This is a genomic window from Leucobacter triazinivorans (assembly GCF_004208635.1).
GTDB classification, from domain to species: Bacteria; Actinomycetota; Actinomycetes; order Actinomycetales; family Microbacteriaceae; genus Leucobacter; species Leucobacter triazinivorans.
On sequence record NZ_CP035806.1, the window covers coordinates 57672 to 114225 of the forward strand.

Sequence of the window (56554 nt, forward strand, 5' to 3'; positions counted from 1 at the left end):
CAGCGCGGCCCGGCGCACGGGCTGGCTGCTGGCACTCGTCGCGATCGTGCTGCTGCTCTGCGTCGCCTCCGTGGTGATCGGCGCGCGCACCGTCGGTCTCGGCGAGATCGTCGGCGCGCTGCAGGGCTCGTCCGAGACCGTCGGCGAGGGCGCGGTGCTCAAGCGCCTGCCGCGCACCGTGCTCGCGGTGCTCGTGGGCGCCGCGCTCGCGGTGGCGGGCACCGCCATGCAGGCGGTCACCCGCAACCCGCTGGCCGAGCCGGGCATCATGGGCGTGTCGAGCGGCGCCGCGCTCGCAGTGGTCGCGAGCATCAGCTTCCTCGGCGCGCACCGGCCCTTCGCGCTGATGGGCATCGCGATCGCCGGTGCGGCGTTCGCGGCCGTCTTCGTCTACACGGTCGGCTCGCTCGGCAGCGGCGGGCCGACCCCGTACAAGCTCGCGCTCGCGGGCGCGGCGAGCGCCGCGGCGTTCATCTCGCTCACCAACGCGATCATGCTGCCCCGCGTCGACCTGCTGCGCACGTTCCAATTCTGGCGCGTCGGCAGCGTGGGCGGGGCCACCTGGGAGAGCATCGCCGTCGCGCTGCCGTTCCTCGCGGTCGGTGCGCTGATCTGCGTGTGGACCGCCCGGGGCATGAACTCGCTCGCGCTGGGCGACTCCCTGGCCGCCGGGCTCGGCGAGCACGTGATGCGCACCCGCGCACTCGCGGCCTGCGGAGCGGTCATCCTCTGCGGGGCGGCCACCGCGGTCGCCGGCCCCATCGGCTTCGTCGGGCTGCTCGTGCCGCACCTCTGCCGCACGCTCATCGGGCCCGACCACCGCTGGCTGATCCCGTGCTCGGCGCTCGCGGGCGCGGTGCTGCTGCTCGGCGCCGACGTGCTCGGCCGGGTGATCGCGCGTCCCGAGGAGGTCGAGGTGGGTGTGGTCACCGCCTTCCTCGGCGCGCCGTTCCTCATCTGGATCGTGCGCCGACAGAGGGTGCGCGAGCTGTGAGCGCGACGCTGATCGCGACGGGGAGGCGGCAGCGGTCGCGCCGCCGTGCGCTCGCGCTCTCCGGTCTCGCGGTCGCCGTGCTGGTCGCCTTCGTCGCCACGCTCATGGTCGGCCGCACCGTCTACGGTCTCGACGAGGTGATCCCGGTGCTGCTCGGCGAGCCGGTGCCCGGAGCGGCCTTCACCGTGGGGGAGCTCCGGTTGCCGCGCGCGACGCTCGCCGTGCTCGCGGGCTTCGCCTTCGGGATCGCGGGCGCCACCTTCCAGACGATGCTCGGAAACCCGCTCGCGTCGCCCGACATCCTCGGCGTGAGCTCCGGGGCCGGGGCCGCCGCGGTGTTCGGCATCATCGTGCTCGGCGTGAACGACTCGGCCACCTCCGTCTTCGCGCTCGCGGGGGCGCTCGCCACGGCCGGGGCGATCTTCCTGCTGTCGAACCGGGGAGGATTCGCGGGCACGCGCTTCATCCTCATCGGCATCGGCCTCGCGTCGATGCTGCAGAGCATCACCTCCTACATGCTCGCCCGCGCGGCGGAGTGGGACATCCAGCGGGCGATGCAGTGGCTCACCGGCAGCCTCAGCGGCGCCAGCTGGGAGCAGCTCGCGCCGCTCGCGCTCGCGACGGCCGCCCTGCTGCCCGTGCTGCTGCTCGGCGCCCGCTCGCTCGAACTGCTGCGATTCGGCTCGGACGCAGCGACCGCGCTCGGGGTGTCCGTGGGGCGCGCGCGCCTCGTGCTGATCATCGCCGCAGTCGCGCTGCTCGCCTTCGCGACCGCCGGGAGCGGGCCCATCATGTTCGTGGCGTTCATGGCCGGCCCGATCGCCGCCCGTCTCGCAGGGCCGGGCTCGTCGATCCTCCTCCCCGCGGGGCTCACGGGCGCGCTGCTCGTGCTGCTCGCCGATCTCGTCGGGCAGAACCTGCTCGGCGAGCGCTACCCCGTCGGCGTCGTCACGGGGGTGCTGGGAGCGCCCTACCTGATCCTCCTCCTCATCCGCATGAACCGCACAGGACAGACCTCATGACCGCTTCCCCGCACCAGCTCACGGCCGAGGGGCTCAGTATCGCCTACGGCGACCGTCGCATCCTCGACGGTCTCGACCTGGCCTTCGAACCCGGACGGATCACGGCGATCGTCGGACCCAACGGCTGCGGCAAGTCGACGCTGCTGCGCGGCTGCGCGCGACTGCTCAAGCCGCAGGCGGGCGCGGTGACGCTCGACGGTCGGGCCATCCACACACGGTCGACGAAGGAGCTCGCGCGTGTGCTCGGCCTGCTGCCGCAGAATCCCATCGCCCCCGAGGGCATCACGGTGGCTGACCTCGTGGGGCGCGGCAGGCACCCGCATCAGCGGGCGATGGGCCGCTGGAACGCCCGCGACTCCGAGGCGGTCGCCGCCTCGCTCGACGCCACAGGAACCGGAGCACTCGCCGATCGCGCCGTCGACGAGCTCTCGGGCGGGCAGCGCCAGCGCGTGTGGATCGCCATGGCGCTCGCGCAGGAGACCGAGGTGCTGCTGCTCGACGAGCCGACCACCTACCTCGACGTCACGCATCAGCTCGAGGTGCTCGACCTGCTCCGGGAGCTCAATCGGCAGCGCGGCACCACGATCGTGATGGTGCTGCACGACCTCAACCTCGCCGCGCGCTACGCCGACGTGCTCGTCGCGGTGCGCGAGGGGAGCATCTACGCGGCGGGAGCCCCGACGGCGGTGCTCGATCCGTCGCTCGTGCGCGAGGTGTTCGCGCTCGACTGCCGGGTGATCCCGGATCCCGTCGCAGGCACCCCACTCGTCATCCCGATCGGAAGGCATCATGTCAGCAACCCAGCAGAAGCGACCGGCGAACCCGGAGCACGTGGCGCAGAGCCCCTTCGCGGTGGCGCGGGCCAAGGTGGTGGGGGTGGAGCGGATCTCCCCGACGTTCGTGCGGGCGACCTTCGGCGGTGAGCCGCTGCGCGGGATCGGCAACCCGGGGCGCACGCTCGACCAGCGCATCAAGCTGATCTTCCCGCCCGAATCCGGGGCGCTCCCGCAGCTCGCCGACGCCCCCGACTGGTACGCGGCCTGGCTCGCGATCCCGGAGGAGGCGAGGGGATCGATGCGCACCTACTCGATTCGCGAGCTGCAGGTCGAGCAGAGCGGGGAGACCCGCCTCGTCGTCGACTTCGTGCTGCACCTCGAGCCCGGGGCCACCGGGCCCGCGTCGCTCTGGGCGAGCCGCGCGGCGGTCGGCGACGAGCTGCTGCTCATCGCCCCTCGCCGCGGGCGTCTCGACGGCGGCGGGATCGAGTTCGAGCCGGGCGCCGCGGCGAGCGTGCTGCTCGCCGGCGACGAGACCGCTGCCCCCGCGATCGCCCGGATCCTCGAGGAGCTGCCCGCGGAGGCGCGCGGGATCGCATTCATCGAGGTGCCGTTGGCGGCGGACCGCCTGCCGGTCGACGCGCCTGCGGGGGTGGAGGTGCGCTGGCTGCCGCGCGGCGCAGCGCTGCACGGGGCGGAGCTCATCCCGGCAGTCCTGGAGCACCTGGGGGATCCTCCGCGAGCCGGTGGGCCTGGGGCAACGGACGCCGAGAACGGTGCCGCCTCCGGCGGACAGGGCGCCGAGCAGCTGCTCTGGGAGACCCCGCAGTACTCGGGCCTGGGGGAGGAGATCGGGCAGGATCCCGGCCGTCACGAGCGCTACTTCTGGATCGCCGGCGAGAGCGGCGTGGTGACGAGCGTGCGACGCCACCTCGTACGCGAGCTCGGCATCGCCCGCTCGCAGGTCGCCTTCATGGGCTACTGGCGTCGCGGCGTCGCGATGAAGGGCTGAGCCGCGATGCAGGGTGGCGCTCCGCGATGAAGGGCTGCGCACCGCGTCCCGGGCGGAACGCGGAGACCGTGGGGTCGCCCGCGATCCAGAACCGCCACGGAAACGCGGGGCCGCCCGCCTCACCGGCCACCCCCACGCGAGGCCCGTTCATGACGTCGCCGCGCGGGCGACGCTCCGTCTCGTCGGGCAGCCGCAGCGCGAAGGGCGGCGCGAAGAGGTCGCGCCCGTCGTGGGTATCGCGGCGCACCCCGAGAGCCGCGGCCAGATTGCCCGGGCCCCGCGCCAGCATGCGTGCGTCGATCGGCGCGCCGCGTTTCGCCGAGCGCCGCTCGTGCGCCAGCCCGGCGCCGGAGACCACCTCGCCCGCCCGGATCAGGACTCCGGAAGCGGCTCCTTCGGGTGAGCAGACCATGTTGAGCGCGAAGTGCATGCCGTAGCTGAAGTAGACGTAGGCGTGGCCGGGCGGTCCGAACATCGAGGCGTTGCGCTCGGTGCGGCGGTCCTTCGCGTGGGAACCGGCATCGTACGGGCCGTCGGTGCCCACCCCGTGATAGGCCTCGACCTCGGTGATGCGGATCGTGACGTCCCCCTCCGGCGCCGCGACGGTGAGCAGCGCCTCGAGCAGCCGCGGGGCCACCTCCAGCGCGGGGGAGAGGAAGAGCTCGCGCGTCATGATCCCATTCTCCCAGGCACCGCTCCCGTCGGGAGGCGGAGGGCTACGCCGTCGGCGATCACGGGGCGCGGGCACGGCGGGGTGCCGTACCCTGAAGACGAGGCCCTGACCGGCCGGAGGAGGTCTCCCGTGAGCCAGCAGCCCGTTCCCTACCGCGTCACGACGACGCGCCGATTCCCCTGGTGGACCCTGCTCATCACGGGGGTGCTCATCGCGCTCGTCGGTGTCGGCTTCCTGGTCTGGCCGTTCTTCGCGGGAAGCTGGGCGCTGGCGATCCTCTTCGGCGCTGCACTCGCCGCGAACGGACTGGCGCTGCTGACTCGCGGCTCGGCGCCGGCCGTGCTCGGCGGACTGCTCCTGCTCGTCGCGGGCGTGCTCGCCATCGTGTTCTCGGAGGTCACGGTGGCCGCGCTCGTCAGCTTCGTCGGTGCGGGACTCATCGTGCTCGGCGCGATCTGGATCGCGGTCGCCGCCCGACTTCCCGGACGCCGCGCGCTCGCGATCCTGCCGGGCGCCCTCATGCTGGTCGGGGGCGTCACCGCCCTCGTGCTACCCGCGCTGGCGCTCTCGATCGTCGCCGTGGTCGGCGGGCTCTGCCTGATCCTCATCGGCGCGCTCATCGTCTCGGCGGCCACGCGGTTGCGCCGCGTGAACGCGAGCACCACCACGATCGTGATGTAGGAGCGCAGCACGGATGCGGCAGGGCTACCCGATCCGGTGCTCGTGCACCGAACTGCTCAGCGCGGTTCCGTTGAGCACCAGGTAGAGCTCTCCCTCCGTCACCGACACGGTCAGCGCGCTGCGCCGCCCGAGGGCCGCGACCGCGGCGTCGACGAACCCCGAGTCGAAGCTGCGCAGCACGAGCTGCTCGGCACGATGGATGGTCTTCCCCGTCCAGAGGGCGAGCACCTTCTCGGGGTCTCGATGCGTGTAGACGGCGGCCCGGTGCGCGAGCTTGCTGCCGGCGTGCACCCGCGCGGCGTCCGGTGCACCGACCTCGATCCACGCCGTCATCGCACCCGTGAGGTCGCGCACGAGCACCGCGGGTTCATCGGCGGTGGAGACACCGCCGCCGAACAGGATCCCCGCCTCGTACTCCAAGCAGTAGGCGAGGATGCGCGTCATCATGAACGCGTCCGTCTCGGACGGATGGCGCGCCACGCGCATCGTGAAGCTCTCGTAGACGCCGCGGTCCACATCGGACAGCTCGACCTCGAGGACGTGCATCGTCGAGCCGATCGCCATGGTGTTCAACCCTCCGGGGTGCGGGTGCGGGTGCGGGTGCAGACGTACTGCGTGGTGGGGATGTGTCAGGAGGCGCCGTGCGGCGCACCCTCGTACCCCGCGATGTACTCGGGGATCGAACTCGCGGTCATGGCGGCGTCACCTCCTCGGTGTGGTCGTCTGCGCTCCGGCGGTCGCGCTCTCTGCGTGGCGACGCGGCCGACGGGCGGTCGCTCGCGTGTCCAGCGTAGCGCCTCGTGCACGTCGCGGCGCCCCGGGTGGGACGGGACGGCGTCCAGCGGCGATGGCTCAGCCGGGCGTCGCGACTTCGGTGTTCCCGCTTCACCTCAAATGGGTGAGCGGCGCGGCGCAGTGGGTCCAGCGCAAGGAGACTGTCGATACATATCGAGGAGGTTGCCGTGAGTAGCGCTAGTGATGAGTTCCCGGTTCATGTCGATCGAAATCATCTTCCGGAGCCTGAATGGGCGTATCCGTCGGCCCGGATCCGCACCTACGCGGTCGATTCCGAGCCGGACTTCCCGCCGGTGAAGGAGGCGGCGGCCGGGTCGCCCAACATTCTCCTCGTACTGCTGGACGACGTGGGATTCGGCTGGCCGAGCGTGAACGGAGGGCTGGTGCGGATGCCCACGGCAGAGCGTCTCGCCGGACGAGGCCTGTTCTACAACCAGTTCCACACGACGGCCCTGTGCTCGCCGACACGTGCGGCCCTGCTCACCGGGCGCAATCACCACACCGTGTCGACGGGCGTGATCCAGGAGATGGCGACCGGGTACCCCGGCTACAGCGGGATCATCCCGAAGGGCACGGCGACATTCGCCGAGCTGCTGAAGCACGCGGGGTACACCTCGGCCTGGTTCGGAAAGAACCACAACGTGCCGGACAACCAGACCAGCCCCGCCGGCCCGTTCGAGAACTGGCCGACGAACCAGGGATTCGACTACTTCTACGGATTCATCTCCGGTGAGACGGATCAGTTCTCCCCCTCGCTGTACGAGGGCACCCAGGCCGTCGAGCCCCCTGCCCGGCCCGAGGATGGATATCAGCTCACCCGCGACCTCGCCGACAAGGCGATCTCGTGGATCGGCACGCAGAAGGCGATCGCGCCCGACCGCCCGTTCTTGGCGTACTTCTCCGCCGGCGCGGCACACGCGCCTCACCAACCGCCGCTGGACTGGCGCGGACGCAACGTCGGGCGCTTCGACATGGGTTGGGACGAGTACCGCCGCGTCGTGCACCAGAACCAGCTGGACGCGGGCATCATCCCTCCGGGGACGAAACTGACCGAGCGCCCCGACCAGATCCCGTCCTGGGACAGCCAGCCGGCCGCGCACCGGGAGCTGTTCGCGCGTCAGGCAGAGAACTTCGCCGACTTCCTCGAGCACGCAGACCACGAGGTCGGGCGCGTGGTGGATGCGATCGATGAGCTGGGGGAACTCGAGAACACCATCGTGATCTACATCATCGGTGACAACGGCTCGAGCGGCGAGGGGTCGCTGGTCGGAACGCCGAACGAACTGATGAGTCTCAACGGACGCCAGCCGTCGATCGATGAAGCGATCGATTTCACAGAGAGGTGGGGCCTGCCCGGAACGTCGCCGCACTACGCGGTCGGTTGGGCGCATGCGGGGGACACGCCGTTCCAGTGGACGAAGCAGGTCGCCTCGCACTTCGGCGGCACCCGCAACAGCATGATCGTCTCCTGGCCGGAACGCATCACCGACACCGGCAGCATCCGGTCGCAGTTCCACCACGTGATCGACGTGATGCCGACGCTGCTCGACATCGTCGGCGTCGCCCATCCGACCGAGGTCAACGGGTACATCCAGAAGCCGATCGAGGGGACCAGTTTCGGGTACACGTTCGCGTCGGATGCGGCGGATGCGCCGAGTCGGCATACCCGGCAGTACTTCGAGATGATGGGTAATCGTGCAATGTACGCGGACGGCTGGATCGCATCCTGCCGCCACGGGCGACTCCCCTGGGAGACCGCCGGGTCGTACAGCTGGGACGACGATGTCTGGGAGCTGTACGACATCACGAACGATTTCAGCCAGGCCGACGACGTCGCCGAGCAGCACCCTGCTCGCCTGCGCGAGCTCCAGGACATGTTCATGGCGGAGGCGGCTCGCTACAACGTCCTCCCGCTCGACGATCGGTTCGCGGAGCGGCTCGACGTCACGCTGCGACCGAGCTTCTTCGCCGGGCGCGGCACCGTCACCTTCCGGGAGGGCATGACACGCCTCCCAGAGGGCAGCGGCCCCAAGATGGTCAGTGTGCCCCTCACGCTCACGGCCGAGATCGATGTCCCGGACGCCGGTGCCGAGGGCGTGGTCTTCGCCGTCGGCGGGGACGCGGCGGGGTGGTCGCTGTTCGGCTGGGAAGGGCACGCACGGTTCCACTACAACTTCTTCGGCATCCGCCGCTACGACCTGACGTCGGCGGAGCGACTCACGCCCGGCCGACACACGATCACCGTCGCGATCACGCCTCGCGAGCCCCGTCCCGGCGCGCCGGCCGACGTCACGATGTCGATCGACGGCGCTGCCGCAGGCGAGCTGCATCTGCCCGAGCAGATCCCGATGCGCTGCGGAACCGAGACGATGGATGTCGGCATGGACTGCGTCTCGCCGGTCTGCAATGACTACGCCGATCGCGGGCTCTTCCCCTTCAGTGGGAAGATCCACGGCGTGACCTTCGACTTCCCGGACGTCACTCCGGTCACGGGCCACGAACGGCTGAAGCTCGCAACGCAGCTCGACTGAACGAGCCCCGGCACGCACCGCCGCGTATCTTCTCCGGCCGAGTACCGCGCGATCCCTGCGAGAACTGGTAGGGCGTGCGGGACTTGAACCCGCGACCGATGGATTATGAGTCCAGTGCTCTAACCGACTGAGCTAACGCCCCCTGGCAACCGTTCCATCCTATCTCTGAGTTCGGCGTCATGAGTTGCGCCGCTCCTTACGATCGCGGGGCGCCCGGTGGATGTGCGAAAGCGCACCTTGCGCGCCCGCAAACGACGGATCCACCTCGGGCGGTCGACCCTACGGCGGGAATACGCACCCCGGGATCTCGCGTTGCAGGAGAGTGACGGTTCGACGACACGACGGAGGGCGAGGGCGCACTCATGGAACTCGGCAGCATACCTCTCACGACGCTCAGCGGCGAGACGACCACCTTCGGGGCGCTCGCCGGCGGCAAAGTGGCGCTGGTGGTGAATGTCGCGTCCCGCTGCGGTCTGGCACCGCAGTACGAGCAGCTCGAGCAGCTCCAGAAGATCTACGGGGAGCGCGGCTTCACCGTCATCGGCGTGCCGAGCAACCAGTTCCTGCAGGAGCTGTCCTCCTCCGAGAAGATCTCGGAGTACTGCTCGACGACGTGGGGCGTCACGTTCCCCATGCTCGAGAGGACTCGGGTGAACGGCAAGCGCGCCCATCCGCTCTACCAGGCCCTCACCACGATTCCCGATGCCGAGGGCACCGCCGGCCGCGTCACCTGGAACTTCGAGAAGTTCCTGATCTCGCCCGAGGGGGATGTCGCGCGGTTCCGCCCGCGCACGGTGCCGGACGCGCCCGAGGTGATCGAACAGCTGGAGTCGTGGCTGCCGGCCGCGGCGTAGCCGGGTCGGTGCGGGGGATCAGGCCGATGCGGCGTCGGGGTCGTACCCGGCATCGATGAGCGACGTCGCCCGTTCGGTGCGCGGATTGAACTCGAGCATGTCGGTGCGCAGTCCGAGATCGCGGTCGACGTGCAGGGCCATCGAGTGCGCCGCACTGCGCACGTCGCGCGCCTCGATCGCCTCGAGCACCGCGCCGTGATCGCGGCGCATCGTCTCGAGCGTCGTGCCGAGGATCACACGGCCCTCGGTGCTCGCGCGCTGCAGCACGGACAGCACGCCCACGTAGAGATCCAGCAGCAGCTTGCTGCCGCTCGCCTCGACGACGAGCAGGTGGAACGAGCCGGGCACGGTGCTCTGGTCGCAGGTGTCGACGGGCTCGTGCGGCGCCTCCTGCGCCCGACGGTGCGCCGCGCGGAGACGCTCGAGATGCTCCTCGGTGCGATTGATCGCGGCGTGCTGGGCGGCCTCGATCTCGAGGGAGCGCCGATAGACGAGCACCTCCTCCAGATCGTGGTCGGCGAGGAACTCGGTGAGGATCGTGCTCACCGGAGTGCGGGAGCGCACAAAGGTGCCGACGCCGGGAACCGTCTCGAGCATGCCGAAGGCGGCCAGCGACCGCACCGCCTCGCGCACCGTCGACTTGCCCACGCCGATGAGCTCCATCAGCTCCGGCTCCTTCGGGATGAGGTCGCCGACGCCCCACTCGCTGCTGGCGATCTTGCCGCGCAGGAAGTCGAGGGTGTCGCGAGCCTTCTGGGAGCCGCGCGTCGGGGTTGTCATAAGAGACCTCTGAGGATGTGGGTGAAACCTGCATCAACTATAGCCAGCCTGAGCGGCACGGCGCCGATCCCGTGCCGCCGCATCGCGCACATCCGGAACCGCGCACCCTGCCGGACAAGCCGGACCGGCAGATCAGATGTTATACATCAGATCTACAGGCGCGGAAATGATACGGTGCACGTCATGACCGAAAACGCGCCAGCGAGCGATCCCGCACCGTACGACGCCCTCCTGCTCTGCTCATTCGGCGGGCCGAACGGCACCGATGACATCGTCCCCTTCCTGCGCAACGTGACGCGCGGCAAGGGCATCCCCGAGGAGCGCCTCGCCGAGGTCGGCGAGCACTACCACCACTTCGGCGGTCGCAGCCCGATCAACGAGCAGAACCTTGCTCTGGTCGAGGCGCTGCGCAGCGAGCTCGGCGCCCGCGGGATCGATCTGCCCGTGATCTGGGGCAACCGCAACTGGCATCCCTACACGGTCGACACGCTGCGCGATGCCGGCGCGTTCGGCGCGCACCGCATCCTCGCCCTGGTGACGAGCGCGTATGCCTCCTACTCCGGCAGTCGCCAGTATCGCGAGCACCTCGCGGCCGCGATCGACGAGCTCGGCGAATCGGCTCCGAGCATCGACATCCTCCGCCCCTTCTTCAACGACCCCGGCTTCGTGACGGCGAACATCGAGGCCATCGAGGAGGCGGCCGCCGGGCTCGACGGCGGCCTCGCGGGGGCGCACGTCGTCTACGTCACGCACTCGATACCCGACACCATGCAGCAGGCTTCCGCCGTGACCGGCCCGGGGTACCGCGAGCAGCACGAGGACGTGCGCGCCACGATCGACACGGCGCTCGAGGAGCGGCTCGGCGTGCGGCCCGAATCGTCGCTGGCGTACTGCTCGCGCTCCGGGGATCCGCGGATTCCCTGGCTCGAGCCCGACGTCAACGACCACATCGAGGCGCTCGCCACCCGGGGGGTGCGCAAGATCGTCATCGCCCCGATCGGCTTCATCTCGGATCACATGGAGGTGGCCTTCGATCTGGATGTCGAGGCGCTCGAGACGGCCGCCGAGCACGGCGTGCAGGCGGTGCGCGCGGGCACCGTCGGAGTGCGCTCGTCGTTCGTGGGCGGCCTCGTCGACATGATCGTCGAACGCTCGCGGAGGGAGCGCGGCGAGTCGGCCCAGGCCCGGGTGACCGGCTCGCTGGGCGCGTTCCCCGATGAGGCTCCAGCCGGGAGCTGCCGCATGCGCCACGGCGAGGTGACCGGGTTCCCGGTCATCGCCGGGAGCGACGACTGATGCGGCCGGCGGGGGAGCGCGAGATCGGCGCCGCTGCAGCGGCTCGGGTGGATCATCGAGACGTCGCTGCGGCGATCAATGCCGGGGTCAACTACACGATGTACGCCGTCTACCGGGTGGAGCGCGGATCGGCCGGAGTCGGGATCTCGCCGGCCTGGCCGGGGATCGTCCGCGGTCTGCTCGGCGAGCTCGAAGCCATCGACGGCCTCGTAACCCGCGGCTGGTACGACGTGTCCGGCTATCGGGCCGACGCCGATGTGCTGGTCTGGTGGCACGCGCCGAATCCGGAGGCCCTGCAGTGCGCCTACCGCGCTGTGCTCGACTGGGGGAGCGGACGCTTGGCGCCGGTATGGTCGAGCATCGGCGTGCACCGTGCCGCGGAGTTCAACCGGGGCCACGTGCCGGCGTTCCTCGCGGGCGACGAGCCGCGGGGGTACGTCTGCGTGTACCCCTTCGTGCGCGGGCGCGAGTGGTATCTGCTGCCCGACGCGGAGCGGCGCGAGCTGCTCCGCGAGCACGGCGCGGCGGCCAAGGACTACGGCGACGTGCTCGCCAACACGGTGGCGGCGTTCGCCCTGGGCGACTACGAGTGGCTGCTGGCGTTCGAAGCGGATGATCTGCTGCGCATCGTCGATCTGATGCGCGAGCTGCGCGCGACGGGCGCGCGGCGCCACGTGATCGAGGAGACGCCGTTCTTCACCGGCCCGCGCCGCGACCCGCAGCAGCTGCTCGCGCGCGCCGCAGGCTGAGCGCTGTTGCGCCGGACTCACAGCCCGATCACATGCCGCCAGGGGGATTTATGGCCCCTGACCAGGGAAAACGATCGCGATAAGCGCAGGCTAGCCTTGCTTGCGGTTCGTGAGAATCGGCGTACGGTTGAAGATATCAGTTCACGTACACGAAAGGGGTTCCACTCGATGGCTACCAAGCAGATTACCGTTCCCGCGGCCCAGGGCGACCTGCATCGCCCCACGGGTGTGGCGCAGTACCTGAGCCCGGTCGTGCACGACCTCGTCGCGCTGGCCGTCAACGGCAAGCAGGCCCACTGGCACGTGCGCGGAGAGAACTTCATGGGTGTGCACGAGTTCCTCGACGAGGTCGTCACGCACGCCCAGGACGGGGCCGACGAGGTCGCCGAGCGGATCGTGGCTCTCGGGCTGCCGGTCGACGCACGCATCGGGACCGTTGCGGCGCGCACCACGACACCCGAGCTCAGCGACGGCTTCCAGCAGTCCGACGTGACCGTCCGCGAGATCGTCGCGCAGCTCGACGCCACGCTCGAGACCGTCTACGCGGCGGTGAAGGGGCTCGACGACGTCGACCTCGTCAGCCAGGACATCGTGATCGCGCTCGCGCAGCAGCTGGATAAGGACCGCTGGTTCCTCTTCTCCCACTACGCGGAGTAGTCTTCGGTCTGCTCCTGCGCGGCCTGCCACCAGTGCGAAGTCGCGATCGGCGCGGGCGCGAGTCACCCGGAGTACGGGGGACCACGCCCGCGCCGATCTGTTTCAGGCGGCGGAGAGCGCGTCGTCGAAGGGTGCCGGTGCGAGTGGCGCCGGGGACCGAGAATCGACATACTCCTCGATGAAGCGGCCGAGCACCATATGCGAGGCGCGCACGTCGGCGCGCTCGACGCGAGCGATGATCGCGTCGACCTCGGCGGGATCGAAGTACCCGTGATCCGCGTACGCGCGCACGCGGGAGCTGAACGACGCGGTGTCGAGCTCGGGGTGGAACTGCGTGGCGTAGACGTTGCGCCCCACGCGGAACGCCTGGACCGGACAGCTGGGTGAGCTCGCGAGCACGATGATGCTCGACGGCACCTCGGCGATCGCCTCCTTGTGACCGACGAAGGCGTCGAACTCGGCCGGCAGCTGGGCGAACAGCGGATCCTCGATCCCGGCCGGCGTGAGCCGAATGCGGACCGCCTGCGAGGTCTCGCCGTAGGTGCGATCCACCCGAGCACCCTGGTGCGCGCCGATCGTGCCGATGCCGTAGCACACGCCCAGGAACGGGAAGTCGTGCCGCACCACCTCGTCGAGCAGCCGAGCGAGCTCGCTCTCGACGCGCAGTTCGGTGGCGGACTTGCGCTCGGCCGGCTCGCTCACCGTGAAGGGGCTGCCGGCGAGGATGATCCCCGAGTAGCGTGCGAAGTCGATCGCTCCGAGCGGCCCGCGATCGATGCGGCGCCACTCGAGCTCCTCGGGGAGGAGACCCGTGAGTCGGCAGTACGCGGCGTGCTCATCGGCAGCCTCGACGTCCTCTCCGCGGGTCGTGATGAGCAGGAACGGCTTCATGGGATCTACCGTACCTCCGTGCAGCCGTTCCCGTGCCCGGGTATCGAAGTATGACGCCGATCGCGCCGGAGCACGACGGGCGCCTAGACCGAGCGAATCGCGACGACGGCGTTATGGCCCCCGAAGCCGAAGGAGTTGGAGATGGCCAGCTGCGGGCCATCGCCGAGGGGCTGCGCCTCGGTCGAGACGGCGAGCGGGATCTCGGGATCCTGCTCGGCGAGATTGATCGTGGGCGGCGCGAGCCGATGCTGCACGGCCAGCACCGCGAACACGGCCTCCAACGCGCCGGTTCCGCCGAGCAGGTGCCCCGTGGACGCCTTGGTGGCCGAGACCGGGATCTCGCGCACCCGGTCGCCGAAGACGCGGTGCAGCGCCGTGTACTCGGCGATGTCGCCGACAGGCGTCGAGGTGGCGTGCGCGTTGATGTGGGTGACCTCGTCCGGCGTGGCGCCGGCGGCCTCGAGCGCGAGCCGCACGGCGCGGCTCGCGCCCTTGCCCTCCGGCTCGGGCGCCGTGATGTGGTAGGAGTCAGCAGTGACGCCGCCGCCCGCGATCTCGGCGTAGATCTTCGCGCCGCGCGCGAGCGCGTGCTCCTCCGTCTCGAGCACGAGCGCCGCGGCGCCCTCGCCCATGACGAAGCCGTCTCGCGCCGTATCGTAGGGCCGCGAGGCGTTGGCCGGGTCGTCGTTGCGCTTCGAGAGCGCCTGCATCGACGAGAAGGCGGCGAGCGTGATGGGGTGGATGGTCGATTCCGAACCGCCGGCCACGACGACATCGGCGAGACCCGCCTGGAGATGCTCGTAGGCGTTGACGAGCGACTCGGTGCTCGACGCGCAGGCCGAGGCTACCGTGCGCGCGTATGCGCGCGCCTCGAAGTGCATGGACACCGCTGCGGCGGGCGCGTTCGGCATGAGCATGGGAACCGTGAGCGGCATGACGCGCCTCGGCCCCTTCTCGCGCAGCGTGTCCCACGCGTCGAGCAGCGACCAGAGGCCACCGATGCCCGTGGCCCAGTCGACCCCGAGACGCTCCGAGTCGACGTCGGGGCTGCCCGCGTCGGCGAACGCCTCCTGGGCCGCGATGAGGGCGAACTGGCTCGACGGGTCGAGCCGCTTGGCGACCGGACGTTCCAGCACCTCGGACGGGCGCACCTTCGCCTCGGCGGCGAAGCGCACCGGAAGGTCGTACTGCTCGACCCACTCGTAGTCGAGGGCCCGGGCTCCGGACTCGCCCCGCAGGAGGGCGTCCCAGCTCTCGGGGGCGGTGCCGCCGATTGGAGAGGACGCGCCGATACCGGTGACGACAATCTTCTTGGTCATGTGTGCTGGCTCCGCGTGATCGTGTGGAACGGGGGCGTTCCGGAGGCGCTCGACGCGCCGGGAAGTCTGAGGTGTGTGCGGCTGGGAGGCGGGAGCGTGTCCCGCCTCCCGATCGCAATGCCTAGGCCTGTGCCTTGACGATGAAGTCGACGGCGTCGCCGACGGTCTTGAGGTTCTTGACCTCTTCGTCCGGGATCTTGACGTCGAACTTCTCCTCGGCGTTGACGACGATGGTCATCATCGAGATCGAGTCGATGTCGAGATCATCGGTGAACGACTTGTCGAGGGCGACGACGTCGGCAGCGATCCCGGTCTCATCGTTGATGAGCTCCGCCAGACCGGCGAGGACTTCTTCGTTGCTGAATGCCATAGTGTGTTTTCTCCTTGATATGGGGTGTGGTCTAGAAGTTTACGTGCGGGATCGGCCGGGCCGCGTCCGACGCGCGAGCGCGCGGCTCAGGGGATCTCGACGACCTGGGCGCCGTACACGAGGCCCGCGCCGAATCCGATGGTGAGTGCGAGGCCGCCGGAGAGGTCGGGGTGCTCGGCGCGCAGCGCGTGCATGGCGAGCGGCACGGACGCCGCCGAGGTGTTCCCCTGCATCTCGATGTCCCGTGCGACGACGACGCTCTCCGGCAGCTTGAGCTGCTTCGCGAACTCGTCGACGATGCGCATGTTGGCCTGGTGGGGGATGAACGCGGCCAGATCGCCGGGTGCGATGCCGGAGAGCTCGAGGGTGCGACGCGCGACCTTCGCCATCTCCCAGACCGCCCAGCGGAACACCGTCTGTCCGTCCTGCCGCAGGGTGGGCCAGGGGACCTCGCCGGGGTTGTTGCGGTACTCCTCGAACGTGGAGGTCATGCGGATCGCATCCCACTTCTCGCCGTCGGATCCCCACACCGTCGGCCCGATCCCGGGGTGGTCGCTCGCCCCCACGATCACGGCGCCGGCCCCGTCCCCGAGCAGGAAGGAGATGCTGCGATCCGTCGGATCGACGATGTCCGAGAGCTTCTCCGCTCCGATGACCAGCACGTTCGTGCAGGTGCCTGCGCGCACGAGCGCGTCGGCCTGCGCGACGCCGTAGACGTATCCGGCGCACGCCGCGGAGATGTCGAAGGCGGCCGCCGGGGTGAGCCCGAGACGGTGAGCCGCGAGGGAGGCCATCGAGGGCGTCAGCGCGACGTTCGAGATGGTCGAGATGATGATCCCGTCGATGTCGCCGCGGTCGAGTCCGGACTCGGCGATCGCCTCCTCGCCGGCGGCGACTGCGAGGTCGACGGCCCCGACGGCGGCGCTCGCACGGCGGCGCTGCACGATGCCGGTGCGCTGACGGATCCACTCGTCGGAGGAGTCGATCGGGCCCACCAGATCGTCATTGGGCACGTCGAGGTCGCCGCGAGCGGCTCCGAGGGAGAGGATCCGCGTGTGCGCGGGACCCGTCGGCTGCACGAGTGATGCCATGGGCAGGAGTCCTTTCGTGAGACAGGGGTGCCGGTCTAGGCGGCTTCGGCGACGAGCGCGACCGCCGCGTCGAGGTCTGCGGGGGAGGTGATGGCGACGCTCGGCACGCCCTTGAGCGCGCGCTTCGCGATGCCGGTGAGTGCACCACCCGGCGCGAGTTCGACGAGTCCGGTGATCCCGGCCTCCTGGAAGCTCTCCATGCACGCGTCCCACCGCACCGGGTTCGCGACCTGCGACACGAGCAGCTCGACGAAGCGAGCGCCGTCGGTGACTCGCGACCCGTCGGCGTTGGTCCAGAGGGGGTGCTTCGGATCGGCGGGTGTCACGCCCTCCGCGGCCTCGCGCAGGGCGGAGATCGCGCCCGCCATGTACTCGGTGTGGAACGCGCCCGCGACCTGCAGCCGGATCACGCGAGCGCCTCGCGGAGCGTCCTCGGCCAGCGCGGCCAGCGCCTCCACCGAGCCCGCGGCGACGATCTGACCGCCGCCGTTGCGGTTCGCGGGGGTGAGCCCGTGGGCGGCGATCCTGTCGAGCACGTCGGCCTCGACGCCGCCCACCACGGCGGCCATGCCGGTGTCGGCCTCTGCCGCGGCGCGGGCCATGGCCCGCCCGCGCACGCCCACCAGTCGCAGCGCGTCGCTCTCGGAGAGGATGCCGACGGCCGCCGCGGCAGCGAACTCGCCGACGGAGTGGCCGGCGACACCGGCGTCCCCGAGTGCCGTGCGCGCGGAGAGCTCGCGCCACGCCAACAGGCTGGCTGCGACGATGAGGGGCTGAGCGACGGCCGTGTCACGGATGGTATCGGCGTCGCTCTCGGTGCCGTGCTGCACCAGGTCCACGCCGGCCCGCTCCGAGGCCTCGCCGAGGAAGTCCCGAGCGCCGGGGAGCTCGAGCCACTCGTTCAGGAATCCGGGGGTCTGTGAGCCCTGTCCAGGGCATGCGATGACAATCACGTGTTCAAGTTTCTCAGATCGGGGCGCGGGGTCCTGCATATTCTCCATCATGTTCTCCGGAAAATGTTGTCAGAATCCGCAGCGCATGTCGGTGGGATTCCCGTCGCCGGGCGGTGGGATCAGCGCTGCTTGCCGCGTCTGCCCTGGTGCTGAGCGATCGATCCTGCGATGAGTGCGGACTGCAGGATCAGCGCCTCTCGTGCTCCCGTCGCGTTCCAGCCGATCACCTCGGACACCTTCTTCAGCCGGTAGCGCACCGTATTGGGATGCACGAACAGCTCGCGCGCGGTCGCCTCGAGCGATCGCCCGTTGTCCAGGTAGCACCAGAGGGTCTCGAGCAGCTCGCCGGAGTGCGCGGCGAGCGGTTCGTAGATCTGCTCGATGAGCGTGCGCCGAGCGAGGCCGTCGCCGGCGAGCGCGCGCTCCGGCAGCAGATCGTCGGCGAGCACGGGACGCGGCGCGTGACGCCAGGAACGCGCAACCGCAACGCCCGCGAGCGCCGCACGGGCGCTGCGCGAGGCGTCGACGAGGTTCTCCACGGCGGGACCGAGGACGAGCGGCCCGTCGGAGAATCCGTCTGCCAGCCGCTGCGCGATCTCCAGGAAGCCGAGCGGCTCGCTCGCGAGGGTCGGCTCCTTGGGCTGCGCCTCGACTCGGCCGAGCACGAGCACCAGTCGGGTGCCCTGCAGGCCGATGAGCACGTCGGCGCCCGCGTGCCTCGCGGTGCGGCGCAACTGGTCCACATCCACCGAGCGCTCGGCGGTGCCGACGAGCACCGCGGCCTCGCCCTCGCCGTGCCACCCGAGGGCCGCGATGCGACTGGGCAGCTCGTCATCGCTCTCGCCGGTGAGGATCGAGTCGACCACGAGCGCCTCGAGGCGGGCGTCCCAGAGCCCGCGAGCCTCCGCCGCGCGAGCGTACACGTCCGCTGCGGCGAATGCCACGTCGCGCGAGTAGTGCAGCACGGCCTCGCGCAGCGCCTCGCTGCGCGGGGTGACGCGTTCCTCGACCACGGAGACCACTACGCGGATCAGCTGCAGGGTCTCCTGCAGACTGATCGAGCGCAGCAGCTCGCGCGGCGCGGCGCTGAAGACGTCCGAGGCGATCCAGGGCGTGGAAGACGGATCCTCGTACCACTGGATGAACGATGCGATACCCGTCTGCGCGACGAGCCCGACGGCGGAGCGTCGGCTCGGCGGCATGTTGCCGTACCACGGCAGCGTGTCGTCGAGCCGCGTGATGATGCGGGTGGAGAGCTCGCCCGTGATGGTCTTCAACCAGGCGAGCTCCTGCTCTTTCGTGCGATCCATGACTATCGGTCCGCCGACGCCTCCGCCCCCGCCATCAGGACTCCCCGCCCGCGCCGCCGGTCGTCCCGGCGCTCACGTCGTCGAGCCGGTACTGCTCGGCCGCCCGCAGCGGCACCTCGGGGTCGATGCGGCCCTGGGCCGCGAGGCGCTGCAGCACCTTCACCACGACGGACTCGCGATCGATGCCGAAGTAGCGGCGTGCGGCGGCACGCGTGTCGGAGAAGCCGAAGCCGTCGGCCCCGAGCACCGAGTAGTCGCCGGGCACGTACGCCCGGATCTGCTCGGGCACCATCGTCGCCCAATCGCTCACCGCGACGAAGGGGCCTTCGGTGCCCTGCAGCTTCTCCGTGAGGTAGGGCACCCGGGGCGCCTCCTGCGCGTGGCGGAAGTTGTGCTGATCGGCAGCGACGCCGTCGCGCTGCAGCTCGTTCCAGCTCGTCACGCTCCACACGTCGGCGGCGACGTCCCAGTCGCGCGCCAGCAGCTCCTGCGCCTCGATGGCCCAGGGCACCGCGACGCCGGAGGCCAGGATCTGGGCGCGGTGCGTGCCCGCGCCGGCCTCGCTCACGCGGTGGATGCCGCGCACGATGCCTTCGACGTCGGTGCCCTCCGGCTCCGCGGGGTGCACGATCGGCTCGTTGTACACGGTGAGGTAGTACATGACGTTGGGATCCGGGTGCTCGCCGCCGTACATTCGCTCGATGCCGGCGCGCACGATGTGGCCGATCTCGTAGCCGTATGCGGGATCGTAGGAGATCACGGCCGGGTTGGTGGAGGCGAGCGCGAGCGAGTGGCCGTCGGCGTGCTGCAGGCCCTCGCCGGTGAGCGTGGTGCGCCCCGCGGTGGCGCCGATGATGAAGCCGCGAGCCATCTGGTCGCCCGCCGCCCAGAAGGCGTCGCCCGTGCGCTGGAACCCGAACATCGAGTAGAAGATGTAGATCGGGATCATCGGCTCGCCCTGCGTGGAGTACGAGGTGCCGACCGCGGTGAACGCGGCGGCCGCGCCGGCCTCGTTGATGCCGACGTGGAGCAGCACGCCCTGCGCGCTCTCCTTGTAGGCGAGCAGCAGCTCCCGATCCACGGAGACGTAGTTCTGACCGTGCGGGTTGTAGATCTTCGACGTGGGGAAGTACGAGTCCATGCCGAAGGTGCGCGCCTCGTCGGGGATGATCGGCACGAAGCGCGATCCGAAGCCCTTGTCGCGCATCAGGTCCTTCAGCATGCGCACGAACACCATGGTGGTCGCGGCCTCCTGCGTCCCGCTGCCCTTCGCCGCGATCGCGTAGCTCTTGGGCTCCGGCAGGGTGATCGCCGTGTGCGTGGAGCGCCGCTCGGGCAGGTACCCGCCGAGCGCGCGGCGGCGCTCGTGCATGTACTGGATGGTCGGATCGTTCTCGCCCGGGTGGTAGTAGGGAGGGCGGTAGGGGTCGGCCTCGAGCTGCGCGTCCGACACGGGGATGTGCATCGTGTCGCGGAAGAGCTTGAGATCCTCGAGGGTCATCTTCTTCATCTGGTGGGTCGCGTTGCGGCCCTCGAAGTGCGGGCCGAGTCCGTAGCCCTTCACCGTCTTCGCCAGGATCACCGTCGGGCGGCCCTTGTGGGCGAGCGCCGCGGCGTACGCCGCGTACACCTTGCGATAGTCGTGCCCGCCGCGTCGCAGCTGCCAGATCTGATCGTCCGTGTATCCCTCGACCAGCCGGAGCGCGCGCTCATCCTTGCCGAAGAAGTGGTTGCGGATATAGGCGCCGTTCTCGGCCTTGTACGTCTGGTAGTCGCCGTCGGGCGTCGTGTTCATCACATTGAGCAGCGCCCCGTCGGTGTCGCGTTCGAGCAGGTCGTCCCACTCCCGGCCCCAGATCACCTTGATGACATTCCAGCCCGCGCCCCGGAAGAAGCTCTCGAGCTCCTGAATGATCTTGCCGTTGCCGCGCACGGGCCCGTCGAGACGCTGCAGGTTGCAGTTGATCACGAAGGTGAGGTTGTCCAGGCCCTCGTTCGCTGCGACCTGGAGCTGCCCGCGGCTCTCGACCTCATCCATCTCGCCGTCGCCGAGGAACGCCCAGACGTGCTGATCCGAGGCGTCGGCGATCCCGCGGTTGGTGAGGTACTTGTTGAACTGGGCCTGATAGATGGCGTTGATGGGGCCGATCCCCATGGAGACCGTCGGGAACTGCCAGAAGTCGGGCAGCAGGCGGGGGTGGGGGTAGCTGGGCAGACCGTTCGGGGCGTGCGACTTCTCCTGGCGGAAGCCGTCGAGCTGATTCTCGGTGAGCCGGCCCTCGAGGAAGGCGCGGGCGTAGACGCCGGGGGAGGCGTGCCCCTGCACGAAGATCTGGTCGCCGCCGCTCGGGTGGTCCTGGCCGCGGAAGAAGTGGTTGAACCCGACCTCGTACAGCGAGGCGGCCGAACCGTAGGTCGAGATGTGCCCGCCCACGCCGATGCCGGGTCGTTGCGCGCGGTGCACGGTCATGGCCGCGTTCCAGCGGATCCACGAGCGGTACTGGCGCTCGGTGTCGTGGTCGCCGGGAAAGTCGGGTTCGTCGCTCGAGGCGATCGTGTTCACGTAGTCGGTCGTGGGCACCTGCGGCACGTTCAAGTGGAGCTGACGCGAGCGGTCGAGCAGGCTCGTCATGATCTCGCGGCCGCGGCCCGCTCCCCGCTCCTCGACCACGGCGTCCAGGGATTCGCGCCACTCCGAGGTCTCCTGCGGATCCATGTCGTCGCTGTCCGGTGCGTACGGATCCTGCGTGTTCACAGCCAAGATTGTGCTCCATTCACCATGGGGGTGTGCTGCCGCGGAGCGGGTTCCTGCGTCCGGGCGCAGCACGAGAGACTCCCGCGATGATTCGCGGGGGTACGTCCAGACTAGCGAATATCCACCATGAAACCCGCACATCCCTTGTGGGAGGTGTGATGTTCGCACAAGCCGAGGCCTCGGTCGGCGTCAGTCGGGAGTGACGCGGAACCGCTCACGATATTCGGTGGGAGTGGTTCCCAGCACCCGGCGAAAGGCTCGGGTGAACGTATCGACGGTCCCGAAGCCGCAGGCGGCCGTGATGCGCTCCAAGGTGTCGTCCGTGTTCTCCAAACGGCTCCTGGCTGCTTCGATGCGGACGATTTCGACATACGCTGCGGGAGTCCTGCCGAGCTCGTTCTTGAAGATGCGTGTGAGCTGGCGGTCGCCGACGTGCGCCTGGTCGGCAAGCTCGGCGACGGTGAGCGGACGGTGCAGATTCCGGGTGACGTAGTGCCGGAGATGCTCGACGCGGCGCGTGCTCGATACCGGGTCGAGCGAGACGCTGAACTGACTTTGTCCGCTCGGGCGCTTCAAGTACATCACGAGCTGCCGCGCGACCCGCAGCGCGTACTCCTGACCGAAGTCTTCCGCGACCAGCGCCAGGCTGAGGTCGAGGCACGCCGTGAGCCCGGCGCCGGTCCATGTGTTTCCCTCGCGGATGAAGATCGGATCGGGATCGACGATGACGGGTGGGTGCTCGGCGGCGAGCTGGTCGGCCGTCGACCAGTGCGTGGTCGCCCGTTTGCCGTCCAGCAGGCCTGCGCTGGCGAGGATGTGCGCACCGACGCACACCGACGCCACACGGCGTGTGCGCGGAGCGAGTCGGCGCACCCAGTCGACGACAACGGGGTCAGCCGTGGCGCGAACGCGGCGTTCTGCATCGACCACCACGGCGCCGGGCACCACGAGCGTGTCGATGCGGCGGGTCGCCGTGTCGGCGAACGTGATGTCCGGCATCACGCGCACTCCTGCGGAGGTAGTCACCGGGTCGAGGGTCTCGGCAGCGAGGGCGACCGTGTACCCGGTGGGTTCGTCCATCTCGCGTTGCAGAAGGGAGAACACCTCGGGTGGTCCGGTCACATCGAGCAGATCGACCCGATCGAAGAGTGCGACGACGACGAACCGTTCGATCATGGCTCCCATCTTCTCCCGTCACGGTCTCCCCGGATGCGCAATGTCTGTTTCTGCGGGCTATGTGTCATTGCCGACGCGTTGCCGCGTTTCTAGCGTAGAAGATGCCCCCATACACGTGGGGCGCATCCGCTTCGCATGAAAGGACGTATGGCTGATGGCGACGACCACGCTGCGTGAACTCAACGGCCTCAATCAGGCCCCGGCGGTACTGCCGGATTCGACGGTGATCCTGGTGGATTATCAGAACACCTACACCCGCGGCGTCATGGAACTGGACGGATGGCGGCAGGCGCTCGATGCCGCCGCTGACCTCCTCGCCCGTGCACGCGAGGCCGGAGCGAGCGTGATCCATGTCGTCAACGATGGCGGCGTGGGCACCCCGTACGACATCCGAGCCGAGATCGGGCAGATCCACCCGAGGGTCGCCCCTGTCGAGGGCGAGCCGGTGGTCGTGAAGACCTCTCCGAACGGGTTTGTGAACACCGAGCTCGGCGAGCAGGTCGACGCCGCAGGCCATGAGAATGTGATCGTGGCCGGGTTCATGACGCACATGTGCGTGACGTTCACCAGCGAGGGAGCATTTCTGCGCGGCAACAGGGTCACCGTCGTCGCCGCTGCCTGCGCCACGCGCCCCGTGCACTCCGCCGTCGGATTCGTGAACGCGGAGGACCTGCATCGGTGCGCCCTCGCCACCATCGGCGACCTCTATGCGGTCGTGGTCCAGACCCCCGCCGACCTGGCATAGGCGGCTCGCTCTGCCAGGACGCCCGGCATCGCACGGTCGGGCTGCCACGTTCAGCACCGGGATCGTGCAGATTCGTCGCGGCATGAATGAACCGCGAAACGGGTCACATCAGAGGTACCGCGCACGTGCAGAACGACCTTCTGGTGGGCCCGGCCGGGATCGAACCGACGACATCCACGGTGTAAACGTGGCGCTCTACCAGCTGAGCTACAGGCCCCCGTCCGCGCCCGCGGGACGAATCCGGGGAACGGACCTGCACAAGCTTAGCGGGTGTCAGCCCGCCGCTCGTGCGCTGCGACGGTTACAGCGCGGCGAGTGCGTCGCGGTAGGCGGCGAAGTTGCGCGCCTGGCCGGGCTCGGTCTCGAAGGAGGCGAGCACGCGGCGATCCTCGCCGATCACGACCGTCGCGCGTGTCGCGATGCCGGCTTCTTCGACGAACGCGCCGAACTGCTGCGCGACGGCGCCGTGCGGCCAGAAGTCGGAGAGGATCGAGAACTCGTAGCCCTCCTGCTCTGCCCACGCCTTGAGCGCATAGACGGAGTCGACCGAGACGCCGACCAGACGCACCTTGCTGTCGGAGAACACCGACAGGTTGTCGCGCAGCTCGCAGAGCTCACCGGTGCAGATGCCGGAGAAGGCGAGCGGGAAGAAGACCAGCGCGACCGGCCCCTCCGCGACGAGCTCCGAGAGCGTCAGCTCCTCGCCGTGCTGATCCGACAGCGTGAAATCCGGCGCCTGCGCGCCGACCTCGAGCACCATGGTGCCCCCTTTCCGGCGCGATGCGCCCTGTGACGATGGGTCCGCGTCCACCCTACTGCCGGACGGCACGGCGGGGCGCGGCGCAGGCCTGGAATGTTCGCGGACGAGACGGCGTTGAGCCTGACGTGCCCGGGGCCTCGCTCGTGAGCGAACGGGACGCCGCGGATCGCAGGCGGGCGGGACACCGCCCGGTCGGAAGGGAGAACACGGATGGGGTCGGAGACGGGCGGATCGGAGCGCGACGTCGCGACGGCGAACGGCGCGGAGGCGCTCAAGCGCGCGTTCAGGGAGCATCCGACGGGGGTGGCGCTGATCACCGCGCAGACCGACGAGGGGCCGGTGGGATTGACGGCGTCGAGCGTCGCCTCCGTCGCCGTCGACCCGCCCGCCATATCGTTCTCGGTGACGCGCGCGACCGGCAGCGCGGGCGGCATCCTGGGCGCCGAGAGCTATCTCGTGCACCTGCTCGACGCCCGGCACGCCGAGGTCGCGCGCTCGTTCGCGGTCTCCGGGGCGGATCGCTTCACCCCGGGGCAGGGGTGGACCGAACTGCCCACGGGCGAGCCGTACCTGCCGGAGTCGCGGGTCGCGCTGCGATGCCGCACACTGCACTCGCTCGGCGTCGGCGCCTCGGTGATCGTCGTCGCCGAGGTGCTCGACGCCCGGTTCGGCGACGCGCACGCGCCGATGGTCTACCACGATCGGGAGTTCCGCACGCTCGCGGCCGAGCCCGGCCCGTCGAGGAGTCGGACGATCTAGGCTGGTGGGATCGAGCGGGAGGACGGGAACATGACCAACGAGCAGGCTATGGGCGGCTACGTGACGGGCGGGCAGGCGTTCGAGCGCGACACCCAGTACATCGAGGATCGCATCGTGGCGGATCCCGCGGCGGTGCGCGCGCTCCCCGCGCCTCCGCCCTCGAAGATCGGCTCGGTGGGCTATGGCCTCGCGCCGGATGCCGAGGCCTGGCCGGTGGAGCCCGGCCGGTACCGCCTGGTCGCGGCGGCGGCCTGCCCCTGGGCCAATCGCACCCTGATCGTGCGGCGGCTCCTCGGTCTCGAGCACGTGATCTCTCTGGGCCGCCCGGGCCCCGTGCACGACGCACGCTCGTGGACGTTCGACCGCGAGGGGTCGCCGGACAACGCGGGGGACGTCGATCCGGTGCTCGGCACCGCCCGCCTGCAGCAGAACTACTTCGCGCGCTTCCCCGACTACCCGCGCGGCATCACGGTGCCCGCGATCGTCGATGTTCCGAGCGGCGGCGTGGTCACCAACGACTACCCGCAGATCACGCTCGACTTCTCGACGCAGTGGCGGCCGTTCCATCGCGACGGCGCGCCGGATCTGCTGCCGCAGGACCGTCTGTCGCAGATGTGGCCGGTGATCGAGCGCGTCTTCACCGAGATCAACAACGGCGTCTACCGCTGCGGATTCGCTGGGAGTCAGGAGGCGTACGACGCCGCCTACGCCCGCCTGTGGGAGGCGATGGACTGGCTCGAAGAACGCCTCGCCGGCAGTCGCTACCTCGTCGGCGACACCATCACCGAGGCCGATGTGCGCCTCTTCACCACCCTGGTGCGCTTCGATGCCGTCTACCACGGGCACTTCAAGACGAACCGTAACAAACTGGCGGAGATGGACCGGCTCTGGGCCTACGCCCGGGACCTGTTCCAGACCCCGGGGTTCGGCGATACCGTCGACTTCGCGCAGATCAAGCGGCATTACTACGCGACGCACACCGACATCAATCCGACCAGGATCGTGCCGGCCGGCCCCGAGCTCTCGAACTGGCTCGAGCCGCACGGACGAGAGCGGCTCGGCGGTTCGCCGTTCGGCGATGGGACGCCACCCGGTCCCGTGCCCGAGGAAGAGCGTGTGCCCGAGGGCCATACGCCGCTCGAGTCCCCGGATCCGCCCCGTTCCGCCTGAGCGCCCGCCGGGCGGATCACTCGCCCGCGACCGGGATCCCGACGGTGTTCAGATCGCGGGCCTTGTCGCGGCGCTCGACCGCCAGGCTGAGCAGCGCCAGCGCGAAGCCCAGCACCGCGAGCGCGACGCCGACCCATCCGGGGGCGAGGTAGCCGAGGCCGCGGGCGATCACGATGCCGCCGAGCCACGCACCCAGACTGTTGCCGACGTTGAACGCGGCGTGGTTCACCGCGGCGCCGAGCAGCGCCGCCTCATCCGAGATGCGGATCAGCCGAGTCTGGATCGAGGGGATCAGTGTCGACGAGGTGAGGCCGAGGAGGAACACGCTGACGAAGAGGCCCACCGCGGACTGCGCGAGCTGCGTGTACAGCGCCAGCACCACGATGAAGGACGTGAAGCCCCAGGTGATGGTGCGTCGCAGGTCGCGATCGCTCGCCCAGCCGCCGAGCAGATTTCCCAGGGTCATCCCCACGCCGAGGCTCGCGAGCACCCATGGCACCACCCCGGCGTCCAGGCCGGTTTCGCGCGTCGTGACCTCCGCGATGTAGGAGTAGACCGCGAAGAAGCCGCCGAAACCGACCGAACCGACCGCGATCATGATCCAGGTGCGCGGGTTGCGCAGCGCTGAGAGCTCGCGGAGCGGACTGCGCTCGGGGTTGCCCGGGAACCGGGGGAGCACCGCGAGTGCCAGCAGGAGCGCGACCGTGAAGATCAGCGCGACGAAGACGAAGGCGATGCGCCATCCGAACAGCTGTCCCAGCCACGTGGCCATCGGCACGCCGAACACGTTGGCGAGCGTCAGGCCCGACATGGCGAGCGCGACACCGCGGCCTTGGCTGCCGGGGCCCATGAGGCGGGCGGCCAGGAGGGAGGCCACGCCGAAGTAGGCGCCGTGGGGCAGCGCGGCGACGAAGCGGAAGACCGCGAGGGTGCCGAACGTGGGCATGAGCGCCGAGGCCACGGTGCCCACGATGAACAACCCGAGCAGCCAGAACGCCAGCCGGGACTGCGACATGCGCGCCGCGAGCACCGCGAAGGTCGGTGCTCCGACCACCACGCCCAGCGCATAGGCGGAGATGAGCACGCCGGCCTGCGCGATCACCGTGTCGGGGGACTGGGAGAAGCCCGGCAGCAGCTCGCGCGCGATGTCCGGCAGCAGCCCCATCACGGCGAACTCGGTGACGCCGATCCCGAAGCCGCCGAGCGCGAGTGCGAAGAGCGCGAGGTTGCGGCGCAGCGGCGTGAGCCGCGCCGCTGCGCCCACTACCATCCGCGGGCGAGCCACGCCTCGAGCGCGGGCTGCTCGCGCTCGATCGTCGTGCTGTCGCCGTGGCCGGGCCGGGCGCTCGTGTCGCCCGGCAGCGTGAAGAGGCGCCCGCGGATGGAGGCGATGATCTGCTCGAAGCTCGAGTACTCCCAGCGCGTGGCACCCGGCCCGCCCTGGAAGAGGGTGTCGCCCGAGAAGACGGTGCCGAGTCCCGGCGCCGCGAAGCAGACGGAGCCCGGTGTGTGACCCGGGGTGTGCAGCGTCACGATCTCGGCACCGGCGACCGCGAACACGGCACCGTCCGCGAGTTCGAAGTCAGGCGTCTGCTCGCCGTGGGTCTGCTCCCATAGGAACAGATCGGCCGGGTGCAGGTAGAGGTGGGTGTCGAGCTTCGCCGCGGCGTCGAGGGCCGCGTTCACATGGTCCTCGTGGCCGTGCGTCAACAGGATCCCGAGGGTCTCGCGGTCGCCCACCGCCCGGGCCACGGCATCGGCATCGTGCGCGGCGTCGATGACGATCGCCTCGGCGTCGTCGCCGATCACCCAGACGTTGTTCTCGAGCACCACGCCCTCCGCCGGGAATCCCGGCCTGCCGGCGCCGATGCTGCCGCGCGTGATCACTCGTTCGACCAGGATCTCGCTCATGTCGTCCCCCTTCTCGCCCCTCCACCCTAGTGGTCTGCGGCTCCGTCCCCGAGCGATGGGGCGGTGCCCGAGTGCGCGTCGTCGCGCGCGCGGGCCTCGAGGCGCAGCTCGGCGACCCGCACGGCCGCCTCCTCCAAGCGCTCGCGAGGGATCCGCCCCGCCTCGACCTCGGTCGTGAGCCCGTCGATCGTTGCGGCCAGCGTCGCCTCGTCGGCACCTGCGATAAGCACGATCAGGTCGTTGCCGGCCGCCAGCGCCGCCGCGGCATTGCGCACGGGGTCGCGGTAGGCGTCGACGCCCGAGGCGAGCAGCATGCCCAGATCGTCGGTGACCGCCACGCCGGCGAAGCCGAGCTCTTCCCGTGCGCGGCGGTGCCACTCCGCCGAGAGCGATGCCGGAGCCGCGTCGATCGCGGGAAACTCCAGGTGCCCGAACATCAGCAGCTCTGCGCCGGCGTCGATGCCCGCGCGGAACGGCGGGGCCGTGTGCGCCTGCCACTCCATCGGTGTCTGCGCGGAGCGCGGAATCTGCGCGTGCGAATCGCCCGGTGCCGCTCCGTGGCCGGGGAAGTGCTTGAGCGTGGAGAAGACCCGCCCCTGTTCTCCCCGGACGGCGGCGGCGACGCGCGCCGCGCTGTCGGCGGGTGCGGTGCCGAGTGCGCGGGGGAAGATGAAGCTCCCGGGGTCGTCGGTGATGTCGGCCACGATCCCGAAGTTCACGTTGGCGCCCGCGTCGGCGAGCAGGGCGGCGCGGCCGGCGAACGCCTGCTCTGCGGCCGCGGCGTCGTCGTGCTTGAGGGTGTCGGCGCCGGGGAGATCGTCCCAGGGCAGACGGGTCACCGCGCCGCCCTCCTCGTCGATCGCGATGAGCGCGGGGAACTCGGGGTCGACGGACAGCGCGGCGGTGACGGCGGCGAGGCCCTCGGGAGTGGCGGGCACGTTGTCGCCCATCAGGATGAATCCGCCCAGGCCGTGCTCGGCCATGAAACGGCCGAGCGCGTCGGGGTCGGTGCCGGGAGCCGTCGCCATGAGGATGCTCGCGACGTTCTCGCGCGTCGTCGCGGAGGCGACCAGCTCCACTGCGCGCTGATGGCGCGCCTCCACCGGGCTCGACGCACGCGGAGCCGCGTGCTCGCCGGGGCGCGACGCGCCCGCGCTGCGATCGGCCGCGCCGGCACCCGGCCTGTCTACGGGGGCCGGCGCGCAGGCGACGGGTGCGACGAGCATCGCCGCACCCGTCGCGAGCAGCGCCAGGGAGCGGAGGATCCGCATGCGCGAGGCGAGCCGCGGGCGGATCAGGCGCGCGTGACGATGACCGGGCAGGGGAGCGCCTGCAGCACGCCGTGGCTCACCGAGCCGAGCAGCAGCCGCGAGATGCCCCCGCGGCCGCGGCTGCCGACGACGAGCAGCTCGGCGTGCTCCGCGGCCTGCACGAGGGCGGCGACGGGCGGAGACTGCACGATCTCTCTGCGGATCTCGAGATCCGGGTAGCGTTCGGCGAGTCCGGCGACACCGATGGCGATCGCCTCCTCGGCGGCCGCGCGCTGGGACTCGACGAGCTCCTCGCTCCAGAGGTACTCGAGCCCGGGCGTGAGCGGCGGCATCCATGCGTACACCGCGATGAGCGGCGCGCCGCGCAGCGACGCCTCCTCGGCGGCGAACGCGATGGCGCGCTGCGAGGCCTCGGAGCCGTCGACGCCGACCACCACTCCGGTACCGGGCTCGTGCTTGGGGACGACGGCGACGGGGCAGTGCGCCGTCGCCGCGGCCTTCACGGCGCGGGTGCCGAAGAACGAACCGGCGAATCGGCTGCCGCCGTGCGCGCCGAGCACGAGCAGGTCGGCGTGGCGGGAGGCCTCCTCCACCTCGGCGATGGGGTGGCCCACCACCGCGGTGCCCGAGATGCGCCCCTCGAACCCGAGGCTGCGGGCGTACTCGGTTTCGCCCTGCAGCATCTGCTCCGAGGCCTCCTGCGCCTCCGAGAGGAACGCGACGCTCTCCGAGAGGAACGAGTCGTCGGCGACGTGCAGCAGCTCCACGGCGGCGCCGCGCTCGGTCGCCCGAGCGAGCCCCCACGCGAGCGCCACGCGGCTCTGCTCAGATCCGTCTACTCCGATGAGGTATTTCTCCGACATCTCCGGTCCTTTCTCTCGGGGGTACCGACGCTCAGAGTGTATCGAGGCCGCGGTTGCGGCTCAGCCCTCGCGCGCCGGGAGATGCGCCGGGTGGTTCCCGGCGAGCTGCTCGATGATGCGCACCACCTGGCAGCTGTAGCCGTACTCGTTGTCGTACCACACGTAGAGCACTGCGCTGTCGCCGGTGACGATCGTGGCGAGGCCGTCGACGATGCCGGCGCGGTTCGAGCCGACGAAGTCGGTCGAGACGATCTCGGCCGATTCGACGTAGTCGATCTGTGTGCGCAGGCCACCGGTGAGCGAGACCTGCTCCAGGAACTGGTTGATCTCGTCGCGCGAGGTCTCGGTCTCGAGCTGCAGGTTGAGCACGGCCATCGACACGTCGGGGGTGGGCACCCGGATGGCGTTGCCCGTGAGCTTGCCCTCGAACTCGGGAAGGGCCTTCGAGACGGCCTTCGCGGCGCCGGTCTCGGTGAGCACCATGTTGAGCGCCGCGGAGCGGCCGCGGCGGTCGCCCTTGTGGAAGTTGTCGATGAGGTTCTGGTCGTTGGTGTAGGAGTGCACGGTCTCGACGTGGCCCCGCTTCACGCCGAAGCGGTCGTTGATCACCTTCAGCACCGGAGTGATCGCGTTGGTGGTGCAGGAGGCCGCGCTGAGGATCGTGTGCTCGGCGGTGATCTTGTCGCTGTTGACCCCGAAGACGACGTTCAGCATGTCGCCCTTGCCCGGAGCGGTGAGGAGCACGCGCGAGATGCCACGGTTCTCGAGGTGCTGGCCGAGACCCTCGGCGTCGCGCCACCGACCGGTGTTGTCGACGAGGATCGCGTCCTCGATGCCGTACTCGGTGTAGTCGACGCTCGCCGGGTCGTTCGAGTAGATCACCTGGATGCGCACGCCGTTCGCGAGGATCGCGTTCTCGTCCTCGAGCACCTTGATGGTGCCGTTGAACGGGCCGTGGACCGAATCGCGGCGCAGCAGATTCGCGCGCTTCAACAGGTCGTTCTCGGAGCCCTTGCGCACGACGATGGCGCGCAGATTGAGCCCGCGGCCGCTGCCCGAGTGGTCGATGATGATGCGGGCGAGCAGGCGGCCGATGCGGCCGAATCCGTAGAGCACCACGTCGGTGCCCCGGCCGGGCTGCGCCGCGATCGCGGGGGCGAGCTGCTCCCGGAGGTAGGCGTCGAGGTCGCCGGCACCGCTCGTGCGGTACCCGTTGGCGAGCAGCGCCAGATCGACCGACACGGGGCCGGGCTGGATGCGGGCGAGCGCCTCGACCACGGCGGAGGTCTCGGCGAGCGGCAGCTCGACGTCGTCGATCTTCCGGGCGAAGCTGTGCGCGCGGATGATGTCGATGGGCGAGCGCCCCACGAGGCTGCGCCCGTGCACGGACATGACCACGTCGTGGTCCCGGTAGAGCTGCCCGATCAGCGGAATCATCCGCTCTGCGAGTTCCTGCTTCGCCTTCCACGCTTCGAGGTGAGCATCAGCACGCTGAATCATGTGAACGGAGGATTCCTTCCAGTGGTGTGAAGAGGGATCGGCCTGCCCGCCGGCGACGCCGTGACGTCGGTTCCAGTATCCCATGCGGATGACGCCGTATGACACCGCGATTTCGGCTCCAAAGCGACATCCGTCACCCTGGAACGGTCCGCCGCGGCCTCAGCCGCGGCGCTCCCGCACCCGACACGATCGCAGAGGATGATCATGACCTTCACGAAGCGCGGCGCTCTCGCCGCATCGATCGCAGCGTTCGCGCTGCTGCTCACCAGCTGCTCGTCGTCCGGGAGCGGCGAGGGGGGCACCGAGACCGTGCGACTGGGCGTCGTCGGTGAGAGCAACCCGTATTGGGTCGACTTCGTCGACGCCGCGGCCGAGGAGGGGATCGAGGTCGACCTGGTCGACTTCCAGGACTACAACCAGCCGAACCCGGCGCTGAGCAACGGCGACCTCGACCTCAACCAGTTCCAGCACGTCGTCTATCTCGCGGAGTACAACGTCGCGAACGACGACGACCTGGTTCCGATCGGCTCGACCGCCATCTACCCGCTCGCGCTCTTCTCGGACACGTATCAGTCGGTCGACGAGATCCCCGAGGGCAGCGAGATCGCGATCCCGAACGACGTCGTGAACCGCGCCCGAGCCCTGCTCGTGCTGCAATCGGCGGGACTGCTCGAGCTCGAGGGCGGCGGGTCGATCTTCTCGACCCCCGACGAGATCGACCCCGAGACCTCGAAGGTCACGATCGTCGAGGTGCAGGCCGACCTCGTGCCGAACTCCCTCGCCGACGTGGCCGGCGGTGTCGTGAACAACGAGTTCGCGACCAAGGCCGGCCTCGACTACGCCGACGCCATCGCGCAGGACGATCCGCAGGATCCGAACGCGCTGCCCTACGTCAACATCTTCGCGGCCCGCGCCGAGGATCAGGACAACGAGACGTACCTGAAGCTCGTCGAGATCTACCAGGGTACCCAGGCGGTGCAGGACGGCGTGGTCAACGACTCGGGCGGGACCGCGGTGATGACGAGCGTCCCCGTGGCAGACTTGCTGGCGAGCCTCGAGCGCGTGCAGGACGACGTCCGCGCCAACAGCTGACCCGCGGGCGGCGGACGGCGGCCGGGGCCCAGCTGCGAGCAGGAGAAGGAGAACGATGACGCGCGTGCAGATGATCGGGGTGGGCAAACGCTACCCGGCACGGGGGAGCGGTACCGACCCGGTCGTCGCCGTCGACGACGTCTCCATCGATGTGGTCTCGGGCGAGATCCACGCCATCATCGGATACTCCGGCGCCGGCAAGAGCACGCTGCTGCGGCTCGTCAACGGACTCGAGCAGGCCACCTCCGGCCGCATCCTCGTCGGCGACGACGAGGTGACGGCGCTGCCGGAGTCGAAGCTGCGGGCGGTGCGCGGCCGCATCGGCATGATCTTCCAGCAGTTCAACCTCTTCCACTCGAAGAAGGTCGCGAAGAACGTCGAGTATCCCCTCGTGGTCGCGGGGATGGCGGCCGGCGAACGCCGGCGCCGCGTGGCCGAACTGCTCGACTTCGTGGGCCTCGGCGACCGGGCGGGCGCCTACACCGACCAGCTCTCCGGCGGGCAGAAGCAGCGCGTCGGCATCGCTCGCGCACTCGCGACCAACCCCGGAGTGCTGCTCGCCGACGAGGCCACCAGTGCGCTCGATCCCGAGACCTCGCAGGAGGTGCTGGCGCTCTTGAAACGGGTCAACGAGGAGTTCGGGATCACCATCATCCTCATCACCCATGAGATGGAGGTGGTGCGCGCGATCGCGCACCGGGTCACCGTGATGGAGCAGGGGCGGGCGGTCGAGCAGGGCGACGTGTTCGACGTGTTCTCGAACCCGCGCACGGCGACCACGCGCAAGTTCGTGGCGACCGCGCTGCCCACGCAGCCGGAGGCGGAACACCTGGAGGAGCTGCATCGCCGGCACCACGGCAGCCTCGTGACGCTCACCTTCCGCGACGGCGACGTCGACCAGCCCGTGGTCTTCCAGACGCTCGCCGACCGCGGCGTCGGGGTCAGCATCGTGCACGGCGGCGTCACCGACGTCGGCGGGCGCAGCTTCGGCAAGCTGACGCTCGAACTCATCGGAGACGATCTGCAGGTCGAGCACGCGATCGCCGCGCTCGGCCAGCAGGCCGAACTGGAGGTGCTGGCGCGATGAACGAGCTGATCGAACTCCTGCCCAAGCTGCCCGAGGCGATCCTCCAGACGCTGCTCTACGTCACCGCTGCGATGACGATCGGCGGGGGCATGGGCCTCGTCCTCGGCGTCGTGCTCGTGGTCACCCGGCGCGGAGGCATCGCGCCGAACGCACCTGTCTTCTACACGCTCAACTTCCTGGTCAACTTCGTCCGGCCGATCCCGTTCCTGATCCTCGCCTTCACGCTGCAGCCGCTCGCCCGGCTCGTCACCGGCACGGGGATCGGCGATCCCGCGTTCATCTTCATGATCTGCTTCGCGTGCACCTTCGGCATCTCGCGGCTCGTCGAGCAGAATCTCCTGACAGTGCCGCCGGGGGTCATCGAGGCCGCCCGGGCGATGGGCGCGAGCCGCATCCGCATCGTCCTGACCGTGCTGATCCCCGAGGGGCTCGGGCCGCTGGTGCTCGGGTACACCTTCGCGTTCGTCGCGATCATGGACATGACGGCCCTCGCGGGCATCCTGGGCGCCGAGGGGCTCGGCAACTTCGCGCTGCTCTACGGGTACCGCCAGTTCAATCCGTGGGTCACGTGGACCGCCATGCTGATCATCATCGCCATCGTGCAGCTGGTGCAGCTGTTCGGCAACAGCCTCGCGCGCAGACTGCTGCGGCGGTAGCGGTGCCGGCGGTGCTGGTGCCCGCTAGGCTCGGAGCATGAGCGACATCACCCTGGGCGATCTGCGGCGGGCCTGCGAGGAGCTGTGGCCGGCGGGCACGGCCGAGCCGTGGGATCGCGTCGGGCTCGTCTCGGGCGCCGACGGGGCGCCGCTGCGGCGCGTGCTGCTCGCCGTCGACGCCGTCGAGGCGACCGTCGACGAGGCCCTGCGGTGGCGCGCCGATGCGCTGCTCACGCACCATCCGCTACTGCTGCGCGGTATCCACTCCGTCGCCGAGGACACGGCGAAGGGCGCGCTGCTCGCCCGCCTCATTCGCGGCGGCTGCGCGCTCTTCGCGGCGCACACCAACGCCGATCAGCCCGAGGGAGGGGTGTCCGCCGTGCTCGCCGAGCGGCTCGGGCTCGCGCGGGCCGAGGCGATCGTGCCCGGTGCCGGGCCGCGGCCGGACGAGGTGTTCGGCATCGGGCGCGTGGGCGACCTGGCCGCGCCCGCGACCCTGCGCGGGTTCGCCGAGCGGGTGGCGCGGATCCTGCCCCCGACCGTGAGCGGCGTGCGGGTGGCGGGCGATCCCGAGCGGTCCGTGTCCCGGATCGCGCTGCTCGGCGGCGCGGGGGACAGCCTGCTCGATCACCCGGCGGTGCGGGCCGCGGACGTCTACGTCACCTCGGACCTCCGGCACCATCCCGCGCAGGAGTCGCTCGAGCTCACAGCCGCAGCCGGCGGCCCGGCCCTCGTCGACGTGGCGCACTGGGCGAGCGAGTCGCTGTGGCTCGAGGGCGCCGCGGAGATGCTCGCCGAGCGGCTGCCGGGCGCGGAGTTCCGTGTGAGCGCGCTGCGCACCGATCCCTGGACGTTCGCGGTCGGCGCGAGCGCGGATTGAGCCGTCCCGAATCAAGCTAGGCTTGCAGCCATGAAGGCCAGCCCCCGCCAGCAGCGACTGCTGCTCGATCTCCAGCAGCTCGACCACACCATCGCGCAGCTGCGCCGCAAGCGCGCGACGCTGCCCGAGCGCGCCGAGCTCGCCGGCCTGGCGGGCGAGCTCGCCGCGGCCCGCGACCGCTTCATGGCGGTGCAGCGCGAACTCGACTCCCAGAACGCCGAGATCGCGCGCGTGGAGGCCGACATCGACTTGGTCGGCCAGCGCCGCGCGCGCGACGAGCAGCTCCTCGCGGTGAGTACCTCGAGCAAGGAGGCGCAGGCGCTGCAGGGCGAGCTGGACGCGCTCGCGCGTCGCACACACGAGCTCGAGGATCGCGAGCTCGAGCTGATGGAGGTGCAGGAGCGCGCGCAGGCGGAGTTCGGCGAGGCGCAGGGCCTGCTCGACGGCGTGGACGAGCGCCGCGCCGCGCTGCAGGGCCGCATCGACGCGGCCGAGCAGCGGCTCGACCGGGAGATCGCCGCGAACGCGGAGGAGCGGGCCGGGCTCTCTGCGGAGATCCAGCGCGATCTGGTCGAGCTCTACGAAGAGCTGCGGGGCCGCATCGGGATCGGGGCGGCGCGACTGCGCGGCAATGTCTCCGAGGCCAGCAACATGGCGCTCGCCCCGGCCGAGCTCAGCGACATCCGGGCCGCCGCGCCCGACGAGATCGTGTTCTGCCCCGGCACGGGAGCGATCCTGGTGCGCGGCGCCGACGAGGAGTGATCGACGCCCGCGGCGCCCGCCTGCCCGCCCGCCGAGATCGAGCCCCTTCTGCGAGCCCGAGCGGATTCACGGCGCTGGAAGCCGTGGTTTCGTGCAATCGGCACGGTTTCGATCGGGCGCGCGGCGCGCGGCGTGCGGAACGGGTAGTCTGGACTGCGGAATGGGTCGGCGAGACGGTCGCGTCGTGCATCGCGTGCGGTGCACGCCGAGGAACGTCCGGGCTCCGCAGGGGAGAACGGTGGGTAACACCCACCCGGGGCAACCCGCGAGAAAGTGCAACAGAGAGTAGACCGCCCGATTCGGTTCGCCGGATCGGGTAAGGGTGAAAGGGTGGTGTAAGAGACCACCGGCGTCCGTGGTGACACGGGCGGCCAGGTAAACCTCGTTCGGAGCAAGGCCAGACAGAAGACGTTGACGCTCCCCGCCGAGTCTTCGGGTAGGCCGCTGGAGGGTACTGGCAACAGTGCCCCGAGAGAGATGACCGTCGCCCCGCACCCGCACGGGTCCGAGGAGACAGAACCCGGCGTATGACCCGGCCCATTCCCTTCGCGCCCGCGGGTTCGCGCGTTCGCGCGTTCCTCCCGCGGCAGAGGCGGGATGCCGACGCGGGATTCGGAAGCCGCCGCGCTCAGTCCTCGAAATCCTCGGGCTCGACGTCGTCCAGAAACCTGCGGAATTCGGCGAGCCGCTCCTCCGGGAGCTCCGTTTCTCCCGTGCCGGGATCGACCGGATCGGGGATCCCGGCCTCCTCGAGCACCGACTCGGCCACGAAGATCGGCGCACCGGCACGACAGGCGACCGCGATCGCGTCCGACGGCCGGGCATCGATCGCACGGGCGCCGACGGAGGTTTCCAGATGGAGCTCGGCGGTGAACGTACGAGCCTCGATCCGGCCGATCTCGACTCGGGCGACGCGGGCGTCGAGCGATCGCACGACGCTCACCACGAGGTCGTGCGAGAGCGGACGCGGGGGAGTCGCGCCCTGCACCGCGATGAGGATGGAAGCGGCCTCCTGCTGGCCGATCCAGATCGGGAGGATCCTGCCGGCGCCCGCCGCGGCCGACGCCGCCGGTTCGAGCAGCAGGACGTACTGCCCCTCGACGTCCTCGGCCATGCCGCGCACCCTCACTTCGATCACGAGTGCCCTCCGATCGGCGGTTCCTCGACTTCGAGTCTCCTCGCTCCGGGCGGTGCGCGCAAGGGCGACGGATCCTGGGCTAGTCCGATACTGTGAGCAGTTCGAAGCCGTCGTCGCGCACGAGGACCGTGTGCTCGAACTGCGCCGTCACGCTCTTGTCGCGCGTGGTGACGGTCCAGCCGTCATCCCACTGCTCCCAATCGTGGGTGCCGAGCGTCAGCATCGGCTCGACCGTGAACACCATGCCGGGCACGATCACGTCGTCGTACGCGGGTGCGGAGTCGTAGTGCGGGATGATGAGCCCCGTGTGGAACGACGCGCCGACGCCGTGCCCGGTGAAATCGCGCACCACGCCGTAGCCGAAGCGCTTCGCGTAGGTCTCGATGACCCGACCGATCACGTTGACCCGGCGTCCGGGCTTCGCCGCGCGGATTCCCCGCATCATGGCCTCGTGCGTGCGATCGACGAGCAGGTCGACCGACTCGGCGACCTCGCCCACTCGGAACGTGCGGTTGGTGTCCCCGTGATAGCCGTCGAGGTACGCCGTGACGTCGACGTTGACCAGGTCGCCCTCGCGCAGCACCGTGTCGTCTGGCACCCCGTGGCAGATCACCTCGTTGACCGAGGTGCACGACGAGGCGCGGAAGCCCCGGTAGCCGAGCGTCGACGGGTAGGCGCCCTGCGAGATCACGTACTCGTGCGCGATGCGGTCGAGCTCGGCGGTCGTGACGCCGGGTCGTACGGCCTCGCCCACCGCGTCGAGCGCGCGCGAAGCGATGCGGCCGGCGGCGCGGATGCGGGCGATCTCGTCCTCGGTGTACGTATTGTCGCCCGTGTAGGCGGGTGGCTCGGCCAAGCCGACGTAGGGCGGGCGCGCGATGCGCGCGGGAACCGTGCGCGGCGGAGGGACCGCGCCGGGAATGAGATGACCGTGTGCGTTGAAGGGCATACCTCCTAGTCTATGAAGTGCGCCCGACGCGTGTCGGTGCGCGGCAGCCGCACGGCACCACGATCGGAGGACAGGATGAGCAAGAAGGAGTGGGGGATCGACGATCCTCGGGAGACCTACTGGTTCAACACGCGTACGAGGCAGGTCGAGGAGGGGCCGCAGTCGTTGTCGGTCGACCGACTCGGGCCCTTCGACACGCGCGACGAGGCGGCGCGCGCCGAGGAGATCATCGCCGAGCGCGCGAAGAAGTGGGCCGAGGAGGACGCCGCAGAGGATTGAACGGCTCATTTCGGCTCCGTAACACGAATGTCACGGGGCCGCGATAGTCTGAGGCGAACGGCGCGCGGGCGCCGTTCGATCCGGCGGACTCCCCCGACGGATCTCGCTCGAGCGAACGGAGCCGGTGTGAGCAAGCAGCGCGATTTTGTTCTCCGTACCATCGAGGAGCGCGGCGTCAAGTTCGTGCGTCTCTGGTTCAGCGATGTCTCGGGCACGCTGAAATCGGTCGCGCTGGCGCCCGCGGAGGTCGAGGGCGCCTTCAGCGAGGGGATCGGCTTCGACGGATCGGCCATCGAGGGCCTTACCCGCGCATACGAGTCCGACCTGCTGGCGGTGCCGGATCCCTCGACCTTCCAGCTGCTGCCGTGGCGCAGCCAGACGGCGCCGACGGCGCGCATGTTCTGCGACATCCGCACCCCGAACGGCGAGCCGGCGGTGGCGGATCCGCGCAATGTGCTGAAGCGCACGCTCGCGAGGGCGGCCGAGCAGGGATTCACCTTCTACACGCACCCCGAGATCGAGTTCTACCTGCTCAAGTCGAAGAGCTTCGGCCCCGAGGGGCCCGCTCCCGTCGATCGTGCGGGATACTTCGACAACGTTCCCGGCGGCACCGCGCACGATTTCCGGCGCGAGAGTGTGAACATGCTCGAGGAACTGGGCATCTCCGTCGAGTTCAGCCACCACGAAGCGGGTCCGGGGCAGAACGAGATCGATCTCCGCTACGCCGACGCGCTCACCACGGCCGACAACATCATGACCTTCCGCACGGTGGTGAAGGAGGTCGCCATCTCGCAGGGCGTGCACGCGACGTTCATGCCGAAGCCGCTCGCGGGCCAGCCGGGATCCGGGATGCACACCCACGTCTCGCTCCTGGAGGGCGACACCAACGCCTTCTACGACGCCGGTGCGCGGTACCAGATCTCTCAGACCGGCCGCCGATTCATCGCGGGCCTGCTGCGGCACGCGCCCGAGATCACCGCGGTCACCAATCAGTACATCAACTCCTACAAGCGGCTCTGGGGTGGCGATGAGGCGCCCTCGTTCGTCAGCTGGGGGCACAACAACCGCTCCGCGCTGGTGCGCGTTCCCATGTACAAGCCCGGCAAGGGCGACGCGGCGCGCGTGGAGTACCGCGGCATGGACAGCGCCGTCAATCCGTACCTGGGCTTCTCCGTGCTGCTCGCGGCCGGTCTCAAAGGAATCCAGGAGGAGTACGAGCTGCCGCCCGAGGCCGAGAACAACGTGTGGGCGCTCAGCGATGGCGAGCGGCACGCGATGGGCTTCGACCCGCTGCCGACGAGTCTCGACCACGCGCTCGCGGTGATGGAGCGCTCGGAGCTCGTGGCCGAGACCCTGGGGGAGCAGGTGTTCGCCTATTTCATCCGCGACAAGCGCCGCGAGGTGTCGGAGTACCGCAGCCAGGTGACCCCGTACGAGCTCTCGTCGATGCTCGACACGGTGTAGCCATGCCGGCCGCGGAGACGGGTGCGGGCCGCTCGGTGCTGAGACTCGCGGACGTCGCGCGCGCCGGGTTCCAAGATCTCTCGGCCTCCCGCGACGAGCTGCTCGAGCTGGCCGAGGCGCTCGACTGCCCGGTGTCGGAGCTGCTCGCCGCGTTCGGCCGCGCCGCGGATCCCGATGCTGCGCTGTCCCGCGTTCGACATCTCGCGGAGCAGCACGCGGAGCTGCTGCGCTCGTTCGACGCCCGCTCCTGGCGACGGCTCGGCCTGCTGATCGGGGCCTCACCAGCACTGGGCGACTTCTTCGCACGGAACCCGCGCCGGCTCGGAGAGATTCTGAGCGAGGGCGGCCGTCTCGTCGATCTCGAGGACGCACGGGCAGAGCTGCTCGATGCGATCTCGGATCCCGCCGCGTCCGCGTCAGCGTACGGTCGCGTGCGCAGCGGTGAAGCGGGCTGGAACGCCTTGCGCGTGCGCTACCGCGAGCTGCTCGCCTCGCTGATGCTGTGCGATCTGCGTCGCGGACGCCGCGGGCGCGCCGCCGCGTCGTTCGAAGAGATCTCCCTCTCGCTGTCGGGTCTCGCGGCCGCAGCGATCGAGGCCTCGTACGCGGTAGCCCGAGCCACGGTAGCCGGCGGCGCGTCGGGCCCCCCGGTCGCGCCGGAGCGCCTCGACGCACTGCGGCTCGCGGTGGTGGCGATGGGGAAGTGCGGCGCGGAGGAACTGAATGTGGTCTCGGACGTCGACGTCGTCTTCGTCGTGGAGAGCGCTGATGAGGATGCGCTGAGCGGCGACGCGCTGATCCGCCTGGGGACGCGGGTGGCGAGCGAGACGATGCGGGGGATCCACGACCCGGCGCTCGAGCCCCCGCTCTGGCAGCTCGACGCGAATCTGCGACCCGAGGGGCGGCACGGAACGCTGGTCCGCACGCTCGGGTCGATGCTCAACTACTACGAGCGATGGGCGAAAGCGTGGGAGTTTCAAGCGCTGCTCAAGGCCCGGCCGCTCGCGGGTGATCTGGAGCTGGGGGACCGCTTCGTGCGCGGCACGCGCGATCTCGTGTGGGCCTCGTCGTCGCGCGAGGACTTCGTCGGCTCGGTGCAGCGTATGCGCCAGCGCGTCACCGAGCACATCGACGGCGACGAGCTCGAGGTGCAGCTCAAGCTCGGGCCCGGCGGCCTGCGCGACATCGAGTTCAGTGTGCAACTGCTGCAGCTGGTGCATGGGCAGTACGACGAACGCCTGCATCTGCGCGGCACCCTCCCGGCGCTGCGCGCCCTCGTGGAGGGAGGGTACGTCGCTCGCAGCGACGGAGAGCGGCTGGCAGACGACTACCGACTCCTCCGCGTCCTGGAGCATCGGCTGCAACTGCGGGATCTGCGGCGCACGGCGATCATGCCGACCGACGATGAGGGCCTTCGGGTGCTGGCCCGGGCGAGTGGCTTGGCGAGCACCGGGACAGAGCTGCTCGACCTCTGGGAGCACACGAAGCTCGAGGTGCGGGAGCTGCACCTGAAGATCTTCTACGCGCCGTTGCTCAGCGCCGTGGCGGCGCTTCCGGAGGAAGAGCTCGTGCTCGGCAGCGAGGAGGCCCGGGCGCGTCTCACGAGCATTGGCTTCCGGGATCCCGACGGCGCGATGCGCCATCTCGCGGCGCTCACTCGCGGTACGTCCAGACGCTCGCGGATCCAGCGCAACCTGATGCCGGTGCTGCTACAGTGGCTCGCCGAGGGCACCGATCCGGATTACGGACTGTTGGCCTTCAGGCGCGTGAGCGAGGCCAACCGAGAGAACCCCTGGTACGTGCGTCTGCTGCGCGACGGTACGGACGCCGCCGAGCGGCTCACGCGAGTGCTCTCGTGCTCGCGCTTCGCGGCGGAGCTGCTCGAGTCGATTCCCGACGCGGTCGCCTGGCTCGAGCGCGACGAGACGCTGCAGCCGGTGGCGCTCGCGCCGCTCCTCGAGGAGATGCAGGCCCTCGCCTCGCGACGGGCGAGCATCGAGGACGTGGCCGCTGCGCTGCGCGCGGTGCACCGTCGCGAGGTGCTGCGTCTCGCCATGGGGCGGATCGTCGGTGCGATCGACGACGCCGACGTCGCGGCCGGGCTCGACGCCGCTCACACGGCCCTGCTCGACGCGCTGCTGATCGCGCTCTTCCGGGCCGAGTACGCCGATGCGCCGGACGCGTCGGCCCAGGCGGCGCCCGAAGGGCTCGAACTCGCGTTGATCGGGATGGGGCGCTACGGGGGGCGCGAGCTCGGATTCGCGTCGGACATCGATCTCGTCGCGGTCTTCCGGGCGCCGGCCGCAGTGCCGGCGGATCGCGCGTCGCGCGCCGCGGCGCGCATCGTGGCGGAACTGCGGCGACTCGTGTCAGACCCCCGCTTCCCGGTCGATCTCGACTTCGACCTGCGCCCCGAGGGTAAGAACGGTCCGCTGGTGCGGAGCCTCGATGCGTATCGGAGCTACTATGCGCGCTGGTCGGTGACGTGGGAGGCGCAGGCCCTGCTTCGGGCACGGCCTGTAGCCGGAGGTGTTCGGCTCGGCAGCGACTTCATCGCCATGGCCGACGAGATCCGCTATCCGGAGGCGTTCGGCGAGTCGCAGGTGCGCGAGGTGCGGCGCATGAAGGCGCGCGTCGAAGCCGAACGACTGCCGCAGGGCGCCGACCCGAGGCGACACCTCAAACTGGGTCCCGGTGGGATTAGCGACGTGGAGTGGCTCGTGCAGCTCCTGCAGTTGCAGGAGGGGGCCCATCACGCGTCCCTGCGCACGGTCTCCACGCTCAGCGCGCTCGAGGCGGCATGTGCGCTCGAGCTGATCTCGTCCGACGACGGGCGACAGCTCGCTGATTCGTGGCGCCTCGCGAGCCGCATTCGGTCTGCGCTGAAGCTGTGGACGAGCCGGAGATCGGACACCCTGCCCACGGACTGGGCGGATCTCGAAGGAATCGCCGGGGTGCTCGGTCTTCCCAGCGGGAGCACCTCGGAGCTCGAGGAGCGCTGGTTCGCGGCGTCTCGGCGGTCTCGCGCGGTGTTCGAACGCGCGTTCTTCGGGTACCAGGAGGACGCGCACATCGCTCGGTACTGAGAGCGGCGGGCGCGTCACCCACCCGTCACCCGGCGTGCTCCGATTGTTCACCCGGGGGGCTAGCGGAAAACGTTATCGAAGCGTAATCTGATCGTTATGCAGTACTTACAATCATTTCTCGAGGCCCTGCTCGCCGAAGACGGGGCCGAATTCGAGGACGAACTCGAATCCTGACCGCCCGCCCGCGCAACAGCGACGTTGCCCCGATACGAAACGAGGACGCCCCCGGCAAACTGCCGGGGGCGTCCTCGTTTCGCGGGCTCTTCGCGTGCTCAGACGCCGTAGTAGAGTTCGAACTCGAAGGGGTGCGGGCGCAGCGCCATCGGCGCGAGTTCATTCTCCCGCTTGTACTCGATCCAGGTCTCCACGAGCTCCTCGGTGAAGACCCCGCCCTCCAGAAGGAACTGGTGGTCGGCTTCGAGCGCGTCGAGCGCTTCCTCGAGCGAGCCGGGGACCTGGGGGATGTTCTTCGCCTCCTCGGGCGGCAACTCGTAGAGATCCTTGTCGATCGGCTCCATCGGCTCGATACGATTGCGAATCCCGTCGAGGCCGGCCATCATCTGGGCAGCGAAAGCGAGGTAGGGATTGCCCGACGCATCGGGAGCCCGGAACTCGATGCGCTTGGCCTTCGGGTTCGAGCCGGTGAGCGGGATGCGCACGGCCGCCGAGCGGTTGCCGGCGGAGTAGGCCAGGTTCACGGGGGCCTCGTAGCCCTTGACCAGACGGCGGTAGCTGTTGATGGTCGGGTTGGTGAAGGCGAGCAGCGCCGGCGCGTGGTGCAGGATCCCCCCGATGTACCAGCGGGCGACGTCGGAGAGCTGCGCATAGCCGTTCTCGTCGTAGAAGAGCGGCTCGCCACCCTTCCAGAGCGACATGTGGGTGTGCATGCCCGAGCCGTTGTCTCCGAACACGGGCTTCGGCATGAACGTCGCGGTCTTGCCCCAGAGCTCAGCCGTGTTCTTCACGACGTACTTGAACTTGAGCACGTCATCGGCGGCCTTCACGAGCGTGTTGAAGCGGTAGTTGATCTCCGCCTGACCGGGTGCACCCACCTCGTGATGCGATCGCTCGAGGTGGAGACCGGCCTCGATCAGTCGTAGCGAGATGTCGTCGCGCAGATCCGCCTGCTTGTCGACGGGCGAGACGGGGAAGTAGCCGCCCTTCTCGCGCGTGGTGTTGCCGAGGTTGCCGCCCTCGACCTTGCGAGCGGAGTTCCACGACGCCTCTTCCGAGTCGACCTCGTAGAAGGTGCGACGCGGCGTGGTCTCGTAACGGACGGAATCCAGGATGTAGAACTCGGCTTCGGGCGCGAAGAACGCGGTGTCGGCGACCCCGGTGGACGTCAGGTACTGCTCCGCCTTCTTGGCGACCTGGCGCGGATCCTTCGCGTAGATCTCTCCGGTGCGGGGGTTGAAGATGTCGCAGATGACGATCAGGGTGCGCTCTGCGCGGAACTGGTCGATGTAGGCGGTCGTGACATCGGGGATCAGCTGCATGTCGGATTCGGCGATTCCCGCGAAGCCGCGGATCGACGAGCCGTCGAACATCTGCCCGACCTCGAAGAAGTCAGGGTCTACCGTCGCGGCGGGGATGTTGAAGTGCTGCTGCACCCCCGGCAGATCGGTGAAACGGATGTCGACGAACTTGACGTCCGTCTCCTTGATGAAGTCCATGACTTCCTGCGGGGTGTTGAACATGCTGCTCCTTTTCGCCTGTGCGCAGTACCGTCCGGAATCGCGGTGCGGAACCGGACGACTGCGTTCAACCCTACGCGACCGCGGTTTCAGACACGTGATTCCGATGTTTCGTGCGTGTTACGCACGACGCGCGGATGCTGCGCCGAAACGCCGATGAAACCGGGCGCTCCTTCGCGGCTCTCACGCGCGGACGAGCACCGTGCCCGCGATCTTGTCGTGGAAGCCGCGCTGGTCGGAATCCCAGACGAGCACCGGGATCACGAGGCACAGCAGCACCGTGCGCAGGATCGGGCGCCAGAGACCGACCCATCCCCCCGTGATCGGCACCACGCGCAGTCCCAGCAGCCGGTGGCCGATGGATCCGCCGATCGTAGGGATGAAGACGATCTGCATGGCGGCGAAGATGGCATAGTTCCACCACTCGGGGTGGGCGCCCCCGATCAGCAGGTAGGCGGGCAGCGCCGCGAGCGCCCAGTCGAGAAAGATCGCCAGGACCCGCCGCCCGAGTCGAGCAACGGAGTGAGGTCCCGTGTCCGGCAGGCCGAGGCGCTCGCCCGGCCACTTGCTGGGTTCGAGATCACCGAACCTCTGCGGAGCGGAGTTGGCCATCGGTATCAGCGCGGGCGCTGCGAGCGCATGCGATTCGGGTCCATCCCCTTCGGGATGCCGACAGGTGCCGCCTGCAGCGACGACAGACGGTTGTAGACCGCCGCGACCTCATTGCGATTGAGCTTCGGCTTCAGCCGCACCAGCGTCTTCGAGAGGCGCGCGAGAGGCACGCCGTCGCCATCGGGGCCGACGTACAGGTGCACGATCTCGACGTTGCGCATGGCGCGGCGGATCTTGCGCTCCTCGTCGGCGGCCATGCGCTGCGCGCGCTGCTTCGAGCCCTCGGAGATGAGCACGATGCCACCTCGACCGACGACGCGGTAGACGGCATCCTGGTTGCGGTTGATGGCCACGGGCACCTCGGATCCGCGCCAGGACCGACGAAGGGCGCTCTGCACGACCGCGCCCACGGCGCCGGGGCGACCTTCGATCTGCTCGTAGGCGATCTTCTCGGCCCGTCGGCCCAGGACGATCATGACGAGCAGGATGCCGACCAGCACGCCGGTGACGGGCCAGAGCACCCAGCCGAACCAGTTCCCGCTGAGCAGCCATGCGAGGAGCACCGAGATCGCGACGGGCCCGATGAAGCAGAGCAGAAGCACCCACGGCAGGTTCCGATCGTGGACCTTCGTGGTCCGATAGATCTCGACCATCTGCCGAATGCGGCCGGTGCGCTTTGCCTTCTCTTCTGCCATACGTCCAGGATATCGCCTCCGAGCGAGCGCGCGTGCCGTCAGCCGTGGCCGTGCAGCGGTTGTTCGCTCACAGCAGCGGGACCATGCCGGGGGAGCCGACTCGATCCACAGTCTGGTGCATCCCCGGCACGTCTGGCTGCTGGATCGCGGAGCATGGAGACATGTTCGGAACGCGAGCCGTACTGAAGGCGACACCCCCGAAGACGTCTGCGTCGGTGCCGGGCGCAGCCGCGGCGCTTGCAGCCCGAGCAGAACGCACGTGCGCAGCGGGGATCGAGGTGCGAGCTCGCGGCGGGTGCGCCGCCCCGGATCGTCGAGAAGCGCGGCACACGTGGCGCGGTCACGACCGCGGGTGCCGCAGCATCGGCATGCCGCTCGACGGCCTGCTCCGCGCGCTGCGTCGCTGGGATACCTCGGGTGCCGCGGCGCTGCTCTGCGAGGCGATCCTGGACGCTGCGACAGAGATCGACGCGCTCGGCGGGGAGTGGACGCCTGCGCACGCTCGGGAGATCGTCGGCTACGAGATCCGCCGGCGGATCACGCCGCTCGCGACCGGAATACGGCTCGGGCCGCAACTCCCGAGGGAGTTGCGGCCCGAGCCGAGGAGCGGGGTTCGGTTCAGATCCCCAGGTTGGCTGCGAAGTCGCCGGCTTCGAGACGCTGGCGCATCTGACCGAGGAACCGCGCTGCGTCGGCACCGTCGATGATCCGGTGATCGTAGGACAGCGCCAGGTAGACGGTCGATCGCACCGCGATCGCATCGCCGTCGGGGCCGGACACCACCGCGGGCTTCTTCACGACCGCTCCCGTTCCCAGGATGGCGCTCTGCGGGAGGAAGACGAGGGGCGTGTCGAAGAGCGCGCCGCGCGATCCGGTATTGGTGAGCGTGAAGGTGCCCCCGGCGAGCTCGTCGGGCTTGAGCTGGTTGTCGCGGGTGCGCGCGGCGAGATCGGCGATCTCGCCCGCGATCTGCGCGATGTTCTTGTCACCCGCGTCGCGAAGCACCGGGGTGAGCAGCCCCTTCTCCGTGTCGACGGCGATGCTGATGTTCTCTGCCGCCGGGTACACGATCGACTCGCCCTCGACCGTCGCGTTGATGATCGGGTAGCTGCGCAGCGCCTCTGCCGCCGCGAGGGCGAAGAAGGGCATGAAGGAGAGCTTCGAGCCCGTCTGGGAGAGGAACTCGTCCTTCTTCGCCTGGCGCAGCTGGGCGACCCGGGTCACGTCGACCTCGACCACTGTGGTGAGCTGAGCGGTGCTCTGCAGCGAGGCCACAGCGCGCTCGGCGATGACCTTGCGGAGGCGGCTCATCTTCTGCGTCGTGCCCCGCAGCGGCGAGACCTCCACCTCGACGGGAACCGCCGGCGCAGCGGCGGGAGCGGGGGCAGCGGCCGGAGCTGCGCTCTGAGCCGCGGCCAGCACGTCCTCCTTGCGGATGCGGCCGCCGACACCCGTGCCGGTCACCGTGCCGAGGTCGACGCCCGAGTCGTTCGCGAGCTTGCGCACGATCGGCGTGACGTACCCGGCCGCGTTCGCCGGCGCGGCAGCGGGCTGCGCGGGCTCGGGCTGTGCAGCGGGCTCGGGCTCCGCGGGCTGTGCAGCGGGCTCGGGCTGCGCGGGCTGTGCGGCGGGCTCGGGCTGCGCGGGCTGTGCGGCGGGCTCGGGCTGTGCGGCGGGCTTGGGCTGTGCGGCGGGCTCCGCGGGGGCGCCGCTGCCCACGCGGGCGAGTGCCGCGCCCACCTCGACGGTCTCGTCCTCCTGCACCAGGATCTGCTGCAGGACGCCCGCGATCGGCGAGGGAACCTCGGTGTCGACCTTGTCGGTCGAGACCTCGAGCAGCGGCTCGTCCACCTCGACGGTGTCGCCCACGCTCTTCAGCCAGCGCGTCACCGTACCCTCGGTGATGCTCTCGCCGAGCGAGGGGAGCACGATCTCCTGACCGTCGCCGTCTGCGGCGGTCGTCGATGCGGCCTCGGGTGCCGATGCCTCTGCCTCGGGTGCCGTTGCCTCTGCCTCGGGTGCCGATGCCTCTGCCTCGCGCGTCGGCTCGGCAGCGGGAGCGGGCTCCTCGGGTGCGACGTGCTCCGGTGCAGCCGGGGCCTCGGACGCGGCGCTGCCGTCGCCCACGCGCGCCAGCACGGCGCCGACTTCTGCGGTCTCGTCCTCCTGCACCAGGATCTCCTCGAGCACCCCGGCGACGGGGGAGGGGATCTCGGTGTCGACCTTGTCGGTCGAGACCTCGAGCAGCGGCTCGTCCACCTCGACGGTGTCGCCGACGCTCTTCAGCCAGCGGGTCACTGTCCCCTCGGTCACGCTCTCACCCAGTGCGGGGAGGACCACCGATTCACTCATCGTGCATTCTCCGTTCGTTGCGTCATGTCTGCGGGCCGCTTCAGATCGCGTGCAGCGGCTTGCCGGCGAGCTTCAGCATGGCCTCGCCGATGGTCTCGTTCTGCGTGGGATGACCGTGGACGAACGGCGCCACATCCTCCGGGTACGCCTCCCAGTTGACGATGAGCTGCGCTTCACCGACCAACTCGCTCACGCGCGCGCCGATCATGTGCACCCCCACCACCGGGCCGTCATTGACGCGCACGGCCTTCACCGATCCGGCAGTGCCGAGGATCGAGCTCTTCGCGTTGCCCGCGAGGTTGTATTCGTAGCTCGTCACGTTCTCGGCACCGTAGCGTTCGGCCGCCTTCTCCTCCGTGAGACCCACGGACGCGATCTCGGGGTCGCAGTAGGTGACCTTCGGGATGTTGACGTCCTCGACCACCACCGGGTTCAGGCCGGCGATCTCCTCGGCGACGAAGACGCCCTGCTGGTAGCCGCGGTGGGCCAGCTGCAGGCCAGGTACGATATCGCCGATCGCGTACACCCCGGCGACGTTCGTCGCGAGGCGCTCGTTCGCGAGCACGAAGCCGCGATCCATCTCGATGCCGACCTCTTCGAAGCCGAGTCCCTGCGTGGCGGGGCCGCGGCCGACCGCCACCAGCAGGTAGTCCGCCGTGACGGTCGAGCCGTCCTCGAGCGTGACGGTGACGCCGTCCGAGTCCTGAGCGACGGACTGGAAGCGGGTTCCGAGCTTGAAGTCGATGCCCCGCTTGCGGAATGCGCGCTCGAGCTGCTTCGAGACCGACTCCTCCTCGTTCGGAACCAGGTGCGGCAGGCCCTCGACGATGGTGACCTCGGACCCGAACGAGCGCCACACGCTCGCGAACTCGACGCCGATGACGCCGCCGCCGAGGATCGCGACCCGCTTCGGCACCTCCTGCAGTTCGAGTGCCTGCTCGCTCGTGATCACGCGCCCGCCGATCTCCAGGCCCGGCAGCGAGCGCGAGTAGGATCCCGTGGCGAGCACGATATGCGTGCCGGTGATCCGGTCGTCGCCCACCTGCACGGTGGTGGGGGAGGTGAGCCGGCCCTCGCCGGCGATCACGGTGATGCCGTTCGCCTTGAGCAGGCCCTGGAGACCCTTGTGCTTGCCGGCGATGAGGTTCTCGCGATACGCGTTGACCTTGGTCGCGTCGACACCCGCCACGGTCGAGAGGATGCCGTAGGACTCTCCCTCGCGGGCGACGTCCGCGATCTCGGCCGCGTGCAGCAGCGCCTTGGTCGGCACGCACCCGCGATGCAGACAGGTGCCGCCGAGCTTGTCCTTCTCGATGACGGCGGCGCTGAACCCCAGCTGGGTCGCCCGGATCGCCGCGGCGTATCCTGCGCTGCCGCCACCCAGGACGACGATGTCAAACTGCTGTTCGGCCAAGTGGGATCTCCCTCGGTGTATTCGCAACGGTGTCGGCGATCCGCGATGGTCTTCGGACGCACTGCGCCCCAGCCTACACCCGCGCGTGGCGCGCCGAGCCGGCGGGGGACGGCAGCGGGGTTCGCTGAGGGCGTGACAGGATCCGGTCCGAACGGGTCTCGCCGTTCATAGGATGGAAGCGTGACGGATTCCATCTTCTCGGCAGAGTACGCTGAACGCCGTGCGCGCGTGCCGCGCGGGCTGCCCCTCGTTGTGGTGATGCAGGGCCTCAGCGACGCGGGCGGTGCCGTCGAGCAGCTGGAGGAGTACTTCTGGGGGCGCACGCGCCCCGAGGAGATCCTGCGCTTCAACGCCGATCTGCTGCTCGACTACCGCGCCAGGCGCCCCGTGATCACGTTCGACGAGGATCACCTGACCGACTACGCGCCCGAGGAATTGACGCTGTGCCTCTCGCACGACGAGCTCGGCGCGCCATTCCTGCTGCTGAGCGGCTATGAGCCCGACTTCCGGTGGGACCAGTTCATCGACGCCGTGCTGCTGCTGGTGCACGAGTTCGAGGTGTCGGTGACGGTGTGGACGCACGCGATACCGATGCCCGTGCCGCACACCCGCCCCGTGTCGATGACGGTGAGCGGTTCTCGTGACGATCTCATCGAGGCGCGCTCCGTCTGGAAGCCGACGACGAAGCTCTCGGCCTCGGCCGGGCACGTGCTCGAGTACCGGCTGCACAGTCTGGGGGAGGAGGTCGTGGGGCTCGCGCTGCTCATCCCGCACTACCTCGCAAACACCGAGTACCCCGAGGCGCTGCACGCATCCCTCGACGGGATCATGGCGGCGACCGGCCTCATCCTCCCGACCGACGAGGTGCGCGAGCAGGCCCGCCGCTTCCACTCGCAGGTCGACACGCAGATCGCCGAGAACGAGGAGTCTCTCGAGATGGTGCGCACGCTCGAACGGCGGTACGACGCCTATATGGAGGATCAGAACGTGCGCTCACCGCTGATCGGTGAGGATGGCACCATTCCGACGGCCGATCAGCTCGCGAGCGAACTCGAGCGATTCCTGGCCGAGCGCCACAGCGAGTCGGGCGATCCCGAGCCGGGGGAGAGTTGACGCGCCTCGCAGGTGACCGCGGCGCGTGTCAGGCGCACCCGCCGCGACGTGCAATAATTGGTGATCTAGCCCATCCAATCCGAGTGGTCAACCGCGAAGCGGGAATAATTCGGACTTGACATGGGTTTTCATGCTGTGAGCGCCTGTAGGTCGGTGCGGTAGTAACCGACGGGCGATCCGAGACAGAGAGGCGGCTGCGTGGCAACTGCATCCACGACCAAGACTCGCGCGAGTTCCGCGAAGGCGGGCAAGCAGGCAGAGGAGGCCACTGCGGCCGACACCACCGATGGCGACGCGGCGGCTCAGCAGCAGCCTGCCGCGAAGAAGCCCGCCGCCAAGAAGAAGCCGGCGGCGAAGAAGCCGGCGGCGAAGCGCGCGGCGAAGAAGGACCTCGTCGACGAGGCCCTGAACGAGGACGCGGAGCTCGAGGAGCACGTCGTGCCCCCCGAGGAGGACAAGAAGGCGTCGACCGCCGACGAGCCGCTGCCCACCGGCGCGATCGTGCTCAAGGCCTCTGACGAGGAGGACGTACCGACCTTCACCACCGCGATCCCCGGCGCGACCGCCGATCCGGTGAAGGACTACTTGAAGCAGATCGGCAAGGTCGCTCTGCTCAACGCAGCCGAAGAGGTCGAGCTGGCGATGCGGATCGAGGCGGGGCTGTTCGCCGAGGAGAAGCTCGCGACGGAGAAGGGGCTGCCCAAGAAGCTCGAGCGCGAGCTCAAGTGGGTGGCGCGGGATGGGCAGCGCGCGAAGAGCCACCTGCTCGGCGCGAACCTGCGCCTCGTCGTGTCGCTCGCGAAGCGCTACACGGGACGCGGCATGCAGTTCCTCGATCTCATTCAGGAGGGGAACCTCGGTCTTATCCGCGCGGTCGAGAAGTTCGACTACACGAAGGGCTTCAAGTTCTCGACGTATGCGACGTGGTGGATCCGCCAGGCCATCACCCGCGCCATGGCCGACCAGGCCCGCACGATCCGCATTCCCGTGCACATGGTCGAGGTCATCAACAAGCTCGCGCGTGTGCAGCGCCAGATGCTTCAGGACCTGGGGCGCGAGCCCACCCCCGAGGAGCTGAGCCGGGAGCTCGACATGACCCCTGAGAAGGTCATCGAGGTGCAGAAGTACGGCCGCGAGCCGATCTCGCTGCATACCCCCCTCGGCGAGGACGGCGACAGCGAGTTCGGCGACCTCATCGAGGACACCGAGGCGGTCGTTCCGGCCGACGCGGTGGGCTTCACGATGCTGCAGCAGCAGCTCGAGCAGCTGCTCGACTCGCTGTCCGAGCGCGAGGCGGGTGTGATCCGCATGCGCTTCGGTCTGGGCGACGGCATGCCGAAGACACTGGACCAGATCGGCGACACCTTCGGCGTCACGCGCGAGCGCATCCGCCAGATCGAGTCGAAGACCATGGCGAAGCTGCGCCACCCCTCGCGGTCGCAGCAGCTGCGCGACTACCTGGAGTAGATCGCAGACGGAAAAGCCCCGGTCGAGATGACCGGGGCTTTTCCGTCTGCTGGTGCGGCCTGTGATCCTGCGACTCGCTGCGCGGCCGCAGGATGACGGGGTGCGGATCCTGCGACTCGCCGGGCTCGCGCAGCATGAGCGTCTGCGCTGCGCTCAGGCGTTCAGCTTGTGACTCTCGTCGTGCCACACCTCGGCCAGGGGGCGGAGCTTCGCCTCGTGCTTGTTCGCGTGGTGCGCGCAGAACAGCAGCTCGCTGCCGTTGAGCATCACCCGCACGTAGGCCTGTGCGCCGCAGCTGTCGCAGCGGTCGAGCGCACTGAGCGGGCGATCCACTGCTTCGACCTCTTCGGCGCGATCCTGCTCGAGCGTCGTCATGGCGTCCTCCCGTTCCTCGGTTTCCATCGATACACCTCTATCCAAGCACGCCGAGCGTCGTTTTCTCCGCAGGAGACGCTCGGGTTCGCTGAACGCGTACCGTCGGCGGAGCGCTTCTCCACTCGCCGCGCTCGTGCCCGCGTACTGTCGGAGGTCTGCCCTAGGGTGGATTCGTCGCCGAAGCAGAGGAGATCCCACCAGTGCCAGATTCGAGCTATTCCGCACGGCATCTCACCGTTCTCGAGGGACTCGAGGCGGTGCGCAAGCGTCCGGGCATGTACATCGGCACGACCGATTCCCGGGGGCTCATGCACTGCCTGTGGGAGATCATCGACAACTCGGTCGATGAAGCTCTCGCCGGCCACGGCGACGAGATCGGCATCACGCTCCACGACGACGGCAGCGTGACCGTTTCGGACAACGGCCGCGGCATTCCGGTCGACGTGGAGCCGAAGAGCGGGCTTTCGGGCGTCGAGCTGGTGTTCACGAAACTGCACGCCGGCGGCAAGTTCGGCGGCGGCGGGTACGCCTCCTCCGGCGGGCTGCACGGCGTCGGCGCGTCGGTGGTGAACGCGCTCTCCTCGCGGCTCGACGTCGAAGTGGATCGCGACGGCAAGACCTGGGCGATGTCGTTCCGGCATGGCGAGCCCGGGATCTTCGCGGGTGACGGGCCGGACAGCCCGTTCACGCCTTTCGAGGACTCCTCCGAGCTGCGTGTCGTCGGCAAGGTGAAGAAGGGAGCGACCGGTACCCGAGTGCGGTACTGGGCCGATCCGCAGATCTTTCTCTCATCGGCCAGGTTCGAGCCGGAGTCCCTCGTCGCCCGCGCGCGCCAGACCGCGTTTCTCGTCCCGGGGCTCGCGATCGAGATCACCGATCGACGCCCCGAGTCGCAGACCGAGTCGGGCGAGCCGCCGGTGCACCGCTTCGCCTATGAGGGCGGCATTTCGGAGTTCGTCGACTTCCTCGCGGTCGATGCGCCGCTCACCGATACCTGGCGGATCACCGATGGCGGCACGTTCACCGAGACGGTGCCGGTGATGGACGAGCAGACCGGCCATCTCGTGTCGCGGGAGGTGGAACGGCGCTGCGAGGTCGACATCGCGATGCGCTGGGGCACCGGGTACGACACCGAGGTGCAGAGCTTCGTCAACATCATTGCGACGCCCAAGGGCGGGACGCACCTCAGCGGCTTCGAGCAGGGGCTCACCAAGTTCTTCCGCAAGCAGATCGAGCAGAATGCGCGCAAGCTGAAGGCGGGAAGCGACCGACCCGACAAGGACGACATCCTCACCGGGCTGACCGCCGTGGTGACCGTCCGCGTGCCCGAGCCGCAGTTCGAGGGGCAGACCAAGGAGGTCCTCGGCACGGCGGCCGTGCGCGCGATCGTCTCCCGCGCGATCGTCTCCGGGCTGAGCGCGCGCTACGAGTCCACGAAGAAGCACGACCGTGCGCAGACGGGCTCGCTGCTCGAGAAGATGGTCTCGGAGATGAAGGCTCGCATCGCTCTGCGCGCGCAGCGCGATACCGCCAGGCGCAAGAGCTCGCTCGAGAGCTCATCGCTGCCGGCGAAGCTCATCGACTGCCGGTCCAAAGAAGTGTCCGAGACCGAGCTCTTCATCGTCGAGGGCGACAGCGCGCTCGGCACCGCCCGGCCGGCGCGCGACAGCGAATTCCAGGCACTGCTGCCGATCCGCGGCAAGATTCTGAACGTGCAGAAGGCCTCGGTCGCCGAGATGCTGAACAACGCGGAGTGCGGCGCCATCATCAAGGTGATCGGCGCGGGATCGGGCCGCGATTTCGAGCTCGATGCGGCGCGCTACGGCAAGGTGATCCTGATGAGCGACGCCGACGTCGACGGCGCCCACATCCGCACCCTGCTGCTCACACTCTTCTTCCGCTACATGCGCCCCATGCTCGAGGCCGGCCGCGTCTACGCCGCGGTGCCGCCCCTGCACCGCGTCGTTGTGCAGCACTCCGGCCGCAAGCCCAACGATGTCGTGTACACCTACAGCGAGAAGGAGCTGCAGGGTCTGCTGAGCGATCTGCGCAGACGCGGCAAGAAGCACCAGGAGCCCATCCAGCGGTACAAGGGGCTCGGCGAGATGGACGCGGATCAGCTCGCGGAGACCACGATGGATCGCGAGCACCGCGCGCTGCGCCGCGTCCGCGTCGAGGACGCGCACGCCGCCTCGCAGGTCTTCGAACTGCTCATGGGAAACGAGGTGGCTCCCCGCAAGGAGTTCATCATCGACAACGCCGACGACCTGGATCGCGAGCGCATCGACGCCTGACGGGCGAGGCGCTTCCCTTGATAGGGTGGACCCGATAGCGCCTAGGGTTCCGGGGACGCGCTCCCGCCTGGTCCGAGCGGCGCCACGGCGGGTTCCGCGATCCGCCGTCATCTGACAGGACAAAAGCCCGGAGGAACCTCGCCCGTCGCGCCGATCGCGCCGGGCAGAAGGTTCTGCCATGCCCGCACTTGCCCTCGGCCTCGCGCTTGCTGCGGCGGTCGCCCACGCCACCTGGAACATCGTCGCCCACGGCTCGAGCCGTTCGGGGGTGCAGTTCCTCTGGTGGGGCGCGCTGTGCAGCGCGGCGATGTGGGCCATCGCGATCCCCTTCACCGACGGATTCGGGCGGGCGGATCTCGCGGACGTCGTTCTGGGAGTCGGGGTTTCTGGCGTGCTCCACGTGGCGTACATGCTCGTGCTGCAGCGCGGGTACGCGAGCGGCGAACTCTCCACGGTGTACGCGACGGCGCGCGGCACCGGCCCGCTGCTCACCGTGCTGATCGCGATGCTTCTGCTGGGCGAGCGGCCGGGGCCGATCGCGCTGCTCGGTGTGGCGCTCGTCATCGGCGGCGTCGTCGCGTTCGGTCTCGTCGGCCGCCCCGAGCTGCGGGTGACTCGGCGCGGGCCCGATCCCGCACTCGTCTACGGGCTGCTGACCGGAGCGGCGATCGCCGCGTACACAGTGTGGGACGCCTTCGTGGTGACCGGGCTGGGGGTGGCCCCCGTGGCCTTCATGGTGGGATGCAGCGCGGTCGAGGTGCTGATCTTCAGCGGAATGCTGCTGCGCCGCGGGCGCGCCGGCTGCCGCTTGCGCGGCGAACTGCAGCGCAACTGGCGCGGTCTGATCGTCTTCGGGGTGCTCTCTCCGCTGTCCTACGTGCTCGTGCTCACCGCGATGACACTGGCGCCGGTCTCGCTCGTCGCACCCGTGCGCGAGGCGAGCGTGGTGCTCGTGGGGCTCTACGGAGTGCTGTGCCATCGGGAGAGCCGCCCCGCGCTGCGCGTGCTGGCCGCCGTGACCGTGGTGCTCGGGGTGCTGCTCATCGGCCTTTGATCCATCGCGACGGCCCCGCACCGGCACGCGGCACAGCAGCGCGTCCGGAGGCGACAGGGGTCTGGCATGGTGCGTCCCTGCTGAACGTCGACGAATCGGGGACGTTCAGGACCGGTGGGCATCGCGCGAAGCGCTTCTCCGCGTCCCCGATTCCGGGCTCGCGGAGGCCGCACAGGCGTGCAGTGCGAGCCCGCTCAGGGAGCCGCGCCGATGTAGGCCGCGGCGCCGTCGATCGGCTGGCCGGAGCCGTCGCGACGGCCGAGCTCCTCGGGCAGCTTGCGCGCCGCGCCGTCGGCCGCGAGCGCGCGCGGCTCGCCCGTCCCCACCCAGGCGCAGGCGATCTGGTCCTCCCACTTGAGGAATCGCTGCGCACGCACACCGCCGGTCGCGCGACCCTTGGCGGGAAACTCCGACCAGTCCGATACCT

Annotated in this window: 51 protein-coding genes, 2 tRNA genes and 1 other RNA gene (2 of these 54 only partly in view); 26 read left to right on the forward strand and 28 right to left on the reverse strand. The window is 69.7% G+C overall.

Features of this window, described 5'->3' with window-relative positions; all coding sequences use genetic code 11:
- The 4 genes in view from EVS81_RS00265 to EVS81_RS00280 are tightly spaced (each overlapping or abutting the next) and all read left to right on the forward strand, a layout consistent with a single transcriptional unit that may run on beyond the window.
- Positions 1-994, forward strand: the 3' portion of a protein-coding gene (locus tag EVS81_RS00265; protein WP_420813243.1) for a FecCD family ABC transporter permease. 83 nt of this gene lie to the left of the window's left edge; only the last 994 of its 1077 coding nucleotides appear in the window; its start codon lies off the left edge, out of view; the stop codon is at positions 992-994.
- Positions 991-2016 (forward strand): FecCD family ABC transporter permease, encoded by a 1026-nt coding sequence (locus EVS81_RS00270; RefSeq protein WP_240739896.1) that lies wholly within the window; start codon positions 991-993, stop codon positions 2014-2016. The genes EVS81_RS00265 and EVS81_RS00270 overlap by 4 nt, the downstream gene beginning before the upstream one ends.
- Complete coding sequence (locus tag EVS81_RS00275) at positions 2013-2939, forward strand: ABC transporter ATP-binding protein (protein ID WP_130108621.1); 927 nt, start codon at positions 2013-2015, stop codon at positions 2937-2939. Before EVS81_RS00270 ends, EVS81_RS00275 begins: the two co-directional genes overlap by 4 nt.
- Positions 2887-3804 carry a siderophore-interacting protein gene (locus EVS81_RS00280; RefSeq protein WP_420813293.1) on the forward strand — a complete coding sequence of 306 codons (918 nt, stop codon included), beginning with the start codon at positions 2887-2889 and terminating at the stop codon, positions 3802-3804. Before EVS81_RS00275 ends, EVS81_RS00280 begins: the two co-directional genes overlap by 53 nt.
- On the opposite strand, the gene EVS81_RS00285 is transcribed toward EVS81_RS00280, so the two are convergent.
- Positions 3764-4477: a DNA-3-methyladenine glycosylase gene (locus tag EVS81_RS00285; protein WP_130108622.1), complete on the reverse strand. Its 714-nt coding sequence runs from the start codon at positions 4475-4477 to the stop codon at positions 3764-3766. The two genes, EVS81_RS00280 and EVS81_RS00285, sit on opposite strands and share 41 nt — an antisense overlap.
- A 129-nt stretch (positions 4478-4606) precedes the next feature.
- Here EVS81_RS00285 and EVS81_RS00290 point away from each other — a divergent pair, with 129 nt between their 5' ends.
- Entirely contained in the window at positions 4607-5158 is a 552-nt protein-coding gene (locus tag EVS81_RS00290; RefSeq protein WP_130108623.1) for a DUF308 domain-containing protein, read from the forward strand.
- A gap of 24 nt (positions 5159-5182) precedes the next feature.
- Here EVS81_RS00290 and EVS81_RS00295 read toward each other — a convergent pair whose 3' ends face one another.
- On the reverse strand, positions 5183-5722 hold the full coding sequence (locus EVS81_RS00295; protein WP_130108624.1) for a YaeQ family protein: 540 nt from the start codon (positions 5720-5722) through the stop codon (positions 5183-5185).
- A gap of 398 nt (positions 5723-6120) precedes the next feature.
- Here EVS81_RS00295 and EVS81_RS00300 point away from each other — a divergent pair, with 398 nt between their 5' ends.
- Positions 6121-8484 carry an arylsulfatase gene (locus EVS81_RS00300; protein WP_205879356.1) on the forward strand — a complete coding sequence of 788 codons (2364 nt, stop codon included), beginning with the start codon at positions 6121-6123 and terminating at the stop codon, positions 8482-8484.
- A 65-nt stretch (positions 8485-8549) separates the two neighbouring features.
- On the opposite strand, the gene EVS81_RS00305 is transcribed toward EVS81_RS00300, so the two are convergent.
- A tRNA-Ile gene (locus tag EVS81_RS00305) sits at positions 8550-8626 on the reverse strand.
- 220 nt (positions 8627-8846) lie between these two features.
- Between EVS81_RS00305 and EVS81_RS00310 the strand changes: the two genes are divergently transcribed.
- Positions 8847-9338, forward strand: a complete 492-nt coding sequence (locus tag EVS81_RS00310) for a glutathione peroxidase (RefSeq protein WP_130108626.1) — start codon at positions 8847-8849, stop codon at positions 9336-9338.
- Between the two features lie 18 nt (positions 9339-9356).
- On the opposite strand, the gene EVS81_RS00315 is transcribed toward EVS81_RS00310, so the two are convergent.
- Positions 9357-10118 carry a FadR/GntR family transcriptional regulator gene (locus EVS81_RS00315; RefSeq protein ID WP_130108627.1) on the reverse strand — a complete coding sequence of 254 codons (762 nt, stop codon included), beginning with the start codon at positions 10116-10118 and terminating at the stop codon, positions 9357-9359.
- A 183-nt stretch (positions 10119-10301) separates the two neighbouring features.
- Between EVS81_RS00315 and EVS81_RS00320 the strand changes: the two genes are divergently transcribed.
- The 3 genes from EVS81_RS00320 (at position 10302) to EVS81_RS00330 (ending at position 12820) form a co-directional block, all read left to right on the forward strand.
- The gene (locus tag EVS81_RS00320; protein WP_130108628.1) at positions 10302-11414 is read left to right on the forward strand and encodes a ferrochelatase; all 1113 of its coding nucleotides are present in this window, start codon (positions 10302-10304) and stop codon (positions 11412-11414) included.
- Entirely contained in the window at positions 11414-12163 is a 750-nt protein-coding gene (gene hemQ, locus EVS81_RS00325) for a hydrogen peroxide-dependent heme synthase (protein WP_205879357.1), read from the forward strand. The genes EVS81_RS00320 and hemQ overlap by 1 nt, the downstream gene beginning before the upstream one ends.
- Positions 12164-12331: 168 nt before the next feature.
- Positions 12332-12820: a Dps family protein gene (locus tag EVS81_RS00330; protein WP_130108629.1), complete on the forward strand. Its 489-nt coding sequence runs from the start codon at positions 12332-12334 to the stop codon at positions 12818-12820.
- A 102-nt stretch (positions 12821-12922) separates the two neighbouring features.
- On the opposite strand, the gene EVS81_RS00335 is transcribed toward EVS81_RS00330, so the two are convergent.
- From EVS81_RS00335 to EVS81_RS00370, 8 genes are all read right to left on the reverse strand, one after another.
- Positions 12923-13711, reverse strand: a complete 789-nt coding sequence (locus EVS81_RS00335) for a glutamine amidotransferase (protein WP_130108630.1) — start codon at positions 13709-13711, stop codon at positions 12923-12925.
- An 83-nt stretch (positions 13712-13794) separates the two neighbouring features.
- Positions 13795-15030 (reverse strand): beta-ketoacyl-[acyl-carrier-protein] synthase family protein, encoded by a 1236-nt coding sequence (locus EVS81_RS00340; RefSeq protein ID WP_130108631.1) that lies wholly within the window; start codon positions 15028-15030, stop codon positions 13795-13797.
- 121 nt (positions 15031-15151) lie between these two features.
- Entirely contained in the window at positions 15152-15400 is a 249-nt protein-coding gene (locus EVS81_RS00345; protein ID WP_017794148.1) for an acyl carrier protein, read from the reverse strand.
- Positions 15401-15486: 86 nt separating this feature from the next.
- Positions 15487-16491: a beta-ketoacyl-ACP synthase III gene (locus EVS81_RS00350; RefSeq protein ID WP_130108632.1), complete on the reverse strand. Its 1005-nt coding sequence runs from the start codon at positions 16489-16491 to the stop codon at positions 15487-15489.
- A 35-nt stretch (positions 16492-16526) separates the two neighbouring features.
- Positions 16527-17444, reverse strand: coding sequence for an ACP S-malonyltransferase (locus EVS81_RS00355; RefSeq protein ID WP_130108633.1), 918 nt, complete (start codon positions 17442-17444; stop codon positions 16527-16529).
- Between the two features lie 119 nt (positions 17445-17563).
- Positions 17564-18754, reverse strand: coding sequence for a PucR family transcriptional regulator (locus EVS81_RS00360; protein WP_130108634.1), 1191 nt, complete (start codon positions 18752-18754; stop codon positions 17564-17566).
- A gap of 34 nt (positions 18755-18788) precedes the next feature.
- Positions 18789-21515 (reverse strand): pyruvate dehydrogenase (acetyl-transferring), homodimeric type, encoded by a 2727-nt coding sequence (gene aceE / locus EVS81_RS00365; RefSeq protein ID WP_130108635.1) that lies wholly within the window; start codon positions 21513-21515, stop codon positions 18789-18791.
- 183 nt (positions 21516-21698) lie between these two features.
- Positions 21699-22685 carry a GlxA family transcriptional regulator gene (locus EVS81_RS00370; RefSeq protein ID WP_205879358.1) on the reverse strand — a complete coding sequence of 329 codons (987 nt, stop codon included), beginning with the start codon at positions 22683-22685 and terminating at the stop codon, positions 21699-21701.
- A 154-nt stretch (positions 22686-22839) separates the two neighbouring features.
- Between EVS81_RS00370 and EVS81_RS00375 the strand changes: the two genes are divergently transcribed.
- The gene (locus tag EVS81_RS00375) at positions 22840-23430 is read left to right on the forward strand and encodes an isochorismatase family protein (RefSeq protein WP_130108637.1); all 591 of its coding nucleotides are present in this window, start codon (positions 22840-22842) and stop codon (positions 23428-23430) included.
- A 141-nt stretch (positions 23431-23571) separates the two neighbouring features.
- Here the strand turns inward: EVS81_RS00375 and EVS81_RS00380 are convergent.
- Positions 23572-23647: transfer RNA gene (locus tag EVS81_RS00380), tRNA-Val, on the reverse strand.
- An 84-nt stretch (positions 23648-23731) separates the two neighbouring features.
- Positions 23732-24190 (reverse strand): peroxiredoxin, encoded by a 459-nt coding sequence (locus tag EVS81_RS00385; RefSeq protein ID WP_130108638.1) that lies wholly within the window; start codon positions 24188-24190, stop codon positions 23732-23734.
- A gap of 210 nt (positions 24191-24400) precedes the next feature.
- Here EVS81_RS00385 and EVS81_RS00390 point away from each other — a divergent pair, with 210 nt between their 5' ends.
- Both EVS81_RS00390 and EVS81_RS00395 read left to right on the forward strand, forming a co-directional pair.
- Positions 24401-24949, forward strand: a complete 549-nt coding sequence (locus EVS81_RS00390) for a flavin reductase family protein (RefSeq protein ID WP_130108639.1) — start codon at positions 24401-24403, stop codon at positions 24947-24949.
- Positions 24950-24979: 30 nt separating this feature from the next.
- Positions 24980-26119, forward strand: coding sequence for a glutathione S-transferase family protein (locus EVS81_RS00395; RefSeq protein WP_130108640.1), 1140 nt, complete (start codon positions 24980-24982; stop codon positions 26117-26119).
- Between the two features lie 16 nt (positions 26120-26135).
- On the opposite strand, the gene EVS81_RS00400 is transcribed toward EVS81_RS00395, so the two are convergent.
- From EVS81_RS00400 to EVS81_RS00420, 5 genes are read right to left on the reverse strand one after another with little or no spacing between them, the layout of a single operon-like run.
- A complete protein-coding gene (locus tag EVS81_RS00400) occupies positions 26136-27389 on the reverse strand; it encodes an MFS transporter (protein ID WP_130108641.1) in 1254 nt (417 codons plus the stop codon).
- On the reverse strand, positions 27383-28030 hold the full coding sequence (locus tag EVS81_RS00405) for an MBL fold metallo-hydrolase (protein ID WP_130108642.1): 648 nt from the start codon (positions 28028-28030) through the stop codon (positions 27383-27385). Before EVS81_RS00405 ends, EVS81_RS00400 begins: the two co-directional genes overlap by 7 nt.
- A 26-nt stretch (positions 28031-28056) precedes the next feature.
- Positions 28057-29301 (reverse strand): glycoside hydrolase family 3 N-terminal domain-containing protein, encoded by a 1245-nt coding sequence (locus tag EVS81_RS00410; RefSeq protein WP_130108643.1) that lies wholly within the window; start codon positions 29299-29301, stop codon positions 28057-28059.
- Between the two features lie 23 nt (positions 29302-29324).
- Positions 29325-30164, reverse strand: coding sequence for a universal stress protein (locus EVS81_RS00415; protein WP_130108644.1), 840 nt, complete (start codon positions 30162-30164; stop codon positions 29325-29327).
- Positions 30165-30224: 60 nt separating this feature from the next.
- Entirely contained in the window at positions 30225-31664 is a 1440-nt protein-coding gene (locus EVS81_RS00420) for a glyceraldehyde-3-phosphate dehydrogenase (protein WP_130108645.1), read from the reverse strand.
- A 204-nt stretch (positions 31665-31868) separates the two neighbouring features.
- Between EVS81_RS00420 and EVS81_RS00425 the strand changes: the two genes are divergently transcribed.
- From EVS81_RS00425 to rnpB, 6 genes are all read left to right on the forward strand, one after another.
- A complete protein-coding gene (locus tag EVS81_RS00425; protein WP_130108646.1) occupies positions 31869-32756 on the forward strand; it encodes a MetQ/NlpA family ABC transporter substrate-binding protein in 888 nt (295 codons plus the stop codon).
- Positions 32757-32811: 55 nt separating this feature from the next.
- Complete coding sequence (locus EVS81_RS00430) at positions 32812-33843, forward strand: methionine ABC transporter ATP-binding protein (RefSeq protein WP_130108647.1); 1032 nt, start codon at positions 32812-32814, stop codon at positions 33841-33843.
- Entirely contained in the window at positions 33840-34499 is a 660-nt protein-coding gene (locus EVS81_RS00435; RefSeq protein WP_130108648.1) for a methionine ABC transporter permease, read from the forward strand. The genes EVS81_RS00430 and EVS81_RS00435 overlap by 4 nt, the downstream gene beginning before the upstream one ends.
- Before the next feature lie 37 nt (positions 34500-34536).
- Positions 34537-35379 (forward strand): Nif3-like dinuclear metal center hexameric protein, encoded by an 843-nt coding sequence (locus EVS81_RS00440; protein WP_130108649.1) that lies wholly within the window; start codon positions 34537-34539, stop codon positions 35377-35379.
- Positions 35380-35409: 30 nt separating this feature from the next.
- Positions 35410-36141 carry a zinc ribbon domain-containing protein gene (locus EVS81_RS00445; RefSeq protein WP_130108650.1) on the forward strand — a complete coding sequence of 244 codons (732 nt, stop codon included), beginning with the start codon at positions 35410-35412 and terminating at the stop codon, positions 36139-36141.
- A gap of 161 nt (positions 36142-36302) precedes the next feature.
- Positions 36303-36685, forward strand: an RNA gene (rnpB, locus tag EVS81_RS00450) — RNase P RNA component class A.
- Positions 36686-36769: 84 nt separating this feature from the next.
- Here rnpB and EVS81_RS00455 read toward each other — a convergent pair.
- Both EVS81_RS00455 and map read right to left on the reverse strand, forming a co-directional pair.
- Positions 36770-37279 carry a bifunctional nuclease family protein gene (locus tag EVS81_RS00455; RefSeq protein ID WP_130108651.1) on the reverse strand — a complete coding sequence of 170 codons (510 nt, stop codon included), beginning with the start codon at positions 37277-37279 and terminating at the stop codon, positions 36770-36772.
- 79 nt (positions 37280-37358) lie between these two features.
- Positions 37359-38228 carry a type I methionyl aminopeptidase gene (gene map, locus EVS81_RS00460; protein WP_130108652.1) on the reverse strand — a complete coding sequence of 290 codons (870 nt, stop codon included), beginning with the start codon at positions 38226-38228 and terminating at the stop codon, positions 37359-37361.
- A gap of 75 nt (positions 38229-38303) precedes the next feature.
- On the opposite strand from map, the gene EVS81_RS00465 reads away from it, so the two are divergent.
- The 3 genes from EVS81_RS00465 to EVS81_RS00475 all read left to right on the forward strand — a co-directional run bounded on the left by EVS81_RS00465 (position 38304) and on the right by EVS81_RS00475 (position 43057).
- Entirely contained in the window at positions 38304-38507 is a 204-nt protein-coding gene (locus EVS81_RS00465) for a methionine aminopeptidase (protein ID WP_130108653.1), read from the forward strand.
- 126 nt (positions 38508-38633) lie between these two features.
- Positions 38634-39971 carry a type I glutamate--ammonia ligase gene (glnA, locus tag EVS81_RS00470; protein ID WP_130108654.1) on the forward strand — a complete coding sequence of 446 codons (1338 nt, stop codon included), beginning with the start codon at positions 38634-38636 and terminating at the stop codon, positions 39969-39971.
- Positions 39972-39973: 2 nt separating this feature from the next.
- Positions 39974-43057 (forward strand): bifunctional [glutamine synthetase] adenylyltransferase/[glutamine synthetase]-adenylyl-L-tyrosine phosphorylase, encoded by a 3084-nt coding sequence (locus tag EVS81_RS00475; protein ID WP_130108655.1) that lies wholly within the window; start codon positions 39974-39976, stop codon positions 43055-43057.
- 272 nt (positions 43058-43329) lie between these two features.
- Here EVS81_RS00475 and glnA (EVS81_RS00480) read toward each other — a convergent pair whose 3' ends face one another.
- The 5 genes from glnA (EVS81_RS00480) to lpdA all read right to left on the reverse strand — a co-directional run bounded on the left by glnA (EVS81_RS00480) (position 43330) and on the right by lpdA (position 49824).
- A complete protein-coding gene (gene glnA / locus EVS81_RS00480) occupies positions 43330-44754 on the reverse strand; it encodes a type I glutamate--ammonia ligase (RefSeq protein WP_130108656.1) in 1425 nt (474 codons plus the stop codon).
- A gap of 180 nt (positions 44755-44934) precedes the next feature.
- A complete protein-coding gene (locus EVS81_RS00485; protein ID WP_130108657.1) occupies positions 44935-45363 on the reverse strand; it encodes an RDD family protein in 429 nt (142 codons plus the stop codon).
- A gap of 5 nt (positions 45364-45368) precedes the next feature.
- Positions 45369-46058 (reverse strand): DUF4191 domain-containing protein, encoded by a 690-nt coding sequence (locus EVS81_RS00490; RefSeq protein ID WP_130108658.1) that lies wholly within the window; start codon positions 46056-46058, stop codon positions 45369-45371.
- A gap of 618 nt (positions 46059-46676) precedes the next feature.
- Entirely contained in the window at positions 46677-48410 is a 1734-nt protein-coding gene (gene sucB, locus EVS81_RS00495; protein WP_130108659.1) for a 2-oxoglutarate dehydrogenase, E2 component, dihydrolipoamide succinyltransferase, read from the reverse strand.
- 40 nt (positions 48411-48450) lie between these two features.
- A complete protein-coding gene (gene lpdA, locus EVS81_RS00500; RefSeq protein ID WP_130108660.1) occupies positions 48451-49824 on the reverse strand; it encodes a dihydrolipoyl dehydrogenase in 1374 nt (457 codons plus the stop codon).
- A 180-nt stretch (positions 49825-50004) separates the two neighbouring features.
- On the opposite strand from lpdA, the gene EVS81_RS00505 reads away from it, so the two are divergent.
- Positions 50005-50937 (forward strand): proteasome assembly chaperone family protein, encoded by a 933-nt coding sequence (locus tag EVS81_RS00505; RefSeq protein WP_205879359.1) that lies wholly within the window; start codon positions 50005-50007, stop codon positions 50935-50937.
- 198 nt (positions 50938-51135) lie between these two features.
- Positions 51136-52404: an RNA polymerase sigma factor gene (locus EVS81_RS00510; RefSeq protein WP_130108661.1), complete on the forward strand. Its 1269-nt coding sequence runs from the start codon at positions 51136-51138 to the stop codon at positions 52402-52404.
- A gap of 153 nt (positions 52405-52557) precedes the next feature.
- On the opposite strand, the gene EVS81_RS00515 is transcribed toward EVS81_RS00510, so the two are convergent.
- Positions 52558-52779, reverse strand: a complete 222-nt coding sequence (locus EVS81_RS00515; RefSeq protein ID WP_130111205.1) for a DUF7455 domain-containing protein — start codon at positions 52777-52779, stop codon at positions 52558-52560.
- 200 nt (positions 52780-52979) lie between these two features.
- Between EVS81_RS00515 and EVS81_RS00520 the strand changes: the two genes are divergently transcribed.
- Positions 52980-55073, forward strand: coding sequence for a DNA gyrase/topoisomerase IV subunit B (locus tag EVS81_RS00520; RefSeq protein ID WP_130108662.1), 2094 nt, complete (start codon positions 52980-52982; stop codon positions 55071-55073).
- Positions 55074-55251: 178 nt separating this feature from the next.
- The gene (locus EVS81_RS00525) at positions 55252-56127 is read left to right on the forward strand and encodes an EamA family transporter (RefSeq protein ID WP_130108663.1); all 876 of its coding nucleotides are present in this window, start codon (positions 55252-55254) and stop codon (positions 56125-56127) included.
- Positions 56128-56321: 194 nt separating this feature from the next.
- On the opposite strand, the gene EVS81_RS00530 is transcribed toward EVS81_RS00525, so the two are convergent.
- Positions 56322-56554: the 3' portion of a DNA gyrase/topoisomerase IV subunit A gene (locus tag EVS81_RS00530; protein ID WP_205879360.1), read on the reverse strand. Its footprint extends 2287 nt past the window's final position; only the last 233 of its 2520 coding nucleotides appear in the window; its start codon lies beyond the right edge, outside the window; it ends in the stop codon at positions 56322-56324.

What these genes read in the sequence shown, in the direction of transcription:
- EVS81_RS00275 (WP_130108621.1), top strand. Translation starts at nt 2,013, where the DNA reads ATGACCGCTTCCCCGCACCAGCTCACGGCCGAGGGGCTCAGTATCGCC.
- EVS81_RS00285 (WP_130108622.1), bottom strand. Translation starts at nt 4,477, where the DNA reads ATGACGCGCGAGCTCTTCCTCTCCCCCGCGCTGGAGGTGGCCCCGCGG.
- EVS81_RS00295 (WP_130108624.1), bottom strand. Translation starts at nt 5,722, where the DNA reads ATGGCGATCGGCTCGACGATGCACGTCCTCGAGGTCGAGCTGTCCGAT.
- EVS81_RS00310 (WP_130108626.1), top strand. Translation starts at nt 8,847, where the DNA reads ATGGAACTCGGCAGCATACCTCTCACGACGCTCAGCGGCGAGACGACC.
- EVS81_RS00315 (WP_130108627.1), bottom strand. Translation starts at nt 10,118, where the DNA reads ATGACAACCCCGACGCGCGGCTCCCAGAAGGCTCGCGACACCCTCGAC.
- EVS81_RS00320 (WP_130108628.1), top strand. Translation starts at nt 10,302, where the DNA reads ATGACCGAAAACGCGCCAGCGAGCGATCCCGCACCGTACGACGCCCTC.
- hemQ (WP_205879357.1), top strand. Translation starts at nt 11,414, where the DNA reads ATGCGGCCGGCGGGGGAGCGCGAGATCGGCGCCGCTGCAGCGGCTCGG.
- EVS81_RS00330 (WP_130108629.1), top strand. Translation starts at nt 12,332, where the DNA reads ATGGCTACCAAGCAGATTACCGTTCCCGCGGCCCAGGGCGACCTGCAT.
- EVS81_RS00335 (WP_130108630.1), bottom strand. Translation starts at nt 13,711, where the DNA reads ATGAAGCCGTTCCTGCTCATCACGACCCGCGGAGAGGACGTCGAGGCT.
- EVS81_RS00340 (WP_130108631.1), bottom strand. Translation starts at nt 15,030, where the DNA reads ATGACCAAGAAGATTGTCGTCACCGGTATCGGCGCGTCCTCTCCAATC.
- EVS81_RS00345 (WP_017794148.1), bottom strand. Translation starts at nt 15,400, where the DNA reads ATGGCATTCAGCAACGAAGAAGTCCTCGCCGGTCTGGCGGAGCTCATC.
- EVS81_RS00350 (WP_130108632.1), bottom strand. Translation starts at nt 16,491, where the DNA reads ATGGCATCACTCGTGCAGCCGACGGGTCCCGCGCACACGCGGATCCTC.
- EVS81_RS00360 (WP_130108634.1), bottom strand. Translation starts at nt 18,754, where the DNA reads ATGGATCGCACGAAAGAGCAGGAGCTCGCCTGGTTGAAGACCATCACG.
- EVS81_RS00370 (WP_205879358.1), bottom strand. Translation starts at nt 22,685, where the DNA reads ATGATCGAACGGTTCGTCGTCGTCGCACTCTTCGATCGGGTCGATCTG.
- EVS81_RS00375 (WP_130108637.1), top strand. Translation starts at nt 22,840, where the DNA reads ATGGCGACGACCACGCTGCGTGAACTCAACGGCCTCAATCAGGCCCCG.
- EVS81_RS00385 (WP_130108638.1), bottom strand. Translation starts at nt 24,190, where the DNA reads ATGGTGCTCGAGGTCGGCGCGCAGGCGCCGGATTTCACGCTGTCGGAT.
- EVS81_RS00390 (WP_130108639.1), top strand. Translation starts at nt 24,401, where the DNA reads ATGGGGTCGGAGACGGGCGGATCGGAGCGCGACGTCGCGACGGCGAAC.
- EVS81_RS00395 (WP_130108640.1), top strand. Translation starts at nt 24,980, where the DNA reads ATGACCAACGAGCAGGCTATGGGCGGCTACGTGACGGGCGGGCAGGCG.
- EVS81_RS00400 (WP_130108641.1), bottom strand. Translation starts at nt 27,389, where the DNA reads ATGGTAGTGGGCGCAGCGGCGCGGCTCACGCCGCTGCGCCGCAACCTC.
- EVS81_RS00405 (WP_130108642.1), bottom strand. Translation starts at nt 28,030, where the DNA reads ATGAGCGAGATCCTGGTCGAACGAGTGATCACGCGCGGCAGCATCGGC.
- EVS81_RS00410 (WP_130108643.1), bottom strand. Translation starts at nt 29,301, where the DNA reads ATGCGGATCCTCCGCTCCCTGGCGCTGCTCGCGACGGGTGCGGCGATG.
- EVS81_RS00415 (WP_130108644.1), bottom strand. Translation starts at nt 30,164, where the DNA reads ATGTCGGAGAAATACCTCATCGGAGTAGACGGATCTGAGCAGAGCCGC.
- EVS81_RS00420 (WP_130108645.1), bottom strand. Translation starts at nt 31,664, where the DNA reads ATGATTCAGCGTGCTGATGCTCACCTCGAAGCGTGGAAGGCGAAGCAG.
- EVS81_RS00425 (WP_130108646.1), top strand. Translation starts at nt 31,869, where the DNA reads ATGACCTTCACGAAGCGCGGCGCTCTCGCCGCATCGATCGCAGCGTTC.
- EVS81_RS00430 (WP_130108647.1), top strand. Translation starts at nt 32,812, where the DNA reads ATGACGCGCGTGCAGATGATCGGGGTGGGCAAACGCTACCCGGCACGG.
- EVS81_RS00435 (WP_130108648.1), top strand. Translation starts at nt 33,840, where the DNA reads ATGAACGAGCTGATCGAACTCCTGCCCAAGCTGCCCGAGGCGATCCTC.
- EVS81_RS00440 (WP_130108649.1), top strand. Translation starts at nt 34,537, where the DNA reads ATGAGCGACATCACCCTGGGCGATCTGCGGCGGGCCTGCGAGGAGCTG.
- EVS81_RS00445 (WP_130108650.1), top strand. Translation starts at nt 35,410, where the DNA reads ATGAAGGCCAGCCCCCGCCAGCAGCGACTGCTGCTCGATCTCCAGCAG.
- map (WP_130108652.1), bottom strand. Translation starts at nt 38,228, where the DNA reads ATGCCCTTCAACGCACACGGTCATCTCATTCCCGGCGCGGTCCCTCCG.
- EVS81_RS00465 (WP_130108653.1), top strand. Translation starts at nt 38,304, where the DNA reads ATGAGCAAGAAGGAGTGGGGGATCGACGATCCTCGGGAGACCTACTGG.
- EVS81_RS00475 (WP_130108655.1), top strand. Translation starts at nt 39,974, where the DNA reads ATGCCGGCCGCGGAGACGGGTGCGGGCCGCTCGGTGCTGAGACTCGCG.
- glnA (WP_130108656.1), bottom strand. Translation starts at nt 44,754, where the DNA reads ATGTTCAACACCCCGCAGGAAGTCATGGACTTCATCAAGGAGACGGAC.
- EVS81_RS00485 (WP_130108657.1), bottom strand. Translation starts at nt 45,363, where the DNA reads ATGGCCAACTCCGCTCCGCAGAGGTTCGGTGATCTCGAACCCAGCAAG.
- EVS81_RS00490 (WP_130108658.1), bottom strand. Translation starts at nt 46,058, where the DNA reads ATGGCAGAAGAGAAGGCAAAGCGCACCGGCCGCATTCGGCAGATGGTC.
- sucB (WP_130108659.1), bottom strand. Translation starts at nt 48,410, where the DNA reads ATGAGTGAATCGGTGGTCCTCCCCGCACTGGGTGAGAGCGTGACCGAG.
- EVS81_RS00515 (WP_130111205.1), bottom strand. Translation starts at nt 52,779, where the DNA reads ATGACGACGCTCGAGCAGGATCGCGCCGAAGAGGTCGAAGCAGTGGAT.
- EVS81_RS00525 (WP_130108663.1), top strand. Translation starts at nt 55,252, where the DNA reads ATGCCCGCACTTGCCCTCGGCCTCGCGCTTGCTGCGGCGGTCGCCCAC.